The organism is Micromonospora sp. CA-249363 (assembly GCF_050950185.1).
In the GTDB taxonomy this organism is placed as follows: domain Bacteria; phylum Actinomycetota; class Actinomycetes; order Mycobacteriales; family Micromonosporaceae; genus Micromonospora.
The window spans coordinates 5,868,708-5,925,285 of the sequence record NZ_CP192020.1 but is presented as its reverse complement, the minus strand read 5'-3'; the positions used below and the strand labels follow the sequence as shown (position 1 = coordinate 5,925,285).

50 protein-coding genes and 1 tRNA gene (2 of these 51 only partly in view) are annotated in these 56,578 nt (G+C 72.5%); 30 read left to right on the top strand and 21 right to left on the bottom strand.

Annotation, left to right across the window (positions count from 1 at the left end; genetic code table 11):
* The 8 genes from ACQPZK_RS26370 to ACQPZK_RS26335 form a co-directional block, all read left to right on the top strand.
* On the top strand, positions 1–168 hold the 3' end of the coding sequence (locus ACQPZK_RS26370; RefSeq protein ID WP_433535518.1) for a lysophospholipid acyltransferase family protein. It extends 765 nt beyond the left edge of the window; only the last 168 of its 933 coding nucleotides appear in the window; the start codon falls outside the window, past its left edge; the stop codon is at positions 166–168.
* Positions 169–483: 315 nt separating this feature from the next.
* Entirely contained in the window at positions 484–1,308 is an 825-nt protein-coding gene (locus ACQPZK_RS26365) for a DUF4097 family beta strand repeat-containing protein (RefSeq protein WP_433535517.1), read from the top strand.
* Positions 1,305–1,916 (top strand): PadR family transcriptional regulator, encoded by a 612-nt coding sequence (locus ACQPZK_RS26360; RefSeq protein WP_433535516.1) that lies wholly within the window; start codon positions 1,305–1,307, stop codon positions 1,914–1,916. Before ACQPZK_RS26365 ends, ACQPZK_RS26360 begins: the two co-directional genes overlap by 4 nt.
* 74 nt (positions 1,917–1,990) lie before the next feature.
* Positions 1,991–2,692, top strand: coding sequence for a response regulator transcription factor (locus ACQPZK_RS26355; protein WP_433535515.1), 702 nt, complete (start codon positions 1,991–1,993; stop codon positions 2,690–2,692).
* Positions 2,689–4,245: an ATP-binding protein gene (locus ACQPZK_RS26350; RefSeq protein ID WP_433535514.1), complete on the top strand. Its 1,557-nt coding sequence runs from the start codon at positions 2,689–2,691 to the stop codon at positions 4,243–4,245. The genes ACQPZK_RS26355 and ACQPZK_RS26350 overlap by 4 nt, the downstream gene beginning before the upstream one ends.
* Positions 4,246–4,307: 62 nt before the next feature.
* Positions 4,308–5,915, top strand: a complete 1,608-nt coding sequence (locus tag ACQPZK_RS26345) for a trypsin-like peptidase domain-containing protein (protein WP_433535513.1) — start codon at positions 4,308–4,310, stop codon at positions 5,913–5,915.
* A 168-nt stretch (positions 5,916–6,083) separates the two neighbouring features.
* The gene (locus tag ACQPZK_RS26340; RefSeq protein WP_433535512.1) at positions 6,084–6,743 is read left to right on the top strand and encodes a BON domain-containing protein; all 660 of its coding nucleotides are present in this window, start codon (positions 6,084–6,086) and stop codon (positions 6,741–6,743) included.
* Between the two features lie 142 nt (positions 6,744–6,885).
* Positions 6,886–7,941: a glycosyltransferase family 4 protein gene (locus ACQPZK_RS26335; RefSeq protein WP_433539326.1), complete on the top strand. Its 1,056-nt coding sequence runs from the start codon at positions 6,886–6,888 to the stop codon at positions 7,939–7,941.
* A gap of 15 nt (positions 7,942–7,956) precedes the next feature.
* On the opposite strand, the gene ACQPZK_RS26330 is transcribed toward ACQPZK_RS26335, so the two are convergent.
* Positions 7,957–9,450, bottom strand: a complete 1,494-nt coding sequence (locus tag ACQPZK_RS26330) for a serine/threonine-protein kinase (RefSeq protein ID WP_433535511.1) — start codon at positions 9,448–9,450, stop codon at positions 7,957–7,959.
* Between the two features lie 166 nt (positions 9,451–9,616).
* Here ACQPZK_RS26330 and ACQPZK_RS26325 point away from each other — a divergent pair, with 166 nt between their 5' ends.
* The 6 genes from ACQPZK_RS26325 (at position 9,617) to ACQPZK_RS26300 (ending at position 17,791) form a co-directional block, all read left to right on the top strand.
* Positions 9,617–10,450 carry a patatin-like phospholipase family protein gene (locus ACQPZK_RS26325; protein ID WP_425890925.1) on the top strand — a complete coding sequence of 278 codons (834 nt, stop codon included), beginning with the start codon at positions 9,617–9,619 and terminating at the stop codon, positions 10,448–10,450.
* Complete coding sequence (locus tag ACQPZK_RS26320; protein ID WP_433535510.1) at positions 10,450–11,466, top strand: 1-acyl-sn-glycerol-3-phosphate acyltransferase; 1,017 nt, start codon at positions 10,450–10,452, stop codon at positions 11,464–11,466. The genes ACQPZK_RS26325 and ACQPZK_RS26320 overlap by 1 nt, the downstream gene beginning before the upstream one ends.
* Before the next feature lie 9 nt (positions 11,467–11,475).
* Positions 11,476–11,796: a divalent-cation tolerance protein CutA gene (gene cutA / locus ACQPZK_RS26315; RefSeq protein WP_433535509.1), complete on the top strand. Its 321-nt coding sequence runs from the start codon at positions 11,476–11,478 to the stop codon at positions 11,794–11,796.
* Positions 11,797–11,844: 48 nt separating this feature from the next.
* Complete coding sequence (locus ACQPZK_RS26310) at positions 11,845–15,294, top strand: SCO7613 C-terminal domain-containing membrane protein (protein WP_433535508.1); 3,450 nt, start codon at positions 11,845–11,847, stop codon at positions 15,292–15,294.
* Positions 15,295–15,428: 134 nt separating this feature from the next.
* Complete coding sequence (locus tag ACQPZK_RS26305; protein ID WP_433535507.1) at positions 15,429–16,481, top strand: fatty acid desaturase family protein; 1,053 nt, start codon at positions 15,429–15,431, stop codon at positions 16,479–16,481.
* 155 nt (positions 16,482–16,636) lie between these two features.
* Entirely contained in the window at positions 16,637–17,791 is a 1,155-nt protein-coding gene (locus tag ACQPZK_RS26300) for an FHA domain-containing protein (RefSeq protein ID WP_433535506.1), read from the top strand.
* 108 nt (positions 17,792–17,899) lie between these two features.
* Here the strand turns inward: ACQPZK_RS26300 and rocD are convergent, their stop codons facing one another.
* From rocD to ACQPZK_RS26280, 4 genes are all read right to left on the bottom strand, one after another.
* The gene (rocD, locus tag ACQPZK_RS26295; protein ID WP_433539325.1) at positions 17,900–19,117 is read right to left on the bottom strand and encodes an ornithine--oxo-acid transaminase; all 1,218 of its coding nucleotides are present in this window, start codon (positions 19,115–19,117) and stop codon (positions 17,900–17,902) included.
* On the bottom strand, positions 19,117–19,932 hold the full coding sequence (gene ddaH / locus ACQPZK_RS26290; RefSeq protein ID WP_433539324.1) for a dimethylargininase: 816 nt from the start codon (positions 19,930–19,932) through the stop codon (positions 19,117–19,119). The genes rocD and ddaH overlap by 1 nt, the downstream gene beginning before the upstream one ends.
* Before the next feature lie 497 nt (positions 19,933–20,429).
* Positions 20,430–21,308 carry a thrombospondin gene (locus ACQPZK_RS26285; RefSeq protein WP_433535505.1) on the bottom strand — a complete coding sequence of 293 codons (879 nt, stop codon included), beginning with the start codon at positions 21,306–21,308 and terminating at the stop codon, positions 20,430–20,432.
* Positions 21,309–21,460: 152 nt separating this feature from the next.
* Positions 21,461–23,386 (bottom strand): ricin-type beta-trefoil lectin domain protein, encoded by a 1,926-nt coding sequence (locus ACQPZK_RS26280; protein ID WP_433535504.1) that lies wholly within the window; start codon positions 23,384–23,386, stop codon positions 21,461–21,463.
* Positions 23,387–23,547: 161 nt separating this feature from the next.
* Between ACQPZK_RS26280 and ACQPZK_RS26275 the strand changes: the two genes are divergently transcribed.
* Positions 23,548–24,357 carry an Fpg/Nei family DNA glycosylase gene (locus ACQPZK_RS26275; RefSeq protein WP_433535503.1) on the top strand — a complete coding sequence of 270 codons (810 nt, stop codon included), beginning with the start codon at positions 23,548–23,550 and terminating at the stop codon, positions 24,355–24,357.
* A gap of 9 nt (positions 24,358–24,366) precedes the next feature.
* Here the strand turns inward: ACQPZK_RS26275 and ACQPZK_RS26270 are convergent, their stop codons facing one another.
* Entirely contained in the window at positions 24,367–25,233 is an 867-nt protein-coding gene (locus ACQPZK_RS26270) for an aminoglycoside phosphotransferase family protein (protein WP_433535502.1), read from the bottom strand.
* Positions 25,234–25,301: 68 nt separating this feature from the next.
* Here ACQPZK_RS26270 and ACQPZK_RS26265 point away from each other — a divergent pair, with 68 nt between their 5' ends.
* The 3 genes from ACQPZK_RS26265 (at position 25,302) to ACQPZK_RS26255 (ending at position 29,065) form a co-directional block, all read left to right on the top strand.
* Positions 25,302–26,624, top strand: coding sequence for a fructosamine kinase family protein (locus tag ACQPZK_RS26265; RefSeq protein ID WP_433535501.1), 1,323 nt, complete (start codon positions 25,302–25,304; stop codon positions 26,622–26,624).
* 225 nt (positions 26,625–26,849) lie between these two features.
* Positions 26,850–28,115, top strand: a complete 1,266-nt coding sequence (locus tag ACQPZK_RS26260) for an AGE family epimerase/isomerase (protein ID WP_433535500.1) — start codon at positions 26,850–26,852, stop codon at positions 28,113–28,115.
* Positions 28,112–29,065: a carbohydrate kinase family protein gene (locus tag ACQPZK_RS26255; protein ID WP_433535499.1), complete on the top strand. Its 954-nt coding sequence runs from the start codon at positions 28,112–28,114 to the stop codon at positions 29,063–29,065. Before ACQPZK_RS26260 ends, ACQPZK_RS26255 begins: the two co-directional genes overlap by 4 nt.
* 375 nt (positions 29,066–29,440) lie before the next feature.
* On the opposite strand, the gene ACQPZK_RS26250 is transcribed toward ACQPZK_RS26255, so the two are convergent.
* The 3 genes from ACQPZK_RS26250 to ACQPZK_RS26240 all read right to left on the bottom strand — a co-directional run bounded on the left by ACQPZK_RS26250 (position 29,441) and on the right by ACQPZK_RS26240 (position 33,018).
* Positions 29,441–30,409, bottom strand: coding sequence for a LacI family DNA-binding transcriptional regulator (locus ACQPZK_RS26250; RefSeq protein ID WP_433539323.1), 969 nt, complete (start codon positions 30,407–30,409; stop codon positions 29,441–29,443).
* 72 nt (positions 30,410–30,481) lie between these two features.
* Positions 30,482–31,861, bottom strand: a complete 1,380-nt coding sequence (locus ACQPZK_RS26245; RefSeq protein ID WP_433535498.1) for an FAD-dependent oxidoreductase — start codon at positions 31,859–31,861, stop codon at positions 30,482–30,484.
* A 23-nt stretch (positions 31,862–31,884) separates the two neighbouring features.
* Positions 31,885–33,018, bottom strand: a complete 1,134-nt coding sequence (locus tag ACQPZK_RS26240) for a carboxylate-amine ligase (protein WP_433535497.1) — start codon at positions 33,016–33,018, stop codon at positions 31,885–31,887.
* 172 nt (positions 33,019–33,190) lie between these two features.
* Here ACQPZK_RS26240 and ACQPZK_RS26235 point away from each other — a divergent pair, with 172 nt between their 5' ends.
* Together ACQPZK_RS26235 and ACQPZK_RS26230 are read left to right on the top strand one after the other, a co-directional pair.
* Positions 33,191–33,484: a DUF6412 domain-containing protein gene (locus ACQPZK_RS26235; protein ID WP_433535496.1), complete on the top strand. Its 294-nt coding sequence runs from the start codon at positions 33,191–33,193 to the stop codon at positions 33,482–33,484.
* 96 nt (positions 33,485–33,580) lie between these two features.
* The gene (locus tag ACQPZK_RS26230; RefSeq protein WP_433535495.1) at positions 33,581–34,339 is read left to right on the top strand and encodes a YidC/Oxa1 family membrane protein insertase; all 759 of its coding nucleotides are present in this window, start codon (positions 33,581–33,583) and stop codon (positions 34,337–34,339) included.
* An 18-nt stretch (positions 34,340–34,357) separates the two neighbouring features.
* Here the strand turns inward: ACQPZK_RS26230 and ACQPZK_RS26225 are convergent, their stop codons facing one another.
* Together ACQPZK_RS26225 and ACQPZK_RS26220 are read right to left on the bottom strand one after the other, a co-directional pair.
* Complete coding sequence (locus ACQPZK_RS26225; protein WP_433535494.1) at positions 34,358–35,029, bottom strand: DedA family protein; 672 nt, start codon at positions 35,027–35,029, stop codon at positions 34,358–34,360.
* A 94-nt stretch (positions 35,030–35,123) separates the two neighbouring features.
* A complete protein-coding gene (locus ACQPZK_RS26220) occupies positions 35,124–35,738 on the bottom strand; it encodes a DUF1349 domain-containing protein (RefSeq protein ID WP_433535493.1) in 615 nt (204 codons plus the stop codon).
* 68 nt (positions 35,739–35,806) lie between these two features.
* On the opposite strand from ACQPZK_RS26220, the gene ACQPZK_RS26215 reads away from it, so the two are divergent.
* Together ACQPZK_RS26215 and fabG are read left to right on the top strand one after the other, a co-directional pair.
* Positions 35,807–37,459, top strand: a complete 1,653-nt coding sequence (locus ACQPZK_RS26215; protein ID WP_433535492.1) for an alpha-amylase family protein — start codon at positions 35,807–35,809, stop codon at positions 37,457–37,459.
* Positions 37,460–37,502: 43 nt separating this feature from the next.
* A complete protein-coding gene (gene fabG / locus ACQPZK_RS26210) occupies positions 37,503–38,261 on the top strand; it encodes a 3-oxoacyl-ACP reductase FabG (protein ID WP_433535491.1) in 759 nt (252 codons plus the stop codon).
* 31 nt (positions 38,262–38,292) lie between these two features.
* On the opposite strand, the gene ACQPZK_RS26205 is transcribed toward fabG, so the two are convergent.
* Together ACQPZK_RS26205 and ACQPZK_RS26200 are read right to left on the bottom strand one after the other, a co-directional pair.
* A complete protein-coding gene (locus ACQPZK_RS26205) occupies positions 38,293–38,709 on the bottom strand; it encodes a hypothetical protein (RefSeq protein ID WP_433535490.1) in 417 nt (138 codons plus the stop codon).
* Positions 38,702–39,094 carry a hypothetical protein gene (locus tag ACQPZK_RS26200; protein ID WP_433535489.1) on the bottom strand — a complete coding sequence of 131 codons (393 nt, stop codon included), beginning with the start codon at positions 39,092–39,094 and terminating at the stop codon, positions 38,702–38,704. Before ACQPZK_RS26200 ends, ACQPZK_RS26205 begins: the two co-directional genes overlap by 8 nt.
* Before the next feature lie 386 nt (positions 39,095–39,480).
* Between ACQPZK_RS26200 and ACQPZK_RS26195 the strand changes: the two genes are divergently transcribed.
* The gene (locus ACQPZK_RS26195) at positions 39,481–40,383 is read left to right on the top strand and encodes a Gfo/Idh/MocA family protein (protein ID WP_433535488.1); all 903 of its coding nucleotides are present in this window, start codon (positions 39,481–39,483) and stop codon (positions 40,381–40,383) included.
* Between the two features lie 123 nt (positions 40,384–40,506).
* Here the strand turns inward: ACQPZK_RS26195 and ACQPZK_RS26190 are convergent, their stop codons facing one another.
* The gene (locus ACQPZK_RS26190) at positions 40,507–40,698 is read right to left on the bottom strand and encodes a DUF2795 domain-containing protein (RefSeq protein WP_433535487.1); all 192 of its coding nucleotides are present in this window, start codon (positions 40,696–40,698) and stop codon (positions 40,507–40,509) included.
* A gap of 100 nt (positions 40,699–40,798) precedes the next feature.
* Here ACQPZK_RS26190 and ACQPZK_RS26185 point away from each other — a divergent pair, with 100 nt between their 5' ends.
* Complete coding sequence (locus tag ACQPZK_RS26185; protein ID WP_433535486.1) at positions 40,799–42,055, top strand: erythromycin esterase family protein; 1,257 nt, start codon at positions 40,799–40,801, stop codon at positions 42,053–42,055.
* A 63-nt stretch (positions 42,056–42,118) separates the two neighbouring features.
* Here the strand turns inward: ACQPZK_RS26185 and ACQPZK_RS26180 are convergent, their stop codons facing one another.
* The 3 genes from ACQPZK_RS26180 to ACQPZK_RS26170 form a co-directional block, all read right to left on the bottom strand.
* A complete protein-coding gene (locus ACQPZK_RS26180; RefSeq protein ID WP_433535485.1) occupies positions 42,119–44,329 on the bottom strand; it encodes an MMPL family transporter in 2,211 nt (736 codons plus the stop codon).
* Positions 44,329–44,916: a TetR/AcrR family transcriptional regulator gene (locus ACQPZK_RS26175; RefSeq protein ID WP_433535484.1), complete on the bottom strand. Its 588-nt coding sequence runs from the start codon at positions 44,914–44,916 to the stop codon at positions 44,329–44,331. The genes ACQPZK_RS26180 and ACQPZK_RS26175 overlap by 1 nt, the downstream gene beginning before the upstream one ends.
* A 101-nt stretch (positions 44,917–45,017) precedes the next feature.
* Complete coding sequence (locus ACQPZK_RS26170) at positions 45,018–45,404, bottom strand: winged helix-turn-helix transcriptional regulator (RefSeq protein ID WP_355052881.1); 387 nt, start codon at positions 45,402–45,404, stop codon at positions 45,018–45,020.
* A gap of 122 nt (positions 45,405–45,526) precedes the next feature.
* Between ACQPZK_RS26170 and ACQPZK_RS26165 the strand changes: the two genes are divergently transcribed.
* The 4 genes from ACQPZK_RS26165 (at position 45,527) to ACQPZK_RS26150 (ending at position 51,000) form a co-directional block, all read left to right on the top strand.
* A complete protein-coding gene (locus tag ACQPZK_RS26165) occupies positions 45,527–47,008 on the top strand; it encodes an MFS transporter (protein ID WP_433535483.1) in 1,482 nt (493 codons plus the stop codon).
* 63 nt (positions 47,009–47,071) lie between these two features.
* Positions 47,072–48,031 (top strand): DNA polymerase domain-containing protein, encoded by a 960-nt coding sequence (locus ACQPZK_RS26160; protein WP_433535482.1) that lies wholly within the window; start codon positions 47,072–47,074, stop codon positions 48,029–48,031.
* A gap of 103 nt (positions 48,032–48,134) precedes the next feature.
* On the top strand, positions 48,135–48,584 hold the full coding sequence (locus ACQPZK_RS26155) for a helix-turn-helix transcriptional regulator (RefSeq protein ID WP_433535481.1): 450 nt from the start codon (positions 48,135–48,137) through the stop codon (positions 48,582–48,584).
* A gap of 34 nt (positions 48,585–48,618) precedes the next feature.
* Entirely contained in the window at positions 48,619–51,000 is a 2,382-nt protein-coding gene (locus tag ACQPZK_RS26150) for an ATP-binding cassette domain-containing protein (RefSeq protein ID WP_433535480.1), read from the top strand.
* A gap of 454 nt (positions 51,001–51,454) precedes the next feature.
* Here the strand turns inward: ACQPZK_RS26150 and ACQPZK_RS26145 are convergent.
* The 4 genes from ACQPZK_RS26145 to ACQPZK_RS26130 all read right to left on the bottom strand — a co-directional run bounded on the left by ACQPZK_RS26145 (position 51,455) and on the right by ACQPZK_RS26130 (position 54,465).
* A tRNA-Arg gene (locus ACQPZK_RS26145) sits at positions 51,455–51,526 on the bottom strand.
* A gap of 92 nt (positions 51,527–51,618) precedes the next feature.
* Positions 51,619–52,311, bottom strand: a complete 693-nt coding sequence (locus ACQPZK_RS26140; RefSeq protein ID WP_433535479.1) for a winged helix-turn-helix domain-containing protein — start codon at positions 52,309–52,311, stop codon at positions 51,619–51,621.
* Between the two features lie 664 nt (positions 52,312–52,975).
* Positions 52,976–53,644: a DUF305 domain-containing protein gene (locus tag ACQPZK_RS26135; protein ID WP_433535478.1), complete on the bottom strand. Its 669-nt coding sequence runs from the start codon at positions 53,642–53,644 to the stop codon at positions 52,976–52,978.
* Positions 53,645–53,652: 8 nt separating this feature from the next.
* Positions 53,653–54,465 carry a DUF3105 domain-containing protein gene (locus tag ACQPZK_RS26130; protein ID WP_433535477.1) on the bottom strand — a complete coding sequence of 271 codons (813 nt, stop codon included), beginning with the start codon at positions 54,463–54,465 and terminating at the stop codon, positions 53,653–53,655.
* A gap of 98 nt (positions 54,466–54,563) precedes the next feature.
* On the opposite strand from ACQPZK_RS26130, the gene argS reads away from it, so the two are divergent.
* Both argS and lysA read left to right on the top strand, forming a co-directional pair.
* The gene (gene argS, locus ACQPZK_RS26125; protein WP_433535476.1) at positions 54,564–56,231 is read left to right on the top strand and encodes an arginine--tRNA ligase; all 1,668 of its coding nucleotides are present in this window, start codon (positions 54,564–54,566) and stop codon (positions 56,229–56,231) included.
* A gap of 1 nt (position 56,232) precedes the next feature.
* On the top strand, positions 56,233–56,578 hold the beginning of the coding sequence (gene lysA / locus ACQPZK_RS26120) for a diaminopimelate decarboxylase (protein ID WP_433535475.1). Its footprint extends 1,040 nt past the window's final position; 346 of the gene's 1,386 nt are visible here — the first part of the coding sequence; the start codon lies at positions 56,233–56,235; its stop codon lies off the right edge, out of view.

Below are 56,578 nucleotides of genomic sequence, written 5' to 3'. Positions count from 1 at the left end.
CCGGGGCAGGACGCCGACCGGCGGTTGCTGGCCCGCGCCGCCGAATCCGCCGTACACCTGGTGGCGGCCGTCCCGGCGCGGACCCGGCTGCGGCCGATCGCCACCCTGCCCCCGGCGGTCCCGGCGCCGACGCCGCACCCCGGTCAGGAGCTGGACCTGGCCGCCTGACCCGGCCCCGCCCCCTGTCCCGACCCCCGCCCGCTGTCCCGGCCCGCTGCGCGCCGTCCCGGCCCCCCGCCCGCTGTCCCGGCCCGCTGCGCGCTGTCCCGCGTGCGCTCGCGCGGGAACGCCTGTCAAGATCCGCGCAACAACAGGGTTGTTGCTGCTTCCCGCGCGCCGGAGGCAGCAACATCCGGGAAATTGCGCGGATCTTGGCGGGCGTCGCCGCACAGCGGCTCGCGACTGTCTTGTCGTATCGCGATGTATCGCGTTACTGTCTCCTCGGGAGGCGCGCTCCGGCGTGCCGTCGAGAGGAGCACACCCATGGCCGAGTGGACGGTCGAGACGCCGCAGCGGCTCACCCTGGACGGTCCGGTCACCCGGCTGGACGTCCGTCTCGTCAGCGGACGGCTCAACGTGGTCGCCACCGACGGCCCGGCCCGGATCGACGTCACCGAGGTGGGCCGCCGACCGGTCCTCATCGACCACTCCGACGGCCGTCTCACCATCCGCCAGGAGCGTGAGTGGGGCTGGCCGAGCTTCCTGCGCGGCCTCCGCGCGATCCACCGCTTCCCCCGGGTGGACGTCTCGGTGGCCGTGCCCGCCGACGTCCTCGCCGACCTGGGCCTGGGCGCGGGCTCGGTCGTCGTCTCCGGGCTGCGCCGGCAGACCACCGTCGACCTGGCCGCCGGCCAGATCACCCTCATGGGACTGCGCGGCACCACCTTCGCGAAGCTCACCTCGGGGCCGGTGGAGGCGCTCGGGGTGCGCGGCGACCTCACCCTGGAGACCGTCTCCGGAGAGGTGATCCTCGCCGACAGCGCCGCCGAGCGGGTGCGGGCGCAGACCGTCTCCGGCGCCATCACCTGCGACCTGGACAATCCCCGACGTAGCGACATCCGGCTCGCCACGATCTCCGGCAGCATCACCGTCCGGGTCCGCGAGGACAGCGACCTCTCCGTCCGGCTGAACACCGCCGCCGGCCGGATCACCAGCGGCTTCCCGCAGGTACGCGGCTCGACGTACCCGCTGCCGAGCAGCGAGGGGGTGCTCGGCAGCGGTGCCGGTAAGCTCTGGGCCTCCGCGACCTCGGGCAGCATCGCCCTGCTCGCCCGAGCGGTCGACGACGATTCCGAGGAGCTGCCGTGACCGCCGTGTTCAGCCACGGACGGCTCCGGCTCTACCTGCTGAAGCTCCTCGACGACGGTCCCAAGCACGGCTACGAGCTGATCCGCCTCCTGGAGGACCGGTTCCTCGGGCTCTACGCGCCCAGCGCCGGCACCATCTATCCCCGCCTGCAACGCCTGGAGGCCGAGGGGCTGGTCAGCCACACCGCCGCCGGGGGGCGCAAGACGTACGCCATCACCGACGCCGGCCTCGCCGAGCTGCGCCAGCGCGCCGGTGAGCTGGCCGCGTTGGAGGCGGACATCGCGGCCTCGGTGGCGGACCTCTCCACCCTGGCCGGCGAGATCCGCAGCGAGGTGCGCGGCTCGACGCGTGACCTCAAGCGGGAGCTGAGCGAGGCCGCCCGGCAGACCCGACGTGCGCGGTGGGCGCCGCCGCCGTCGCCGCACCGGCCTCCGCCGGCCGACGCGCCACGGGCGGCCCTGCTCGACGAGTTCGACGAGCGGCTCGCCTCGTTCACCGCCGAGGTGAGCCGTCTGGCGCGCGGCCGGCAGTTCAGCGACACTCAACTACGCACGGCGATCCGGCTGCTCGACGGTGCCCTGGACGGGCTGCGCCGACTGTTGCGCTGACCGTTCGGCGACTCACAGGATTTTTCCAGGAAGCGTCCAGCGCCGACGCAGTGAGTTCACCGATGATTGGGCCCATGCCCGCTACCCAGACCGAGGCGCGACTTCTCGTCGTCGAGGACGACCCCAACATCCTCGAACTGCTCTCCGCGAGCCTGCGCTTCGCGGGCTTCGACGTGGCGACCGCGACCAGCGGCAGCGCGGCCCTGAACGCCGCCAAGGACCACCGGCCCGATCTGGTCGTGCTCGACGTGATGCTGCCGGACCTGGACGGCTTCGAGGTCATCCGGATGCTGCGCGAGGGCGGTACGCGTACCCCGGTGGTCTTCCTGACCGCCCGGGACGCCACCGACGACAAGATCCGCGGGCTCACCCTGGGCGGCGACGACTACGTCACCAAGCCGTTCAGCCTGGAGGAGTTGACCGCCCGGATCCGCGCCGTGCTGCGTCGCACCACCACCGGCGAGCAGACCCCGTCCCGGCTCACCTTCGCCGACCTGGAGCTGGACGAGGAGACCCACGAGGTGCACCGCGCGGGCCAGCGGGTGCAGCTCTCCCCGACCGAGTTCAAGCTGTTGCGCTACCTGATGCTCAACGCCAACCGGGTGTTGTCCAAGGCGCAGATCCTCGATCACGTCTGGAACTACGACTTCCGGGGCGACGACAACATCGTCGAGTCCTACATCTCCTACCTGCGCCGCAAGGTCGACACTGGTCAGCCCCGGCTGATCCACACCCTCCGTGGCGTGGGGTACGTGCTGCGCAAGCCGGCGGCGTGAACCCGGTCCAGCAGGCGAAGGTGCGGGTCCGCAGCGTCCCGCTGCGGCTGAAACTGGTCACCTCGGTGCTCACGCTGGTCGCCGTCGCACTGCTGGTGATCAGTTCGCTGACCGCCTACTTCCTGCGTAACTACCTCCAGGGTCAGGTCGACGGCCAGATCCGGTCGACCGCACAGGGCCTCGGTCAACTGCTCCCGAAGCTGCGTACCGGGCAGGTCAACGCGATGCTGCCGAGCGACTATGTCGTGTCGCTGGCCGACGAGCAGCGGGTCTACGCGGCGATCTACGACGACATCAGTCTCGACCCCGAGCAACTGCCCACCTTTCCCAGCACCCGCAACGGCTTCGAGGAGTTGGAGGGGGAGCCGCGGACCGTGGCGTCGCATGACGGCCTCACCCGGTGGCGGGTCTACTACGCGGCTCAGCCGGACGGATCCGTGCTGGCCGTGGGACAGCCGCTGACCCAGGTGGACCGGGCGGTCAAGCAGCTCGTCTGGATCGACCTGCTGGTCGGCGGCGCGGTGTTGATCATGCTGGCCTCGGTCGGCGCGGCGATCGTCCGGACCAGCCTCAAGCCGCTCGTCGAGATCGAACAGACCGCCGCCGCCATCGCCGGTGGCGATCTGACCCGCCGGGTGCCCGACCCCGAGCCGGGCCAGGAGCATCCCACCTCCGAGCTGGGGCGGCTGTCCCGTGCTTTGAACGCGATGCTCACCCAGATCGAGGCGGCGTTCACCGCCCGGGCTGCGTCCGAGACGGCCGCCCGTTCGGCGGAGAGCAGCGCCCGGGACGCGGCCGCCGCCGCCCAGGCGTCCGAGGCGCGGGCCCGGCGCTCCGAGGAGCGGATGCGACAGTTCGTCGCGGACGCCTCGCACGAGCTGCGGACCCCGCTGACCACCATCCGTGGCTTCGCCGAGCTGTACCGGCAGGGCGCGGCCCGTGCGCCGGAGCAGACCGCCGGCCTGCTGCGCCGCATCGAGGACGAGGCGGCCCGGATGGGGCTGCTGGTGGAGGACCTGCTGCTGCTGGCGCGGCTGGACCGGGAACGGCCGCTCTCGCTGGCCCCGGTGGAGCTGCCGGTGCTCGCCTCCGACGCGGTGCAGGCGGCCCGCGCGATGGCCCCGGACCGGCGGATCGACCTGGACATCGAACCCGGATCGGGACCGCTCGTCGTCTACGCCGACGACGCGCGTCTGCGCCAGGTCATCGGCAACCTCGTCACCAACGCTCTCACCCACACCCCGCCGGAGGCCGAGGTCCGTCTGCGACTGCGCGCCGAGACGGGCAACCTCGCGGTGATCGAGGTCGCGGACACCGGCCCGGGGCTCTCCCCGGAGCAGGCGGAGCGGGTGTTCGAGCGGTTCTACCGGGCCGACGCGGCGCGGACCCGACGCGCCGACGGCAACACCGGCACCGGCCTCGGCCTGGCCATCGTGGCCGCTCTGGTGACCGCCCACCACGGTTCGGTCGAGGTGGTCGAGACGCCCGGTGGCGGGGCCACCTTCCGGGTCCGGCTGCCGCTGCTGTCGGAGGCCGAGGAGAGCGGCGAGTGACTTTCAGCCAACTTCCAGGACGGTTCCAGCTTGATCGCAGTGCCGGGGGAGAAGGTAGGGACATGACCGAGTTCGAGTCCGACCCGCAGCGCCGGCCGGCCCCCACCGACGCCGAGCCGTCGCACCCCACCGCCGAGCTGCCGCGCGACGAGCGCGCGCAGTCCGACTCTCCGACCACCCCCGTTCCGGCCGACCGGGACGCGACGCCGACCGCCGCCATCCCGGCCGCCGACGACGCGCCGACCGCGCCGGTCGCGCACGTCGGCCAGCCCACCGGGTACGAGCCGCCGACCGCTGCGCAGCCCACCGGGTACGAGCCGCCGACCGCCGGGTACCAGCCGGCCGCCGGCCAGCCCACCGGGTACGAGCCCTCGGCTGCCGGTGCGTCCGCGCCGCCGTACCCGGTCTCCGGCCACCCGACGCCCGGCCAGCACGGCTACCCGCAGCCGACCGACGGTCGCTACCCGGGTGCCCCCTGGTACGCGGGCCAGCAGTCCGGCTGGGCCGGCGGGGGCCAGCCGGGCGGGGCCTACCCGCAGCAGCACCCGCAGCACCCGGGACAGCCCGTGCCGCCCTGGGGCCCGCAGGCCACGCCGCCCGGCTCCGGCCCGCGCCCGGGTCGGATCGCCAAGTTCGCCGGCGCCGGCGTCGCGGTGTTCGCCCTGATGCTCGGCTCCGGCGTGGCCGGCGGGGCGCTCGCGCTCGCCCTCGACGGCGACCGTGGTGGCGTCACCCGCACCTACACGGCCGCCCCGGTGCTGAACAGCGCGGACCTGCCGAAGATCGCCGCCGCCGTGCAGGACAGCGTCGTCTCGATCGCCACCGACAGCGGTGAGGGGTCCGGCGTCGTGCTCACCGCCGACGGCTACGTGCTCACCAACAACCACGTGGTCGCCTCCGCGAGCGGGGACACCGTGCAGGTCGTCTTCGCCGACGGCAGGAACGTCCAGGCGAAGATCGTCGGCACCGACCCGAAGACCGACCTGGCCGTGGTCAAGGCCAACGGGGTGAGCGACCTCAAGCCGGCCAAGTTCGGCGACAGCGACGCCATGCAGGTCGGCGACCAGGTCCTCGCCCTGGGTAGCCCGCTCGGCCTCCAGGGGTCGGTGACCGCCGGCATCCTCAGCGCCCGGGACCGCACCATCCGAGCCGGGGAGGGCCAGCAGCAGGACCCGCGCCAGCAGGGCCAGACCGTCAGCTCGATCTCCGGGCTGCTCCAGACCGACGCGCCGATCAACCCGGGCAACTCCGGTGGCGCGCTGGTCAACACCCGCGGTGAGGTGATCGGCGTCAACACCGCCATCGCCACCTCCGGGCAGAGCACCGGCAACATCGGCGTCGGCTTCGCCATCCCCAGCAACAAGGCCAAGGACGTCGCGGGCAAGCTCCAGCGCGGCGAGAAGGTCAGCCACCCGTCGCTCGGGGTCGGCGTCAACCAGGCCGAGGGCGGCGGCGCGCTGGTCGCCTCGGTCACGCCGGGCAGCCCCGCCGAGAAGGCCGGCCTCCAGCAGGGCGACGTGGTCACCCGCTTCGGCGACAAGCCGATCAACGACTCCGACGACCTGGTCGGCGCGGTGCAGGCCGGCAAGGTCGGCGACCGGGTCGAGGTGCACTTCAAGCGCAACGGGGCCGAGAAGACCGTGACGGTGACGCTCACCGAGACGTCCTGACCGACACCAGAACCTGCCTCCCTCCGGCGGCGGGTGGCGGAGCCAAGGGGGTTGGCTCCGTCACCCGCCGCTTTTTCCACGGCGGATCACCCGAAGAGGGTGAACCGCCGTCACCCGGGTGCCCGGCACGCTCGGCGGGCGAGCTGGCGAGCGTACGGGGGTGGGCCGATGAGCACGGTGGATGACGAGCGGATCCAGCGGGACGTCCTGGCCGAGCTGGCCTGGGATCCGCAGGTGCTGCCGAACGAGATCGGGGTGACCGTCGACCAGGGGGTGGTCACCCTCAACGGGTACGTCGACGGCGCTGCCCGTGGCTGGGCGGCCACCCGGTGCGCCCAGCGGGTCCGGGGCGTACGCGCGGTGGCCGACGAGATCGAGGTGCGGCTGCCCGGGACGCCGGGGCGTACCGACGGCGACATCGCCCTCGCGGCGTCCCGCGCCCTCGAATGGGACAGTTTCGTGCCCGCCGAGCGGCTGGACGTCAGCGTGGCCAACGGCTGGTTGATGCTGCGCGGCGAGGTCGAGTTCGGGTGGCAGCGCCGCGCCGCCGAGGGGGAGTTGCGCCGTCTCGACGGCGTACGGGGGATCACGAACCTCGTCGAGGTGCGACCGTCGACGCCACCGCCGGACGAGCGGGCGCGGCAGGACGTCCAGCGCGCGCTGGCGCGGACGCTCGGCGGCGAACGGGTGACGGTGGAGGTGGACGGCGACACGCTGGTCCTCGCCGGGGTGGTCCGGTCGTGGTGGGAACGGGACCAGGTGGAGCGGGTGGCGTGGTCGGCGCCGGGGGTGCGGGTCGTGCACGACCAACTTCTGGTCGGCGGATGAGCGTCCGTCTTGTCCGGTTTATCCAGGGCTGCGGGGGGAACCCGCCGCGAACCATGCCGACCGGGGGACCCAACGGGGAGGACTCGTGGCCGTGAACCACCCGCCCGCCGACCGCCCGCCGGGCCGGTCGACGCGCATCGCGATGGTGGTCCCGCCCTGGCTGTCCGTGCCGCCACCCGGCTACGGCGGCCTGGAACAGGTGGTGGCCGGTCTGGTGGACGCGTTGACCGCGCACGGGCACGCGGTGACGCTGTTCGGCGCGGGTGAGGAGCACGGCACCGCCGCCGGCGGCTTCGTCTCCACCGTGCCGGAGGTGCAGTACGAACGACTCGGCGAGTCACTGCCGGAGCTGGCGCACCTGGCCCGGGTGAACCGCCTGATCACACCGGCTGACTTCGACGTGATCCACGACCACAGCACGATCGGCCCGCTGGTGGCCGGTCGCCGGTCGGTGCCGACGGTGGCGACCGTGCACGGCAACCCGGTGGGGGAGTACGGCGACGTGCTCGGCGACGCCGACGAGAACGTCGCCCTGGTGGCCATCTCGCACGCCCAGCGTCGACTCAACACGGGTCTGCCCTGGGCCGGCACCGTGCACAACGCGCTGGATCCGCGGGGCTTTCCGCGCAAGACCGAGCCGGGCCCCGGGCCGGTGCTGTGGCTGGCCCGGTTCAGCCCCGACAAGGGCCCGGACGTCGCCATCCGCGCCTGCCGGGAGGCCGGCCTTCCGCTGCTGCTGGCCGGCAAGTGCAACGAGCCGGCCGAGCGCCGCTACTACGAACAGGTCGTCGCGCCGCTCGTCGACGAGGACGTGACGGTCGTCTTCAACGCCGACCGTGCGGAGACCCTGCGGATGCTCGTCGACGCCCGCTGCCTCATCATGCCGATCCAGTGGGACGAGCCGTTCGGCATGGTGATGCTGGAGGCGATGGCGACCGGCACGCCCGTGGTCGCCCTGGACCGGGGCGCGGTGCCGGAACTGGTGCGACCGGGACGCACCGGGCTGATCTGCGGGGGCCCCGAGGAATTGCCGGCCGCGCTGCTGGCCGCCCGGGAACTGGACCCGCGCGACTGCGTGGAGCACGTCGCCGAGAACTTCTCGGTGGAGCGGATGGCGTACGGCTACGAGGAGGTCTACCAGCGCTTCGCCGTCGGCCGGGCCGACGTGCGGCGCACGGCCACCGTCGCGGTGCGCTGACCGCCTCCCTGCGGATCAGACACGTGCCGCGCCCAGTTCCGCGATCGCGGCGTCGAGCCGCTGCGCGTACGCCGCGCTGATGCCCCCCTCGCCGAGCCGGACGGCGATCTTCGCACGCAGCCGCGCCACCGCCGGCGCCAGCTCGTCCCGGCCGGAGCTGACGGCGGCAAGCATGTTGCCGAGCGACTGACGCAGGTCGAGGCCGACGTCGCTGCGGATCTCCCCGTCGCGCACCCCGGCGTCGACAAGCCCGTTGACGCGGATGCCGGCTTCGGCGAGGGTGCCCGGCGCGGCTGTCGACGCGACGGTGGGCGGCGCCGACGAGGGTGCCGGTTGGCGCGGCGCGGTGGTCGGCGGATCGGTCGGCGGAGCACTGGGTGGGGGCGTCGTCGGGCCGGCCGTGGGCCCGGCCCGACGAACCGGCTGGTCATCGGGGAGCAGGGACGCGCCGACGAGCGCCACGGCGACGGCGAGGACCACCGGGATCAGGAGCAGCGCCGGACGTCGGAGCGATCGGCCGGGGCGGTCCGCGGGCGGCGTCAGCGGTCGGGGCACGTCGTCGGCGCGTACCGCCGTCACGACGCCGACGGGTGCCGTCGGAGCGGCGCCGGCCGGTGGCGACTGCGCCGGCGGGGGTGGGGCCGGCACCGCGATCGTGGCGGTCGGCGGGTCGGGCATCAGCAGGTGGCCACGCAGCACGGTGGCGACCTGCCGGGCCGTCGGCCGGTCGGCCGGGTCGCGGGCGAGGCTGCGCAGGCAGATCCGGGCCACCTCGGGGGGCAGGTCCGGCACGCCGGCCAGCGTCGGGGCGGGACCGCCGGCGAGCGCGGCGCTGAGCTGCTCCCAGGTGTCCGCCGGGTACGGCACCCGCCCGGTCAACGCCTCGTGCAGCAGGACGCCGAGTGAGTAGACGTCGGTGGCCGGCTGGGCGGGCGCGCCGTCGAGGCGTTCCGGGGCGACGTACGCCGGGGTGCCGAACGTGCCGCCGTCCTCGTCCTCGTCGGGTGCGCCGATCCGGGTGGCGATGCCGAAGTCCAGGACCTTCACCCCCATCGCCGTCATCATGACGTTGGCCGGGGTGATGTCCCGGTGCACGATGCCCAGCCGGTGCGCGGCGGCCAGCGCGTCGGCGACCTGGGCGCCCACCTCGACGGCCTCGGGCCACGGCAGCGGCCCCTCGGTGAGCCGCAGCTCCAACTCCTCGCCGCTGAGCAGCTCCATCACGACGAACGAGGTGATGGAGCCGTCCGGGTCGACCGTCTCGCCGTAGTCGTGCACCGACGTCACGTGCGGGTGCACCAACTGGGCGGCGGCGCGCGCCTCCTCCCGCACCATGTCGCGGAACCGCGCGTCGGCGGCCAGCGAGGCGGCGAGCACCTTGAGTGCCACGAAGCGGTCGAGCACCTCGTCCCGCGCGCGCCAGATGACCGACATGCCGCCGGCGCCGATCTGGTCGATGAGTCGGTACCTGCGGGCCAGCAAGCGGCCCGGATGCAGTGCTGCCTTCACGGGATCGCACCTGCCCTCGGGGTGGGAGCCGTATCAGGTTGCGCGAATGTGTCCACCCTGTCAACGCCGACGGCACGGATCGTCGGCGGGCGGTGGCTGGGGTGCGCCGACCGACCGGTGGCGGCGGCCCGTGAGGCGGGCGGCGGGCCCGTGCCAGGATGAGGACATGGCTCCGGGACCGGTGGCGTTCGTACTCGGGGGCGGCGGAGTGCTCGGCGCCGTCGAGGTGGGCATGCTGCGCGCCCTGTTCCGCGCCGGCATCCAGCCCGACATGGTGCTCGGCACGTCGATCGGCGCGGTCAACGGCGCGCTGGTCGCCGCCGACCCGTCCGAGGCGGTGACCGACCGGCTGGTCCGGCTCTGGGCGTCGCCCGAGGCCAGCGAGGTGTACGGCGACTCGGTCGCCCGACAACTGCGCCGCTTCGCCGCCCGTACCCACCTGCACTCGCCTCGACCGCTACGTCGGCTGCTGGAATCCGAGCTGGGCGTGGACACCACCTTCGCCGATCTGCGGGTGCCGTTCCGCTGCTGCGCCGCCCACATCGAGCGGGCCGCCGAGCATTGGTTCACCAGCGGCCCGGTCGTACCGGCGGTACTGGCGTCGGCGTCGGTGCCGGGCCTGCTCCCGCCCACGGAGATCGACGGCGCGCACTACATCGACGGTGGCATCGTCAACTCCATCCCGATCGGCGAGGCGGTGGCGGCGGGCGCCGGCCAGGTCTTCGTACTCCAGGTGGGCCGGATCGAACGGGAGCTGACGCCGCCCCGGCGGCCGTGGGAGATCGCGCAGGTCGCGTTCGAGATCTCCCGCCGGCACCGCTTCTTCCGGGAGATGGCCGCGCTGCCCGAGGGGGTGGAGGTGCACGTCCTGCCGACCGGAGGGTTGAACCCGCGCGACGACACGCCGTGGGCGTACCGGGACATGGCGGCCGTGGGTCGCCGGATCAGCCGGGCGTACACCGCATCCCGCCGCTACCTCGCCACCCACGTGGAACGCTGATGCCGCTGCCTCCCAGGTGGTTACGGCGGTTGCTGATCGCTCCCGGCGTGGTGCTGCTGGCGATCGTCGTGGTGACCACGCTGCCGGTGTGGGCGTTGCTGGCCGCGGCTGCCTCACCGCTGGTCCCGGGCCGGCTGCGTCCGCTGCGGCTGCTCTGGATCGGCTGCGTCTACCTGGTCTGGGACGCCGCCGCGCTGCTCGCGCTGTTCGTCCTCTGGCTGGCCTCCGGCTTCGGCTGGCGCAGCCGGTCGCCGGGCTTTCAGCGCGCGCACTACGTGCTGGCCGGCTGGTTCCTGCGGGTGCTGTTCTGGCAGGCCCGCTGGTCGCTGCGGCTGAGCATCGACGTGGTCGGCACCGACCCGGACACCGCGCTGCCCGGCCGGCCCGAGCTGGTGCTGTGCCGGCACGCCGGGCCGGGCGACTCGTTCATCCTGATCCACGGGCTGGTCAACTGGTTCAAGCGGGAGCCGCGGATCGTCCTGAAGGACAGCCTCCAGTGGGACCCCGCGATCGACGTGCTGCTCAACAGGTTGCCCAACCGGTTCATCGCGCCCACCGCGGATCGCGGCGAGGAGACCGTACGGCAGGTCGGGCACCTGGCCACCGGCCTGGACGACAACGACGCCTTCGTCATCTTCCCGGAGGGCGGCAACTTCACCCCGAAGCGGCGACTGCGGGCCATCGCCCGGCTGCGCTCGCTGGGCCTCGAACGGATGGCGAGGCGGGCCGAACGGATGCGCCACGTGCTCGCCCCGCAGCCCGGCGGGGTGCTCGCCGCGTTGGACGCCGCACCGGACGCCGGGGTCATCTTCGTCGCCCACACCGGTCTGGACCGGATGCTCACCGTCGGCGACGTGTGGCGGGAACTGCCCATGGACAAGCGGATCGTGATGCGGTTCTGGTCGGTGCCGCCCGAGGAGGTGCCGACCGAACGGCAGCAGCGCATCGACTGGCTCTTCGACTGGTGGGCGCAGATCGACACGTGGATCGCGGCCAATCGGGACGTCGCCGCGTAGGGTGCGCTCGTGGACCAGATCTGCGTGGTGACGACGGTGGTGGATGCGCGTTCGGTCGCGGACGTGCTGGCGGCCGCGGCCGTCGCCGGGCGGCTCGCCGCCTGTGCCCAGGTCGGCGGTCAGGTGGACAGCACCTACTGGTGGCGTTCCGGGGTGGAGACCAGTACCGAATGGTCCGTGCAGTTCAAGACCGCGCCGGACCGGTTGGCCGCGCTGGTGGACCAGATCCGGGCCAGCCACCCGTACGAGGTTCCGGAGATTCTGGTGTCCAGGGTGGAGAGCGGTGACCCCGGGTACGCCGCCTGGGTGCACGACCACACCCGACCCTAGGTACGCCTACTCTGGGCCGTACCCCACCGGCCTGTCGATGATGACCGGGTGGACGACACCCGCTATCCCTGCCCCGCCTGTGGCGGCCCGGCCGATCTGAGCGCCGGTTGCGCCGGTTGCCACCGCCCACCAGACCCGACGGCGGCCGAGGTGGTACGACTCGGCCGGGAGGTGGCTCGGCTCGAACCGGAGGTCGAGCGGGCCCGCCGGACGTACACCGAGTTGGCGGGCCTGCTGGCGACTACCTCGCAACGGCGCGCCGAGTTGGCCGCCGTCGTGCGGGCACAGCGGTCGGCGGGGACTCCGGTCGTGCCGGCGACGCCGCTTGCCGCGGTCGTGCCGGCCGCGCCGCTCGCCGCGTCGACGCCGGCGGTGGGGACGCCGCCGCCCGGCGTGGCGGAGACCTCGACCCGGACCGTCCAGGGGTTGCTGTTCGTCCTGGGTGGACTCCTGCTCGGTACGGCGGCGGTGGTCTTCACGGCGGTGGCCTGGGCGGCCGTGGGGGTTGGTGGCCGGGCGTTGATCCTGGCGGCGGTCACGGCACTGGTTCTGGTCGTCCCGCTGCTGGTGGTTCGGCGGGGTCTACGGGGGACGGCGGAGACGTTCGCCGCGGTGGGCCTGTTGCTGGTGCTGCTCGACGGGTACGCCGCCTGGTCGGTGAACCTGGGCGGGGTGGCCGGTTGGCCGGGCACCCGCTACGCCGCGCTGGTCGGGGGGACCAGCGCGGCGGTCGCCGTCGCGTACGGGCGGCTCAGCGGGTTGGTCGGGCCCTGGTTCACCGCGCTGGTGGCGGCCCAGCCGGTGCTGCCGCTGCTCGCGGTGGAGGCCGAGGTCGGCGCGTCCGGCTGGGCGCTGGTGCTGCTCGGGGTGGCCCTGCTCGACCTGGTGGTGCTGGTCGCGTTGCGCGACGGGGTGGCGGGCACCCGGCTCGCCGGTCGGGTGCTCGCCGGAGTGGGTCACGTCGGCGCGCTGGTCGCCGCCGCCGCGTGTGCGCTGGTGCCGTTGCTGCTGGGGCGGGCGGCGGGTACCCCGTTGCTGGCCGGCGCGCCGTTGCTGCTGGTCGCGGTGACGGGGGTCGGCGCGGCGTGGCTGGTCGGTGGCGCGGCGCTGCGGGCGGTGGCCGCCGGGCTGCTGGTTCCGGTGCTCGCCGCCGCACTGCTGCGCCCGGTGGGCGAGCTGCGGCCGTCGCTGCTGCTGCTCGCGGCGTCGACGGTGGCGCTCGCCCTGGCCGGGGCGGTGCGGTTGCTGCCCACCGGTTGGCGTGCCGGGCCGCGAGCCGGCGCGTTGCTGGTGGCGGCCGGTACGGCGCAGATCGCCGCGTTGATCACCGGTGTGCTGGCGGTGGCGGCCGCTGCCCGGTCGCTGCCGCCGTGGCACGGGGCCGGTCGGGGGCCGGACCTGAGTTGGGGCTGGCAGGTGGCGCCCGCCGTGGCGCTGGCGCTGGCCGCGACCGTGTCACTGCTGCCTCGACGCCTGTGGGCGACGCTCGCCTCGGCCGGCGCGGTGGTCGTACTGCTCGCCGTACCGGCCGGGTGGACGGCGTCCTGGGCGACGGTGGTGACGGTGGACCTGGTGGGTGGGTCCGTGCTCCTGCTCGCCGTACTGGCCCGTCCGGCGACCCGGCCGGCGATCCTGCTCGGCTGGGCGTCCGGCGGCGCGGTCCTGCTCGGGCACGCGCTGCTGGTGGCGCTCGCCGATCCGGTCGGCGTGGCGGTGGCGTTGGGCACCGCCGGGGCGCTCGGGGTGGCGCTCGCGGCACGGCGGGGGGTCGGGGCGTACCGCCGGGTGGCGGGTGTGGGTGTGCTGGTCGCACAGCTCACGCTGCCCGGCGTCGCCGCGGCGGCGGTGTTCGCGGCCGGCGCGCCGCCGTGGTGGCAGGCCCGGGCGGCCCTGGCCGCCGCCGGGCTCTCGCTGGTCGCGGCCCTCGCGGTGCGTCGCCACCGGACCGACCTCATCGGGTACGCGGTGACGGGCTCGGTGGTCGCCGCGCTGGCGACCGGGGTCGCGCCGCTGCTGGCGGCGGGGGACGAGCCGGTGACGGTGTACGCCGCGCTGGCGGCGCTCGGTGTCGCGCTCGTCGCCCGCTGGGGCGACCTGTCGACCACCGGTGACGAGCCGGGCGGGCGACCGGCGGTCACCGGGTCGCCGGTGGTCGGCGCGCCGGGTGTGCTGGCGGCGGCGGGGATCGTACTGGCGGGGATCGCGGTACTGGCGGCCCTGCCGGCGGTGTGGGGGGCGTTGTTCGCCCCGTACGGCAACCAGGGACCGGTCTGGTCCGGCGCGCCGACCGTCGTCGCCGACCGAGGGCTGTTCCCGGCCGGGCTGGCGTTCGTCACGCTGGCGGTGGCCGCGGTGCTGGCCGGTTGGCGGGTACGCCCACCGCTGCTGGCCGCTGTGCCGTTCGCCGGTGCCGCGCTTGCGGTGCTGCTCGTCGCGGTGGGTGCGCCCTGGCCGGTGCTGCCGGCCGTCACCCTGCTCGCCGGGGCGTCCGCCCTGCTGTTCGCCGCTCTGGTGACGCCTCGGCGGGCGCTCGTGTCGCTCGTCGTACCGACGGGAGCGGTGCTCGTCGTGGCCGGGGTGACCGGCTTCCTGGCCACCCGGCCCGGCACGCTCGTCGCCGAGGGCGCGCTCCTGGTGGCGGCCGTGGTCGTCGCCGTCGGGGCGCGGGTCGGCGAGGTACGGGTCGCCGGCACCGTCGCGGCGGTGGGGGCCGCGTGCGCGTTGGCGGTGACGGCGCCGCTCGCCGCCGGGCAGCCGGTGCGGTCGGCGGCGTACCCGCTGCTGGGGGTGGCCGTGCTCGCCCTCGCCGCAGCCGCCGCGAGCGGCCTTCGCGTGCTCGTGGGGCGGGTGTTGGATGCCGCCGCGCAGGCGGTGGCGCTGGTGGCGGCGCTGCTCGCCGTCGAGTCGGCCCGGCATCTCGCGACGGTCTGCGTGCTGTGGGGGGTGGCCGTGGCGCTGCGGCTGCTGCGGCGGGGGGAGCCGGCCGGTCGACGGTGGCGGTTCGCGGCCGTCGCCGCGGTCAGTGAGCTGCTCGGGGCGTGGGTGCTGCTCGCGGCGGGCGGGGTGACGGTGCTGGAGGCGTACACCCTGCCGGCGGCGGCGCTCGCCGTCGGGGCGGGGCTGCTGGCGTTGCGGACCCGGCCGGGGCTGACCAGTTGGCCGGCGCTCGGTCCGGGGCTCGTCGCGGCGCTGGTGCCGAGCCTGGTGTCGGTGCTGGCCGGGTCGGACCCGCAGCCGTGGCGGCGGTTGCTGCTCGGGGCGGCGGCGTTGGGCATCGTGCTGGCCGGGGCCCACCGTCGCTGGCAGGCGCCGGTGCTGGTCGGGGGTGCGGTGTTGGCGGCCCTGGCGTTGCACGAGCTGGCCCGGGGCTGGGACCTGCTGCCCCGGTGGATCTACCTGGGCGTCGGGGGGTTGGCGCTGATCGGGTTGGCCGCGAGCTACGAGCGGCGGCGGCGTGACCTGGCCCGACTGCGCGCCGTGGTGGCCCGGCTGGGCTGAGTCGAGGTCGGGGGGTAGGGCTCGCCCTACCCCCCGTACGGGGGTTCCCAGGGTTACTCAGCGCAACTTTCTTGGGCAGGGTTGACGGTAAGCCCGGACCGCCCGGTCCGATCCACATGAAGCGGGGAGCAGCGATGGCGCTCGGAGCGGTGGCGGAACGGCCCGCACGACGGCGGGGTAGTGATTACGCACAGTTGTCCCGACGAATCGGCCAGGCCGGCCTGCTGGAGCGGCGGCCCGCCTCGTACGTGGCCCGGATCGTGCTCACCCTGGGCGCGTTCGTGGCCGGCTGGGTCGCCGTGGTCCTCGTCGGCGACTCCTGGTGGCAGGTGGCGCTCGCCGTCGTGCTGGCGGTCGCCACCACCCAGGTCGCGTTCCTGGGCCACGACGCGGGGCACCGCCAGATGTTCCGTCGTCGCCTCCCCAGCGAGCTGGTCGGGCTGGTCGCCGGCAACGCCGCGGTGGGGCTCAGCTACGGCTGGTGGGTCGACAAGCACAACCGGCACCACGCCAACCCGAACCACGAGGACGAGGACCCGGACGTCGGCGCTGGCGCCCTGGTGTGGACGTACGAGCAGGCACTGGGCACGCGGGGATTCGGTCGGTGGCTGGCGCGGCGGCAGGCGTACCTGTTCTTTCCGATGCTGCTGCTGGAGGGTCTGAACCTGCACGTGGCGAGCATCCGGGCGATCGTCGCTCGGGGGCCGGACGGCCGGTGGTCCACCCCGATGCGGCACCGCGCGGTCGAGGCGGCGCTGCTCGTGGCGCACACCCTCGGCTACCTGGCGTTGCTGCTGGCGGTCATGTCGCCGGGCAAGGCGCTGCTGTTCGCCGCCGTGCACCAGGGGCTGTGGGGCCTCTACATGGGCTGCGCGTTCGCGCCGAACCACAAGGGCATGCCGATGCCGACCGCCCAGGACGAGTTGGACTTCCTGCGTAAGCAGGTGCTGACCTCGCGCAACGTGCGGGGCAGCCGGCTGGTCGACACCGCGTTGGGTGGGCTCAACTACCAGATCGAGCACCACCTGTTCCCGAACATGCCCCGGGCCAACCTGCGTCGTGCGCAGCCGATCGTCCGCGCCTACTGCGCCGAGCAGGGCATCTCGTACACGGAGACGGGCCTGGTCGAGTCGTACCGGCAGGCGCTCGCTCACCTGCACGAGGTGGGTCGGCCGCTGCGGGGCTGACGAGGCCGTCGGCCGCTGCGCGGCTGCGAGCCGCGGCACCGGTAGGGTCGGCGCATGGCAGACCTGCTCACCGTGGAGACGGTGCGAGACGAGCTGGGTTGGCGGACGGGTTGGTCCCTCGGCCACCGGATCGGCACGATCATTCGGAGCGCCGCATGAGGTTCGAGATCAGCAAGGTGCTCGACGCCATCGAGGGGCGGGTCTGCACCGACCCGTCGCTGGCCCGGGCGGTGCTCGACCTGGCCGAGGTCATCCGTTACCAGGACATCGACGGCGGTCGGCCGGCGAGCCTGCTGCGCCTCGGGATGGTCATCGACGCGCTCTCCCGCGAGCTGGAGGAGGACAGCGTCCAGGTGTACGCGGTGGTGCACCGCGCGCTGCTCTCCGACGCCGACCTGACCTCCAACGAGCGGATGGTGGTGCGCCGCTGGGCGGACGACGGGCTGGTCGAGGTGCTCGACAACCCCGGCGACCGGATGCTGGAGGTGGCCGACCTGCTGGGCGTGCCGGTGCTCACCCGGGTCCGTTTCGACGGACTGCGCGGGCGGTTCCCGTGGCTGGTCGAGCAGCCCGGTCGGGTGGTCGCCCCGGTGCCGGGCGCGGGTGGCCCGGCGTTCATCGCGCACGTCGGCGGCGGGCACGTTCCGGTCGCCGGCAAGCGCTCGCCCACCGGGGCGAAGCTGCTGGCCCGCGAGTGGCGGTGCCCGGAGTCGGGTTGTGCGCTCTTCGGCAGCGGCGGTGGGGGCGGAGCGTTCGCCGACCTCGCCGGCGGCGCGGACCGCAGCCCGGCCGCGCAGGCGCCGCCCTCGCTGCGCAACGGCGTACCGACCTGCCCCCGGCACGGCGCGCGGCTCGGTGACGTGGGCCCGCGTCCGCGTACGGAGGTGCTCGCGGTACGCGTCGGCGGCCTGGTCCGGCGGCGGTTCGTGCTCAGCGAGGAGCAGCCGGTGGTGGCCGGCCGGGCGCCCGAGCAGGAGGGCGGGATCATGCTCGGGCAGTGGCTCAACGACGAGGCCCGGCGGTGGATCAGCCGTGGTCACGTCCACTTCGAGCTGCGGGTCGGTGAGGTCATCGTGACCGACATCAGCACCAACGGCTCGGGCATCCGACCGGCCGGGTCGATGGCCGAGTCGGACCGGATTCCGCTCGCGCCGCAGCAGTCCCGGGTGCTGGGCGAGAACGACATGATCGAGCTGTACCCCGGGGTGCAGATCGGCCGCGCCGAGGAACTGCCCACGGGCGCCCCGTTCACCCCCACCTCGGTGATGGCCGAGGCCCCCACGATGGCAATGCGCCTACCCCGCCCCTAGGCCCGCGCGCCCACCGGGCACCCCTGCGCGCGGTGATCATGAAGTTGTCGCCACGACACGCCGAGGCGACGGGCAACAACTCCATGATCACCGCGCGGGGAGCGGGGGTTACGCGGCCGCCAGCACCTCGGCCAGCGCCGTCAGCGCCTGGTCGATCTCCTCTTCGGTGATCACCAGCGGCGGGGCCAGTCGGATGGTGGAGCCGTGAGTGTCCTTGGCGAGGATGCCGCGCTCCATCAGCCGCTCGCACGCCTCCCGTCCGCTCATCAGCGCCGGGTCGATGTCCAGACCGGCCCAGAGGCCCCGGACGCGTACGCCGACGAGGCCCCTGCCGACCAGCCCTTCCAGGCCGACCCGCAGCCGCTCGCCCAGCTCGGCCGAGCGGCGCTGGAACTCGCCCGTCGCCAGCAGCCGTACGACCTCGGTGGCCACCGCGCAGGCCAGGGGGTTGCCGCCGAAGGTGGAGCCGTGCTGGCCGGGCTTGAGCACACCCAGCACGTCGGTGTTCGCGGCCACCGCGGAGACCGGCACGATGCCGCCGCCGAGTGCCTTGCCCAGCAGGTACATGTCCGGCACGACGCCCTCGTGGTCACAGGCGAAGGTCCGGCCGGTACGCCCCAGACCCGACTGGATCTCGTCGGCGATGAACAGCACGTTCCGCTCGGTGCAGACCTGGCGTACGCCGGGCAGGTAGCCCTCCGGCGGCACCACCACACCCTGCTCGCCCTGGATCGGCTCCAGCAGCACGGCCACGGTGTTGTCGTCGATCGCGGCGGCGAGGGCGTCCAGGTCGCCGTACGGCACGACCGTGAACCCCGGGGTGTACGGCCCGAAGTCGGCGCGGGCGTCCTCGTCGGTGGAGAAGCTGACGATGGTGGTCGTCCGCCCGTGGAAGTTGCCGTCGGCCACGATGATGTTCGCCTGACCGGCCGGCACGCCCTTGACCTGGTAGCCCCACTTGCGGGCCACCTTGATCCCGGTCTCCACGGCCTCGGCGCCGGTGTTCATCGGCAGCACGAGGTCCTTGCCGCACAGCTCGGCCAGCTCCCGGCAGAAGTCGGCGAACTGGTCGTGGATGAACGCGCGACTGGTCAGCGTCAGCCGGTCGAGCTGGGCGTGCGCGGCGGCGATGAGCTGCGGGTGCCGGTGCCCGAAGTTGAGCGCGGAGTAGCCGGCGAGGCAGTCCAGGTAGCGCTTGCCGTCCACGTCGGTGAGCCAGGCGCCCTCGGCCGACGAGATCACCACCGGCAGCGGGTGGTAGTTGTGCGCCGTCCAGCGCTCGGCGTCCCGGACCGCTCCCGGCGTACGCAGCTTGTCGTCCACGATCACTTGCTTGCCTTTCCCTGACGGAGTCGCAGCGTGCAGCACTTCGGTCCGCCGCCGGCCTTACGCAGCTCGGACAGGTCGACACCGATGGTCTCGTAACCCCGGTCGCGCAACTTGGCGGCCAGGTCGGTGGCCTGCGCGGGCAGCACGACGTGCCGTCCGTCGCTGACCGCGTTCAGGCCCAGCACCTCGGCGTCGGCCATGGTGGCGTGCACCGCCTCGGGGAAGAGCCGGCGCAGCACGGCCTGGCTGCCGGAGGAGAAGGCCTCCGGCAGGTACGCCACGGTCCGCTCGTCGAGGACGGTCAGCGCGGTGTCCAGGTGGTAGAAGCGCGGGTCGACGAGCTGCATGATGATCACCGGGTAGCCGAAGACCTCCTGCAACTGGGCGTGCGCGGCGTGGGCGGTCCGGAAACCGGTGCCGGCCAGCAGGACGTCGCCGGCCAGCAGGACGTCGCCCTCACCCTCGTTGACGTGCTTCGGGTCGTACATCTCGAAGCCGGCGGCCTCGAACCAGGCCCGGTAGGCCGGCGCCTCGTCGGCGCGCTGCGGGTCGCGGAACTGCACGGCCATCGCCTTGCCGTCGATCACGGTGCCACCGTTGGCGGCGAAGACCATGTCGGGCAGACCGGGCACCGGAGTGATCTCCTCGACGGTGTGGCCCAGGTCAAGGTACGTCTGGCGAAGCTGCTCCCACTGCCGGACGGCCAGCGCGGCGTCGACCGGCGCGTTCGGGTCCATCCAGGGGTTGATGGCGTAGTCGACGGCGAAGTACGTCGGCCGGCACATCAGGAGGCGCTGGCTGGTGGCGTCCATCGTCATTGTCCTGCTCCCAGGGGTCGGGCGCGCCCGGCCACCGTGGCCCACGGGCTGGCGCCGTTGCTCAACGTTATGCGGCGTCAGCGGCAGGATCCACCACCAAGAGTTGCGCAGACCGTAGATCCGTTGCGTGTGGTGGGTAGCCGGCCGCGATTCGTTGCGTGGATAGGTCGGCGAGGGCTGGTTGGCGTTGCGTCCAGGGGGCCGGGTGGTGGGTGCGGTCCCTTTGCTCTGCTTCAACGGGGGCAACACCTGGTGTCCGGTAATCGGACACGCGGTGTTGCCTGGGGTGAAGCAGAGCAAAGGGACCGAAGAAGGGAAGGGTGTGCCTGCGGCTCTTTTGGAGACGACCGTGCGCGAACGGACCCCGGACGCACTTCAGGGGCGGCGAATCGCCGCCCCTGAAAGGGTGTTGCCCTGCTGGTGAACCACCGTCGGGCTGCCGGCGAACCGCCGGCCTGCCGGTGCATCACCGGCGAGCGGAACAGTGCCCGCTAGAAGCGGTCCACAAACTGTGAGTCGAGCCACTCGCGGAGGCGCTGCACCCAGTCGCCGTCCGTGGTCGGCCAGACGAACTGACCGGTCATCGCCAGCACGCCTACCACCACGGCCGCCAGGCCGATGAGGATGCCGAACAGCGCGTCGGTCTTGCCGGCGACGTGCCGGCGGCGGGTCGCCATCAGGCCGAGCACCGAGAGCACCGCGCCGAACGCGCCGAGCCCGATGCCGTACCCGGCCAGGGTGCCGCTCAGCACGAACATCGCGCCCACGACGGAGACGATCAGGCCGAGGGTGGCGAGCAGGCTGGCCCGCGGCTTCGGGCCGCGCGTCACGGGCTCCGGCTCGGTGTCGCGAGCGGGGGTCGTGTCGACCGGACGGTCGGTCACGTCGGGCCGCCCGGTCGTGGTCCGGTCGAGGTCCGTGTCGCGCTCCGGCCGTCGGGTCGTACCGTCGAGGTCCTTGTCGCGCTCGATGGTCGGGACGGCGGCGGCGCCCGTCTTGGCGGCGAGCGGCCGGGCCTCGCCCTCCGTCGTGCGAGCGGTGTCGGCGCCGGTTTTCGTCGTGCGGCTGGCGTCGGACCGGGTCTCGGCCTCCGCCGGCCGGGCGGTGGCGGCGCGGGCCACGGCCGCGCGCTCCGCGGCCCGCCGCTCGGCCTCGCCGGTGCGTTCGGTCCGTCCGTCGGTCACCGTGGCGTCGCCGGTCGCCGTGGTGCTGCGGTACGTCGTCTGGTCGGCGTCCCGGTCAGTGACGACCGGTTGGCCGTCGTCGCCGGTCCGGCCCGTCTCGGTGACCGGGGTTTCGCGGCTGTCAATGTTTTCGTCCCGCGTCGGCGTCTGCTCGGACCGCCGGGACAGTGAAGGAATCCTGACCACTACACACCTCCTGATGAATGCGTGGTGGCCGAGGTTTCGGATGGCACCCACGCGGTACATCACGGGAGATACCCAGATGCTCGATGTCCGACACTCACCCCAACAGGCGCCAGGTCGCCGCTCCGACGACCCGGCGCCCGTGGTGCGTCCGGTCAGGCGGGCACCGTCCATTTCTGGTTGGCGCCGCCGGTGCAGGTCCAGATCTGGGTGGGGGTGGCGTTCGCCGAGGTGTTGTTCAGTACGTCCAGACACTTGTTCGCGCTGGCGCTCACCAGGTCACGGGCGGCCGTCGCGGTCCAGCGCTGGTTGAGGCTCCCCGTGCAGGACCAGATCTGCACCCGGGTGCCGTCGGCCGTGGTGTTGTCCCGGACGTCCAGGCATTTGCCCAGTGCCCGTACCGTGCTGTCGCTGCCGATCGTCCACTGCTGCGCGGCGCTGCCGTTGCAGTCGTACAACTGGACGGCCGTGCCGTCGGCGCTGTTGGCCGCCGCCACGTCGAGGCACTTGCCCCCGAGGCCGACGATCGCGCCGGTCCGTCCACCGCCTCCGCCGCCGGACTGGGTGCCCGACCAGGTGAAGGTCGCCGTGGTCCGAGCCGGCAGCGAGTACGTGAACGACTGCCCGCCCCAGGCCACCTTGATCGATTGAGCGCTGGTGCCGCCGTTGTGGGCGATCAGCGCCTTGGAGCCGTTCGGGTTGACGTACGCCACGTTCTGCACCGTGCCGTTGGCGGTCGAGTCGATCCGGTACGCCCCGGGCTGGACGAACTTCGTCAGGTGCCCGGTCGTGTAGTACTCGATCGTGTAGTCGACCTGGCCGGCTCGGGAGCCGCCCTCCTGCACGGTGACCAGGCCGGTGCAGGTGGCGCAGCCGCCGTTGTGCGGGCCCATCGACTGGTTGAGGGCGAGACCCCACTTGACCAGGCTGCCGCTCCAGTTCCGGGCGTAGTTCACGATGTCGCTCAGGTCCTCGTTGTGCTGGTTGCCGATCCAGGTGCCGCCGGAGTGCTCGGTGCTGAACTGGCGCACCGCCGGGTACTGGTTGTGCACCTGGGTGCCGACCGCCGGGTCACCGAAGTAGCCGTGCCAGGCGATGCCACCGAAGAGCGGGTCGTTGCGGACGCCGGCGTCGGCCAGCAGCACCGCGCCGAAGTTCGGGTTGTCGCCGTAGTTCCAGTCGTGCACCAGCACCTTCGTGGTGAGACCGGCGGCGCGCAGCGCGGGGTAGAGGTGGTTCTTGGTGAGTTCGACCAGCCCGGAACCGTTCCAGCTCATGCCCGGGTACGTCATCGCCGTCGGGTTGCCCGCCTGGCAGCAGTTCGGCTCGTTCTGCACCGACAGGTAGTTCACCGGGATGCCCGCGGCCTGGTACGCCTGCACGTACTTGACCAGGTACTGGGCGTACATCGGGTAGTACTCGGCCTTGAGCCAACCCATCTGGTCCATTCGGCCGTTGTCCTTCATCCAGCCCGGCGCGCTCCACGGCACGCCCATCACCCGCAGCGCCGGGTTGAGTGACCGGGCCTGCGCGGTCAGCAGCCGGACGTTCGTGTCGTAGCCGTTGGTGTTGAAGTCGTTGAGGTCGCAGCAGGTGTCGTCGAGAGAGACGTTGCCGGGTCGGGAGAGGTCCGAGGCGCCGATGGGATTGCGGACGAAGGAGAGCCCGATGCCGTCGGTCGGGGAGAAGAGTTTGCTCATCACGGTGTCGCGGGTGGTGGCGCTGATGGCACCGCCCCGGAAGAGGTACGCCGTGCTGTCGGTGATCGACGCGCCCCCGCCCTCGAACTGCTGGTAGCGGGTGTTCTCGTTGACCGTGATCGTGTGTGTCGCACCGCCGCTGCTCGCGGCGAAGGCGATCGGGGTCTGCTGCGCGAGGCCCCTGCTGACCTGGCGGCCACCCGAGTCCGAGGTGGTGGTCAGCCAGATGTTGACCTGTTCACCGGCGGCTGAGGCGGGAGCCGGCAGCCCGATCGCGGCGGCGGCCGTCGCGGTGCAGATCGCGAGTAGGGCCGCCGGGACGGCTCGGCGTCGGGGCCGCTGACGGTCAGCCGAAGGCGGGGGTACGGGGGCGACGGGCATTGGTCTTCCTCTCGCGCGGCGGTGTTGTCGGTGCCGGCCGGCGTGCTTAACAGTTAATATTCCTTAGTAATAGAAGTCAATAGATACCTCTGGACCGCTCACCGTCGCTTCGGCACCTGGCCCGCTCGGTGTGCCGGCGCGGCTGGCTATCCTTGGCACCCGTGCCAGAGGGACACACGATCCACCGCCTGGCGGCCCGGCACGCCGAGCTGTTCGCCGGTGACAAGCTGCACGCCGCCAGCCCGCAGGGCCGCTTCGCCGAGGGCGCCGCGCGGCTGTCCGGCACCGTCCTGGACGGCACCGAGGCGTACGGCAAGCACCTGCTGCACCACTTCGCCGACGAGCTGACCCTGCACGTGCACCTCGGGCTGTACGGCAAGTTCACCGACGGCTCCGGTACGCCCCCTGAGCCCGTCGGTCAGGTGCGGCTTCGGCTGGCCAGTGACCGGCACTGGCTCGACCTTCGTGGTCCGACCGCCTGTGAACTGCTCACCCCGCCCGAGGTCGACGCCCTGCGGGCCCGCCTCGGCCCGGACCCGCTGCGTGCCGACGCCGACCCCGAGCGGGCGTACGCCCGGATCTCCCGCAGCCCCACGCCCCTCGCGGCGCTGCTGCTGGACCAGTCGGTGGTGGCCGGCACCGGCCTGATCTTCGTGACCGAGGCGCTGTTCCGGGCCGGGCTGCCGCCGACGCTGCCCGGTCGGGCGCTGACCCGGGCCGGCTGGGACGCCCTCTGGGTCGACCTGGTCGCGTTGATGCGGCTCGCCCTGGAACACGGTCGGATCGACACCGTCCGCGACGCCCACCTGCCCGAGGCCATGGGTCGGCCGGCGCGCGTCGACCGCCACGGCGGCGAGGTGTACGTCTACCGCCGCGCCGGCGCTCCCTGCCACATCTGCGGCACCGAGGTCAGTCGTGGCGAGCTGGTCGGCCGCAACCTCTACTGGTGCCGTACCTGCCAGGCCGGCTGACCTTCGCCGTCAATCCCTGCCGAGCAGCCAGCGGACCACCTCGACCTGGTGCGTGAAGACGACCTGGTCGGCGATGCTCCAGGCCAGGCAGTGGCCGATCGTCCAGCCCCGGACCCGCTCGACGTCCAGACCGAGGTCGGCGCTGAGTCGGTCGAGCCGGTGCTCAACGGCGGCCGGCGAGTGACCCAGCTCCGGCCCGCGTACGAGTGGCACCACCGAGAACTCCCGTTCGCCGACCAGCGGCTTGGGGTCGATCGCCAGCCAGGGGGCACGCTCGGCGGCGAGTACGTTGCCGGCGTGCAGGTCCTGGTTGACGAGCACCTGCTCGCCCTGGCTCGCCGACAGGTCGGCCAGCAGGGCGCGCGCCGCATCGAGAAGCCGCCGCTCGTACGGCCGGCCGGCCCGTTCCCACCTGCGGGGCATCCGGTCGAGCCAGCCGGCGGCCTCCTCGGCGAGCGGGGTGAACGGCGCTCCGGCCGGACGCCAGAGTCGGGGGAGCAGGTCGACCGCCGCGTCCAGTGCCCGGTCCAGCGGCAGCTCGTGCAGGGGCGTACCGGGACGGCAGCGCTCCACCAGCAGCGCGCGCCGCTCGACGTCGTGAGCGGGCAGCCGGATCGCGCCGTCGCCGGCCCAGTGGGCGAGCGCGTCGGCCTCGTACCGACTGTCCTCGTCCGGGAACTGGACCTTGAGCACCGCCGCCGTACCGTCGGGCAGGTCGGCGGGGAGCGCCAGCGAGGCGTACGCGTACCGGAACGGCGGACCGAGCCGCAGCGACCACCGCTCGGCGCACTCGGCCACCAGCGTCGGCAGGTCGGTCAGCCAGGCCCGGCCCACCGCTGACGCTCGTACCCAACCAAGCCCCTCGGGCAGTTCCATCCCGTCATCCTGCCCCGAGCGCGACAGACGGGGTGGACACCGGATCGGGCATCCAGGAGCCTGTCCTGATGCGACCGGGGCCGTTCTTGCGGGAAAGCCTGCTGCGCGCCGGGATGCGCGACGTCGTCGCGGTCGAGCCGGCGGCTGGCGGGCTCGCGGCGCTCGCGGGTATCGCCACCCGCCGGGACGCGCCGTCGGTGTTCGTCAAGGCGTTCGCCGAGACGCCGGCCGACGACGTCTTCCTTGCGGAGGCCGACGGGTTGGCCGCGCTGCGCGACCTGGGCGGCGTGGCGACGCCCGAGGTGATCCTCGCGGACCGGGACGTACTGGTGCTGTCGCTGCTGCGACCGAGGCCGAGCGGCGCGGAGTTCTGGGAGCGGTTCGCGCACCTGTTGGCCCACCTGCACGTCAGTACGACCCATCCGCGCTTCGGTTGGCACCGGGACAACTGGCTGGGGCGTCGCCGACAGGTCAACACCTGGAACGACGACGGATTCGCGTTCTTCGCGCAGCATCGGCTGCTCCGCTGGCTCGGCGAGCCCCGGGTCGACGCCGCGCTCGACCCACAGGACCGGGCGGCGTTGGAACGGCTCTGTTCGCGGCTGCCCGAGCTGCTGCCGGCCCGGCCCGCGTGCCTCACGCACGGAGACCTGTGGGCGCAGAACATCCTGGCCACGCCGGACGGGGAGCCGGCCCTGATCGACCCGGCGGTGTCCTACCTGTGGGCCGAGGTCGACCTCGCCCACGTCTGGACGACGGCGCCCCCGCCCGAGGCGCGGCGCTTCTTCGACGTCTACGCCGAGCTGACCTCGCTCGACGACGGTTGGCAGGCCCGGATGCCGATCGTCCAATTGCGACAGCACCTCGCGGTGCTGGCCCAGTTCGACGACGATTGGGGCGCTGCCGACCAGATTCGTGCCACGCTCGCACCGTTCCGCGTATCCCCACCGACCAGGAGGTCCCCTGTGACACCCGATGACGAGAAGTTCCTCCGCCGCGCCGTGGAGATCGCCAGCCAGGCCGGCGCGTCCGGCGAACGGCCGTTCGGCTCGTTGCTGGTCGACGCGGACGGTGTCGTCCTCATCGAGGATCACAACACCGTGGTCTCGGACTCGGACATCACCGCCCACCCGGAGCTGAAGTTGGCCCGCTGGGCCGCCCGGGAACTGTCCGCCGAGGTGGCGGCCGGCACCACCATGTTCACCAGCTGCCAGCCCTGCCCCATGTGCGCGACCGCGATCGACCGCTCCGGCCTCGGCCGGGTGGTGTACGCGCTCTCCAGCGAGCAGTTCGAGGAGGTCAAGCCGGCCACCCCGCCGCTGCCTCCGGTGCGCTACGAGGGGCCGGCGCTGTTCGAGGAGGCTCGCCGGCCGATCGACGACCACTACTAGGGTCCGGGCGCGAATTGACAGTGAGCCGGCTGCCGGAGCAGGGTCTAGGGGTGACAACGATGTCAACGGGCAAACGGGATGATGTTCTTCATGATCCTTGTCGCGCCGTACCCACATCGGTTGGCCGGTTCCGGGCGTACCGTTAGCGGGTTTGCCGGCGCGGACCCGGTTCGTCCGCCGATCCTTGCCGTATGCCCCTTCGCTCCTCGACGGTGACCAGCTGAGATGACCCACGCGCCCCGCTTCGACGCCGAACCGACCCCTGCCCCGGCAGGGACGGCCGACCTGCCCGACCTGGACGGGTTCCTCGCCGACCAGACCCGCACGCTGCTCGACACGGCCCGCCGCTCGGTCCGGCCCGAGGGTGGCTTCTGGTGGCTGACCGACGACCGCACCCCGGACCGGGGCGAAGCCGTCTACACCTGGATCACCTGCCGGATGACCCACGTGGCCGCGCTCGCCCACCGCAACGGCGACCCGGATGCCGCCGCCATCGTCGACCACGGCGTCGCCGCCCTCGACACGCTCCTGCGCGACGACCGGTACGGCGGCTGGTTCAAGGCGGTGGACCAGCAGGGCACGCCGACCGACGAGCGCAAGGCCGGGTACGACCACGCCTTCGTGCTGCTCGCCGCGTCCAGCGCCGCCCGCGCCGGGCGACCCGGCGCCGACCGGCTGCTCGCCGACGCGCTCAGCGTGGTCCTGGACCGGTTCTGGGACGACGAGGCGGGCGCGGTCCGCGAGTCGTGGAACCGCGACTGGACGGTCACCGAGGACTACCGGGGCGCGAACAGCAGCATGCACATGGTCGAGGCGTTCCTCGCCGCTGCCGCCGCCACCGGCGACACGAGCTGGACCGACCGGGCGCTGCGGATCGCCACCCACCTGGTGCACACCGAGGCCGCCCGGCACGACTGGCGGCTGCCCGAGCACTTCACGGCCGACTGGACGCCGCTGCTCGACTACAACCGGGACCAGCCCGCCGACCCGTTCCGGCCGTACGGCTCGACGATGGGCCACTGGCTGGAATGGGCGCGGCTGCTCCTCGAACTGGAAGCCGTCCTGCCGCAGCCGCCGGGCTGGCTGCTCGCCGACGCCCGTACCCTCTTCGCCGCCGCCCTGCGACGTGGCTGGGCGGTCGACGGCGCGGAGGGCTTCGTCTACACGATCGACTGGGACGACCGGCCCGTGGTCCGCTCCCGGATGCACTGGGTGCTGGCCGAGGCCATCGGCGCGGCGGTCACCCTGTACCGCCGCACCGGGGACACCGTCTACGCCGACTGGTACCGGGTCTTCTGGGCGTACGCGCGCCGCTACCTGATCGACGGCACCGGCTGGCGGCACGAGCTGGACGAGCGGAACCTGCCCGCCGACACGGTCTGGCACGGTCGACCGGACGTCTACCACGCGTACCAGGCGGTGCTGCTGTCCCGCTCGGCCGACGGTCTCGGTGGCCCCGGCCCGCTCGCCCCGGGCGCGGTGACCGCATGATCGTCGTCGCGGGAGAAGCCCTCATCGACCTGGTGGTCACCCCGGACGGGCAGCGGGCGGTACCGGGCGGCTCGCCGGCCAACGTGGCGGTCACCCTGGCCCGGCTCGACCAGCCGGTACGGCTGCTGGCCCGGCTCGGCCCCGACGAGTACGGCCAGCAGATCGCCGAGCACCTGGCGGCCAACCGGGTGGACCTCCAGTGGGCCGTCCGTGCGCCCGAACCCAGCTCGGTGGCGGTCGCCACGCTGGACGTGACCGGCCAGGCCAGCTACGAGTTCCGGCTGGAAGGCGCGGCGGACTGGCAGTGGACACCGCAGGAGCTGCCCGATCTGGCCGGCTCGTCGGCGATCGCCTTCCACACCGGGTCACTCGCCCTGGCGCTCGCCCCCGGCGCGCAGGCGTTGGAGGGACTGCTCGCCCACGAACGCGAACGCGACGCGGTCACCCTCTCGATCGACCTCAACCTGCGGCCGAGCATCGTCACGGACCGGGCCGCCGAGCAGCGGCGGGTACGCCGACAGGTACCCCTCGCGCACCTGGTCAAGGCCAGCGACGAGGACCTGGCCTGGCTCTACCCGGACCGCTCGATCGCCGACGTCATGGCCGAGTGGCGCGAGGCCGGGGTGTCCTGTGCGGTGGTGACCCGCGGCGGTGAGGGCGCGTGGCTGCTCGCTCCGAACGGGGCGCTGCACGAGCAACCCGCCGTACCCACCACGGTGGTGGACACCGTCGGCGCGGGCGACTCGTTCACCGGTGGCCTGTTGGCCGCACTGGCCGACATCGACGCGCTCGGCGACCGGCCGACCGACCGGCTCGCCGCCGTGACCGAGCAGCAGTGGACGGCGGTGCTGCGCCGGGCGGCGACGGTGGCCGCCCTGACCTGCGCCCGCCGAGGCGCCAACCCCCCAACTCAAGCCGAGGTAAAAGCCCTCCTGGAATCCCCACGCTGACCCCGCCCGCCGCCCTGCCCCGGGGCGATCACGGACTTGTGGTCGCCGCTTGATGGTGCTTTACGGCACACGTGAGGCACCACAAGTCCATGATCGACCGCGGCGATGTCGGCGTCGCTCCGAGGCCTCCGCGATCTTGCACTTTCTGTGGCGACAGAGCGGGTGAAACTCCGCGAATCAACAACAGAAAGTGCAAGATCGCGAGGGTTTGGGTGGGTGTGGGCTCGTGCTCGTCGCCCACCTCGGCGATCTTGCACTTTCTGTTGCGACAAAGGGTGCGTTTCTGGGCAGAGCGACAGCAGAAAGTGCAAGATCGGCGCGGGGGTGGGGGTGGGGGTGGGGGTGGGGGTGGGGGTGCGGGGTGGGGGTGCGGGGTTAGGGGAGGCCTCGGGGTAGGAGGCGGGTGGGGAGGACTGTTGTCGACGGGGGGCTGTCGTCGCCGGCGATCCGCTCGAAGAGGCGCTCGGTGGCCACCCGGGCCAGCTCACGCGTGTCGTACGCGACGACGGTCAGCGGCCGGGGCATCAGGTGGGCCAGTTCGAAGTCGTCGAAGCCGACAAGCGCCGCGTCGCTGCCCCGGCGGTGCAACTCCTGCAGGGCCCCGACGGTCAGCCGGTTGTTGCCGCAGAAGAAGGCGGTGGGAGGGTTCGGGGAGTCGAGCAGCGCGCCGACCGCCCGCCCGGCGTCCTCGGGAGCGATCAGGCGGTCACGTACCAGTGACTCCTCCGGCTCGATCCCGGCGGCCGCCAGAGCCGTTCGCGCGCCGACCAGTCGCTCGCGCATGGTGGGCACGCTCGGCGCGCCGAGCAGGAGAGCCACCCTCCGGTGCCCCTCGCCGAGCAGGGCCTCGACCCCGGCTCGGCCACCGCCGGAGTTGTCCAGCAGCACCGTGTCGGCGAGCAGCCCCTGCGGCGGCCGGTCGAGGAAGACCACCGGCATGCCCAGCTCCACCTCGCGGCGCAGGAACGAGTGGTCCGGGCCGGCCGGCACGACCAGCAGCCCGTCGACGCGGCGCTGGGTGAAGTCCTGCAGGACGGCGCGCTCGCGCTCCGGGTCCTCCTCGGAGGAGGCGGTGATCAGCATCGTGCCGTGCGCGGCGGCGATCTCGGCGGCCACGCTCGCGATCGTGGCGTAGAACGGGTTGGCGATCTCCTCGATCAACAGCCCGACGGTGGCGTTGAGCTGCCGCGAGCGCAGGTTGCGGGCGATGTCGTTGCGCCGGAAGCCCAACTCGGTGATGGCGGCGAGCACCCGGCCGAGCAGCTCCTGACCCACCGGCTCGTCGTTGACCACGCGGGAGACCGTCTTCAGGCTTACTCCGGCGTGCCGGGCGACATCGACCATGGTCGGACGTCGGCGCGCGGCGGACCTGGTCGGAGTCTGCGTCACGGGGTGGACCTCCACGGCGGGCGCGGGTCAGCGATCGAGAGCGGCGAGCGCGTCGACCGCCTTTCGGGCGGCGATCAGCACCGGATCCCAGACCGGCGCGTACGGCGGAGCGTAGCCCAGGTCCAGTGCGGTCATGTCGTCCACCGTCATGCCGTTCCACAACGCGACGGCGAGGGTGTCGATCCGCTTGGCCGCCTCGGACCAGCCGACGATCTGCGCGCCCAGCAGACGGCCGCTGGGTCGTTCGGCGATCAGCTTGACGGTCATCGGCCGGGCGCCGGGGTAGTAGCCGGCCCGGTTGGTCGATTCGGCGATCACCGAGACGAAGTCGAAGCCGGCCGCCGAGGCGTCCCGCTCCCGCAGGCCCGTCCGACCGACCTCCAGTTCGCAGACCTTGGTCACGGCCGTGCCGATCACGCCGGTGAACGTGGCGTACCCGCCGCCGATGTTGACGCCGGCCACCCGGCCCTGCTTGTTGGCGTGGGTGCCCAGCGGGACGTACACCGGCATCCCGCTGACCCGGTGCAGAGTCTCCACGCAGTCACCGGCCGCCCAGACCCCCGGAAAGCCGGGGACCCGCATCCGCCGGTCCACCCGGATCGCGCCGGTCGGCCCGAGCGGCAGCCCGGCCGCCTCGGCGAGCCCGACGTTGGGGCGTACGCCAAGACCCAGGACCACGACGTCGGTCGGGATCGGCCCCTCGGCGGTGACCACGGCGGACACCCGGCCGTCCCGCTGGTCGAGGCCGGTCACCGCCAGGCCGGTGCGGATGGTGATGCCGAGGCCGCGCATGGCGTCGGCGACGAGTTCGGCCATGTCCTCGTCCACCGTCGACATGGGTTGCGCGGCCTGCTCGACGAGCGTGACCGACAGGCCCCGCTGGATCATCGCCTCGGCCATCTCCACGCCGATGTAGCCGCCGCCCACGACCACCGCCCGACGCGGCTGCGGCTCGGCGTCGAGCCAGTCGCGCAGCGCCGCGCCGTCGTCGAGGGTCTGCATGCCGAACACGCCGGCCACGTCCACCTGCGCCCACGAGGGCTTGGTCGGTGTCGCGCCGGTCGCGTACATCAGCTCGTCGAAGCGTTCGGAGACCTCGCCGCCGTTGTCCAGGTCCCGGGCGACCACCTCGCGCCGTTCGAGGTCGATGGCTGTCACCTCGTGGCGCATCCGCACGTCGATGTCGAACTTCGTGCGGAACGTCTCCGGCGCGCGGGCGATCAGGTGCTCCGGGCCGGGCACGAGCCCCGAGATCCAGTACGGAATGCCGCAGGCCGAGTAGGAGGTGAAGTGACCCCGTTCGAAGACCACGATCTCCAGGTCGTCCCGGTTGCGACGGCGGCGTGCCTGGGACGCCGCCGACATGCCGGCGGCGTCCCCGCCGATGACGATCAGTCGTTGCGCCACAGGATCATCCTGTCACGCGGCACTCAGCCGCGGGTCTGTCGCGCCACGTCCTGCACGACGTCGACGAGCCGTCCGGTACGGGCGTACACGGCGCGCTGCCGGGCCGCGCCGGTGCCGTGCCGGCGCAGTCCGCCCAGCAGGTCGGACACCTCGGCCCAGTCGCCGTGCCGCTCCAGCGCCGGCCGCAGCCGTTCCACGAAACGGTCCAGCAGCTCCCAGGCGGGACGCAGCTCGCCCGTCGTGACGTCGACCCCGTCGCCCTCCAGGCCGTCGTGCGCGGCCCGCCAGTGCGCGCCGACCAGCAGATGGTGGTCGGTCCGCAGCGCGGGGCGGCCGGCCTCGACGTCGTCCATGGCGGTGGCCACCAGCGCCCGGACCAGCGCGGCGACCAGCACCGCGTCGTCGACCGTCGGGCAGACGTCGCCGATGCGCAGCTCGACCGTCGGGTACTTCGCCGACAGCCGCGCGTACCAGTAGAGCATCCCCTCGTCGAGCATCACCCCGCTGGAGATCAACTGACGGATCAGCCGCTGGTAGTGCTCGTGCGACTCCAGGAAGGGCGTGGGCGCGACCGACGGCCACCGCTCCCACTCCACCGAGCGCCAGCTCGCGTAGCCGGTGTCCTCGCCACGGGAGAACGGCGAGTTGGTGGTGACGGCGTGCAGCGTCGGCAGCCACGGCCGGACGTGGTTGAGCACCTGCACCCCGGTCTCCGGATCGGGGACGCCCACGTGCACGTGCATGCCGTTGTTGCCGGGGCCGGGCACGAGCAGCCGGAACCGTTCGATCATCCGGTCGAAGCGGGGCTTGTCCACGACGGGCGGCACCGGGCCGTCCACCGGGCCGGTGCCGATGGCCAGCAGCCGTACGCCGGCCCGCTCGGCCGCGTCGGCGAGCGCCTTACGGAGTACGCCGAGGGAGTGCCGGATCGACGACAGCTCCAGCCCCGGCGGCGAGCCGATCTCGATCTGGCTGGTCTGGAACTCGCGCTCCACCTGACCGCGCAGCTCGGCCGGTACCTGCTCGAGCACGAGGTCGACGGCGGGCACCGCGGCGCCGGTGTGCGGGTCGACGAGCAGGAACTCCTCCTCGACACCAACGGTGAGCACATCGGTCCCCGTGGTCCCGCCGGGCGCCTCCGCCACCTGCCCCGTCATCGCGCACCACCGTCCGTTTCTGCCGCTCGCGGTCCGTCCGCGTCGGTCGGACGTGTGGTTACCCACGGTGGTAACGCTCGGAAACGTGGTGACGGCACGGCGTCTCCGGCGTGTCGGCCGGACGGCCGGCGATCCGGCCGGAGGGCGTGACACCGGGTCCTATGCTGAGCCCGTGCCGGTGCTGCTGGGATTCCTCTGGGCCACGTGGATGTCCGCGTTCGCCCAGCTCGGCATACTCGCCGACCGTCCGGCCGACCTGCTGGCCGGGGCCGCGCTGACCGCGCTGGTCCTCGTCGTCGCGCTGCTCGCCGCGCACCCGCTCGGCCTGTCCCGCGCACCCGGTGTCGCGCACCGTTGGGCCGGGCTGCGCGCCCGGGCCCGGAGCCGCCGGACGCCCCGCCAGATCGATCCGGACGCCGCCGGCCGACCCCGCCCCCGCGCACCCGGACGCCCCCTCGCCGCGTAGCGACACGTCGCCGCGCGGCCGATCCCACCGTCATCGGTCCTGCGTGCCGTCCGCGACGGCCGAAGGACCCACCGGAATCGGACCGAGGGGTTTCCCATGCTCGCCTTCGCACCACTTTCCACCGTCGTCGGCGTCGCCGGCGGCGCGTTGTCCTGGCTCACCGATCTGCTCGAACCGCTGGCCGGCGGCGCGGCCACCGTCGCCGCCATCGTGCTGCTCACCGTCGCCGTCCGGCTGCTGATCACACCGTTGACCGTCGCGCAGGTCCGCGGGGAGCGACGCCGCGCGGCGCTCGCCCCGCAGGTCCGCGAGCTACAGCAGCGGTACGCCGACGACCCGGCGACCCTCCAGCGCGAGGTGTTCGCGCTGTACCGCTCGGCCGGCGCGAATCCGGTCGCCGGCTGCCTGCCGCTGCTGATCCAGGCGCCGTTCCTGCTGGTCCTGTACCGACTGTTCGCCACCGACGAGGGCGGTACGGGACTGCTCGACGAGCGGTTGGCCGGCGTACCGCTGGGTCACCACCTCGGCGACGGGTTGGCCGGCGCGGCCGGACCGCTCTTCGCCGGTCTGCTGGTCCTGCTGCTGGCACTGGCCTGGTGGTCGTCGCGGAGGGCGCGACGGGCCTCGGCGGCGGTCGGAACGGTGGCCGGTACGCCCACCGAGGGGCCGGGCGCGGCTACGCTCGGTCGGCTGCTGCCCCTGCTGCCGTTCACGACCGTGCTGGTGGCGCTGGTGCTGCCGCTCGCCGCCGTGATCTACCTGGTGACGACGACGGCGTGGTCGGCGCTGGAACAGCTGGTGCTGCGCCGGCCGCAGGCGGCGCCGACACCCGCCGCAGGGCAACAGGTGCCCTGATCGCGGGGAGAACGCGGATCAGCGACCGGCGGTCACCGACCGCCGGTCGTCGCGTTGCCGACGACGGCGGATCTTGCGGACCACCCAGCTGACCACCATGACGACGAAGACCGCGCCGATGGCGTAGTTGAACCAGTCGCTGTACCGCTCGACGTTCTGCCACCGGCTGCCCAGCGCGTAACCGGACCCGACGATGAGGGCGTTCCACACGCCGCTGCCGATCGTGGTGAGCAGGACGAACTCGCCCAGCGGCATCCGGTTGGCCCCGGCCGGAACGGAGACCAGGCTCCGGACCACCGGCACCACCCGGCCGATCAGCACCGCCCAGCGGCCGTGTCGCTCGAACCAGCGGTCGGCCTTCTCCAGGTCGTCGCGGTCCACCAGTGGGATGCGGTCCAGCCAACGCTTGAGGCGTTCCTCGCCGAGTGCCGCGCCGAGCCAGTAGAGCACCAACGCCCCGACCAGCGAGCCGACCGTCGCGGCCACCACGACGAGGACGACGTTGAACTGACCCTCGTGGGCCAGGAAGCCCGCCATCGCGAGCACGATCTCGCTGGGGATCGGCGGGATGATGCTCTCCAACGCGACCAGCAGGGCCACGCCGACCGGACCCATCGCCTCGATGACGGACGCCACCCACCCGGTCAGGCCGGTGAACTCGGAGGGGTCACCAGTCTGGGCGTACGCCATTGGTCATCCTTCCGGAGCGGCCGACGAGGGGATCGGGTTGTCATACCCAATGATCGGGGCGGCACACCTGCGGGTGATCCGCGCCACGACGGGTTCAGCCCTCCGGGTGCAGCGCGGTGTCGGCCGGGCCCTGCCGCCAGCCGGTGAACCTCACCGTGAGGCCGCCACGCGTCGGCGCGCAGCAGAACGGGCCGGCCGTCGCCTCGGCCGCCGGGTCCAGCGGGGCGAGTCGGACCAGCCGCCACGGCGCGTCGGCGACCCGCGCCCGTACGGTCAGCGCGTCACCGGCCCGACTGACCCGTACGGTCACCTCCTGACCCGCCCACCCCGGTACCGGGGCCACCGACCAGTCGGAGAACTCCCGGGTCACCACCGCGCCGAGCTGCGACTCGCCGTCGCTCACCTCGACGCCCGCCTTGATCCACGTCCCCGCGTCCACCCGGACCATGGCGCCGGCCTGGTCGAACTGGGCGGAGAAGTCGAGCACGAAGCTCACCTCCATGGCCGCGCCGACGGGCAGGGGCGCGAGCAGCGCCGGCCCGTTGTCGTGGACGAAGCCGTAGCTGGTGCGCCGCCAGAAGTCGGTCTCCGCCCCGGCCTCGACGACCAGCTCACCGGCGGGGCCCTGCTCGGCGCGCACCGGCGGGTGCAACCACTCGCCCCGGGACCAGTCCAACTCGTCGCTCGGTGGTACGAGGTCGATGTCCATGCCCGGCAGGGTACCGATCGCCGCTCGTCAGGTTTGCCGTGGAGATCAACTGGAGAGTTTTTCGCGGCATGGGTGACCGTTGGTATTCCGAAGCCGTCGTCTACTGCCTCGACATCGACACGTACGCCGACTCCGACGGCGACGGCGTCGGTGACATCCGTGGCCTGATCGGCCGGCTGGACTACCTGGCCCGGCTGGGCGTGACCTGCCTGTGGCTGCACCCGATCCACCCGTCACCCAACCGCGACGACGGGTACGACGTCACCGACTTCTACAACGTGGACCCCCGCTTCGGCACCCTCGGTGACTTCGCCGAGCTGCTGCACCAGGCGCAGAACCGGGGCATCCGCGTGATCATCGACCTGGTGGTCAACCACACCTCCGACGAGCACCCCTGGTTCCAGTCCGCCCGTTCCTCGCCCGACTCGCCGTACCGGGACTGGTTCGTCTGGTCCGACACCGAGCCGGACGACCGCCACCAGGGCATGGTCTTCCCCGGGGAGCAGAAGGAGACGTGGAGCTACGACCGCACCGCGAAGGCGTGGTTCTACCACCGTTTCTACAAGTTCCAGCCGGACCTCAACTTCGCCAACCCGGAGGTCCGGGCCGAGGTCAAGAAGATCATGTCGTTCTGGCTCCAGCTCGGAGTCTCCGGCTTCCGGATGGACGCGGTGCCGTTCATCATCGAGCTGACCGAGCCGGGCAACCCGGACTCCCCGAAGGACTTCGAGTACCTCACCGAGATGCGCCAGCACGTGCAGTGGCGGCGCGGCGACGCCGTCCTGCTCGCCGAGGCGAACGTCGAACCGGACCAGCTCCCGACGTTCTTCGGCGACGCCAGCGGCTCCGGCAACCGCATCCACATGCTCTTCGACTTCATGCTCAACGGCCGGCTCATGCTCGCGCTCGCGCGGCAGGATCCGGAGTCGCTGATCGAGGCGTTGCGGGACACGCCGAAGCTCCCGGTCGGCGGGCAGTGGGCCACCTTCCTGCGCAACCACGACGAGATCGACCTGTCCCGGTTGACGACCGAACAGCGCAACCAGGTGTACGCCGAGTTCGGCCCGGACGAGAACATGCGGATCTACGACCGGGGCATCCGCCGCCGGCTCGCCCCGATGCTCGGCAACGACCGGCGGCGCATCGAGCTGGCGTACGCGTTGCAGTTCTCCCTGCGTGGCACTCCGGTGCTGCGCTACGGCGAGGAGATCGGGATGGGCGAGGACCTGTCGCTGCCCGGTCGGGAGGCGATCCGTACGCCGATGCAGTGGTCGTACAAGCCGAACGCCGGCTTCTCCACGGCGGATGCGGAGAAGCTGGTCCGACCGGTGATCGACAAGGGTGAGTTCGGCTACCAGAACGTCAACGTCACCGCCCAGCGTGGCGACCCGAAGTCGCTGCTCGCCTGGTTCGAGCGCATGATCCGTACCCTTCGGGAAGCCCCCGAGATCGGCTCTGGCTCCACCACCCACATCGACGTGGCGATGCCTCCCGGGGTTTTGGCGCACCGGGCGGACGGGCCGACCGGCACGATGGTCTTCGTGCACAACCTGGGCACCGACGACGTCGAGGTGGACCTGAGCAGCCTCGAACCGGAGGCCGACCTGCCGATCGACGTGCTCACCGACCGTGGCTACGGCGAGCTGGGCAAGCTCGGCGCGGTGAAGGTCTCCGGGTACGGATACCGGTGGATTCGCCTATGCCGGGGCCGGGGGTTCTGAGGCTAAGCTCCTCCGATCACCCCAAAGTTACTCGGAGGTAATCATGTCGGAGGAGCAGCGCGTCGCCATCGTCACCGGAGCCGCACGCGGTATCGGCGCCGCCACCGCCCGACGGCTGGCCGCTGACGGGATGGCCGTCGCCGTGGTCGACATCGACGAGGCCGCCACCAAGGAGACGGTGGACGCCATCGCGGGCGCGGGCGGTCGTGCCCTCGGCGTGGGTGCCGACGTGTCCGACCGCGACCAGGTCGAGGCCGCGGTCGAGCGGGTCGCCGCCGAACTGGGCGCGCCCACCGTGCTGGTCAACAACGCCGGCGTGCTCCGCGACAACCTGCTGTTCAAGATGACCAACGCCGACTGGGACACGGTCATGGGCGTACACCTGCGCGGGGCGTTCCTGTTCAGTCAAGCCGCCCAGAAGCACATGGTGGACCGCAAGTGGGGGCGGATCGTCAACCTGTCCAGCACCTCCGCCCTGGGCAACCGGGGGCAGGCGAACTACGCTGCCGCCAAGGCGGGCCTCCAGGGCTTCACCAAGACGCTCGCCATCGAGCTGGGGCCGTTCGGGGTGACCGTCAACGCCGTCGCGCCCGGCTTCATCGTCACCGACATGACGGCGGCCACCGCCGCCCGCATAAAGGTCGACTTCGAGGACCTCCAGAAGCACGCCGCCGCCGAGATTCCGGTACGCCGACCGGGACGCCCCGAGGACGTCGCCCACACCATCTCGTTCCTGACCAGCGAGGGCGCCGGCTTCGTCTCCGGTCAGGTCATCTACGTCGCCGGTGGCCCACGGGCCTGAGCGGTGTCGCCCCGTTCCGCGGCCCGGTCGGTCAGGCCGGGTCGCGGCGGGTGCGCCAGAGCCAGAACAGGCCCAGCACCGGCAGGACGAGCGGGATGTAGCCGTACCCGCTCCCGAACTGCGACCACACCGTCTCGTCGGGGAACAGCGCCTTGTCGACCAGGCTCAGGATGCCGACCACGACGACACCGACCAACTCCACCGAGCAGCACGCCAGCGCCACCTGCCGACCGGTGTGCCCGGCGCGGGCCAGACCCACCGCGGCCACGATGTAGATGAGCGCGGCCAGGGCGGAGAGCAGGTACGCCACCGGCGCCTCGTCGAACTTGGTGGCGATCTGTAGGCCCGCCCGACTCGTCGCCGCGATGGCGAAGAGCAGGTATACCGCGATCAACAGACGGCCGGGGCCGGAGTTCGTGCGTTGTCGGGCCGGTCGTGTCTCAACCACCGAGCACCTCCCAGGTCTGCTGCAACCGCACCACCACGACCGGCGTCACCAGACAGACCGCGCAGACGATCGCCGACCCCCACCGGGTCGGTTCCATCCGGGCCAGCACCCAGGCCAGCGGCGGCAGGCAGACCAGCGTGACCAGGTAGCCGAAGAACGCGCCGGGCTCGCCCGGCCGGTCGCCGCCGCCGACCGCCACCAGGGCCAGCACACCCAGAGCGAGCAACCCAAACTCGAGTACGGCCAGACCGGCGAACTGCACCCGGTCCGGCGGCCGGTGGCGTACCGCCGCGACCAGCGCCCACACGGCGACGAGCAGCGACAGCACGATCGACACCGTCGCGAGGAGCCCGTCCACCGGCGAGCCGGCCGCCGCGCTGGTCATCGGGCCCACCCGGTCGTCGCCTCGGTCACCAGCACAGCCTACTAACCGTCGTAGTAAGCAGCTCACGCTCCCCGCCCGCCACGCCCCCGGTGCCGCCGGCCGGCCGGGGCAGGTCCACCTCGCGTCCTTTGCTCTGCTTCAACGAAGGAGACAGTCGGTGTCCGATTATCGGACGTCCGGTGTTTCCTGGGTTGAAGCAGAGCAAAGGACGACGACACCCCTACCGTCGCCGCCCGGCCGACGAGACACCACGAGTGAGTCGGGCGTCGGCCGGCGAACCACCAGACCCTCTGGTTGGCGACCCGCCATCGGCGTGGCCAGTACGGCGACTAGCGTGGACTCGGTCCGTGGCGTCGCCACGGTGGGGGGAAACAGCGGAGGTACACGTGCTGCGGTTCGGCTTGTTCGGCACCGGTCACTGGGCGATCGAGACGCACGGGAAGGCGCTGCACGCACACCCGGACGCGGAACTCGTCGGCGTGTGGGGGCGTAACCCGGAGCGGGCTTCCGCGCTGGCCGAGCGGTACGGCGTGCCCGCGTACGCCGACGTCGACGCCCTCATCGAGCAGTGCGAGGCCGTCGCCGTCGCGCTGCCGCCGGACGTCCAGGCCGACATCGCGGTCCGCGCCGCCACCGCAGGCCGGCACCTGCTGCTGGACAAGCCGCTGGCGCTCAGCGTGGACGACGCCGACCGCGTGGTCGCCGCCGCCGAGGCGTCGGGAGTGGCCTCCGTGGTGTTCTTCACCCAGCGGTTCCAGCCGAACGTCACCGCGTTCCTCGCGTCGACCGCCGCCGCCGGTGGCTGGCAGCACGGCCGCACCACGGCCTTCGCGTCGATCTTCCAGGACGGCAGCCCGTACGGCGGCTCGCTGTGGCGCCGCGAGCACGGCGCGCTCTGGGACATCGCCCCGCACGCGCTCTCGATCCTCCTGCCCGTGCTGGGGAAGGTGACCCAGGTGGCCGCGATGGACGGACCGAGCGGGATGGTGCACCTGCTGCTCACCCACGAGGGCGGTGCGACCAGCAGCGCCTCGCTCTCCCTCGACTCGCCGACCGAGGCGATGACCCGGGAGTTCGTGTTCTACGGCGAGAACGGCATCGAGACTGTGCCGCACGGCGAGAACGACGCCGCGACGGCGTTCGGTGTGGCGATCGACCAGCTGGTCGAGCAGGTCCGGACCGGCGCCCGCGACCACCGCTGCGACGTCCGCTTCGGCCGTGAGGTGGTCACGATCATCGCCGCCGCCGAGTCGGCCCGCCAACAGTCCCGCACGATCCCCCTCCCGTAACCCACCCTTTCCCCGCTGGCCCGCCCCTGCCCCCGCTTCACCTCGTTGATCATGAAGTTATTGCTGCGACACGCCGGCCCGAGTGGCAATAACTTCATGATCAACGGGACCTGGGTGGGGGGGTTAGGTGGGGGTTGTCAGGGCCTCGGTCAGTTCTTCGGGGGTGTCGAACTGTTCGGGTTGTAGTGCCTGGAGCAGGTGCAACATTGCTGTGCTGGCGCCGTTCTCCTGGGCCCAGCGGACGAGGTCCTCGCGGGAGACCGGGTAGTCGAGCCCGGCCAGGTACTCCTGCAACTGCACGCCTGACACGGTCATGTCGGTTGGCTACCCGGTCGTCTCAGGCGTACACGCTAGCGGCGTGTCGGCTCGCGACGCGCCGACGGTTTGTCGGCGCGACCGCCGGGTAGCCGCTGCCATGCTGGTTCAGCGGCTCGGCGCGCCGAGCGACTTCGACCCGTTGCTGGAGCGCGTCCGGGACGCCCGGGTGGTGATGATCGGCGAGTCCACGCACGGCAGTTACGACTACTACCGGCTACGTGAGCAGTTGACCCGTCGGCTGATCGCGGAGTGCGGCTTCTCGTTCGTGGCCGTGGAGGGCGACTGGCCGGACTGCGACCGGGTGCACCGCTCGGTCACCGCCGCGCCCGATGGCGCCCACGATCCGCAGAGCGCGCTGGAACGCTTCGAGCGGTGGCCGACCTGGATGTGGGCCAACGCCGAGGTGGCGCGCTTCTGCCGGTGGCTGCGGGCGTGGAACCTGGAACGGCCGGAGGGTGAGCGGACCGGGTTCCACGGGCTCGACGTCTACAGCCTCTGGGAGTCGATGCAGGCGATCTTCGACTACCTGGGCGAGGAGGATCCGACCTCGCTGGAGGCGGCGCAGGACGCGTACCGGTGCTTCGAGCCGTACGGCAAGCGGGTCGAGGAGTACGGCGCGGCCAGCCGGTTCGTCTCCGCCCGGTGCGAGGAGGAGGTGGTCCGGCTGTTGGCGCGTACCCGGGAACAGGCCATGTCGGACGGCCCGGACCGCTTCTCGGCCTGGCAGAACGCGGAGGTGGTGGCCGGCGCGGAGCGCTACTACCGGGCCATGGTGGCCGGCGGCCCGGACTCGTGGAACATCCGCGACACCCACATGCAGGACACTCTGGATCGGCTGCTGCACCGCTACGGCCCGGACGCCCGAGGGATCGTCTGGGCGCACAACACGCATGTGGGGGACGCGCGGGCCACCGACATGGCCGCGGACGGAATGGTCAACATTGGTCAGTTGGCCCGCGAGCGGCACGGCGACGACGCGGTGGCGCTGATCGGGTTCGGCACCTACCGGGGCACGGTCATCGCGGCGCCCCGCTGGGGCTCGCCGTCGGAGGCGATGGTGGTGCCGCCGGCGCGGGAGGGCTCGGTGGAGCGGCGGTTGCACGAGCTGATGCCCGAGCGGGCGGTGCTCGTCTTCGGCGGCGACGATCAGCCGGGCTGGGTCACCGAGCAGGCGGACCACCGGGCGATCGGGGTGGTGTACGACCCGTCCTTCGAGTCCTGGGGCAACTACGTGCCGACGCGCCTGGGCGCGCGCTACGACGCGCTCATCTGGTGCGACGAGACGACAGCCCTGCACCCGCTGGCGGTCCCGGCCGTGCCGGGCGAGATGGAGACGTACCCGGCCGGGGTGTGACAGGTACCAAGAAAGGTGCGGTGCCCGGGTCGGGCACCGCACCTTCGTCGGTGGTCGGGACGGTCAGACGCGGGTCGGGGTCTGGGTCTGGGTCGTCAGGTGGTCGCGCAGGCCTTCGCCCTCGATGTCGACGTTCGGCAGGGCGCGGGACAGCCAGCGGGGCAGCCACCAGGCGCGGTCACCGAGCAGGGACATCACGGCCGGCACGATGGTCATGCGGACCACGAAGGCGTCGATCGCCACGCCGATGGCGAGCGCGAAGCCCATCGACTTGATCACCGGGTCGTCGAGGAAGACGAAGCCCCCGAACACCGACATCATGATCAGCGCGGCGGCGGTCACCACCCGGGCGCCGTGCCCCATGCCGCTGATCGTGGCCTCCCGGGCGCTCTCACCGTGCACGAAGTCTTCCCGCATCCGGGACACCAGGAACACCTCGTAGTCCATGGCGAGCCCGAACAGGATGCCGATGAGCAGGATCGGCAGGAAGCTGATCAGCGGGCCGGGCGTGTCCAGGCCGACCAGGTCGGCGAGGTGCCCCTGCTGGAACACCGCCACCGTGATGCCGAACGTGGCGGCGACGGTGAGCAGGAAGCCCAGCGCGGCCTTGATCGGCACCAGCAGGGAACGGAACACCAGCATCAGCAGCAGGACCGACAGCCCGACCACCAGCAGCAGGTAGACCGGCAGCGCGTCGGAGAGCTTCTCGGAGACGTCGATGCCGATCGCGGTGACGCCGGTGAGCAGCACGTCCGCGCCTTGGATGCCGCTCACCGAGTCGCGGATGTCGTGCACCAGCGTCTCGGTGGCCTCGTCGGTCGGGCCGGTCTTGGGTACCACACCCAGCAGCGCCGTCCGACCGTCGGGGCTGAGCTGCGGCGGCGCCACCGCGAGGACGTTCTCGGTGCGTTGCAGCAGCGCGGTGACCTGCGGCACGGCGGCCCCGGTCGCCTGGGCGTCGTCGCCGGCGACGACCACCGCGAGCCGGCCGGTGAAGCCCGGACCGAAGCCCTCGACGGTCAGGTCGTTCGCCACCCGGGCGGGAGAGCCGACGGCGGCCGTCGCCGCGCCCGGCAACGCCAGCCGCATGTCCGGCGTGGGCAGCGCGAGCAGCCCGAGGCCGAGCAGCCCGACCAGGATGACGGGTACGCGGAAACGGGTGATGAACCGGGCCCAGCGGAAGCCGAACGCGGACCGGTCCTCGGTCGGGGCAGGCCGGTCGACGTCTGCGTCGGCGTTCGGCGTGCCGTCGTTGGCGAGCGCCCGCAGCCGGCGGGGGAGCACCCGGCGACCGGCGAAGCCGAGCAGCGCCGGCTGGAGGGTGATGGCGACGAGGACGGCCACGGTGACGGTGCCGGCGGCGGCGAGACCCATCACGGTGAGGAACGGGATGTCCACCACGGCCAGCCCGGCGAGCGCGATGACGACGGTGGCGCCCGCGAAGACGACGGCGGAGCCGGCGGTGCCCACGGCCCGGCCGACCGCCTCGTCCGGCGGCAGGCCATCGAGCAGGTTCTGCCGGTGCCGGGAGGTGATGAACAGCGAGTAGTCGATGCCCACGGCGAGGCCGAGCATCAGCGCGAGGATCGGCGCCGTGCTGGTCAACTCGATGACGCCGCTCAGCGCGAACAGACCGGCCATGCCGACGCCCACGCCGATCAGCGCGTTGAGCATGGTCATTCCGGCGGCCACCAGCGAGCCGAACGTGATGATCAGAACGATCGCGGCGACCAGGACGCCGAGCGCCTCGGTAGAGCCGACCTCCGGCTCCCCGCCCAGCACCTCACCGCCCGGGGCGACCTGCCAGCCCTTCGCCTTGGCTGCCGCGCCGACCTCCTCGTACGCGGTCTTCTGCTCGTCGGTCACCTCGTCCGCCCCGGTGGCGAACTGGACCTGGACCAGCGCGTACCGCCCGTTGGGCGAGACGGCGCCGACCTGGAGCGGGTTGACCGCGCCGACGACGCCGGGCAGCGTCCCGGCCTGCTGGACCAGTTCCTGCACCACGGCCTGGCCCTCCGGGCTGGCCAGTTGGCCGTCCCCCGGCGCCTTGAGCGTGATCGTGCCCGTGGCGCCGCTGGCCGCGGGGAACTGCTCGGCGAGCAGGTCGAGCGCGCGCTGGCTCTCGGTTCCGGGCATGGTGAAGTTGCTCGCCGTCGGGCCGCGCAGGGTCGCCGCGGCCAGACCGGCGCCGACGAGTACGACGAGCCAGAGCGCGACGACGAGCCGTCGCCGGCGCAACGCGCCCCGGCCGAGCCGGTAGAGCAGGGTGGCCATCAGGAGTCCTTGTCCTCGGTCGTGGGTGGTTGGGGCAGGGGTGTCCCGACGGGTTCGACGGCCCGCCGGACGAGGGTGAGCAGGGCGGGACGCAGTTCGTCGTCGGGTACGTCGACGAACTCGGCGCAGGCCTCGGAGATGCCGGCCAGCAGCACCAGCGCGGCGATCCGGGCGCCCGGGCGGTCGGAGTGGCCGGCCAGCGCGTCGCGGAGCCGTTCGGAGATCTGCTGGATGTGGGCGAAGGCCGGCTGGCACAGCAGCTCCGGGAACTCGCCGCGCAGGACGGCGATCTCCCGCCGGAACCGGACCGCGAGGTCGACGAAGCCGACTGCGGCGACCTCCTGCGCGGCCGCGCCGGTCAACCCGCTGAGCTGGTCGTCGAGGTCGGTGAGCACCGTGATGGCCGGTGCCATCAGCTCGGCGAGCAACGCTTCCTTGTTGGCGAAGTGGTACAGCACGGTGGCCTTGGAGCAGCCGACCTCACGGGCGATGTCCTGCAACGAGGTGCCCCGGTAGCCGGTCACCGCGAACCGTCGCGCCGCCGCGGCGAGGATCTCGCCGTGCGTCTCGGACACCGCTCTGGCCATCACCGGTCCACCTCCGTGAACCAGCATGCCTGACCGATCGGTCAGACCCTGACCGATCGGTCAGACGAACCGGGTGGCGTTCCCCACACCCGTTTTCTGTTTCAGTCCGCGTGCTCCGCGTCGTACCTGGTACGCGCCTCGGCGATGGCCCGACGGTGGCGCTCGGCCCAGCTCGTGAGGGCCACCAGCGACTCGTACAGCTCCAGGGCCATCGGAGTGGCCACGTACTCGACCTTGGGTGGCACGGTCGGATAGACGGTGCGATGCAGCAGGCCGTCGCGTTCCAGGTTGCGCAGGGTCAGCGTGAGCATCCGGCGGCTGATGCCCTCGATGTGCCGCTCCAGCTCGGTGAAGCGCACCGGGCCGTGCGAGGCCGCCACCAGGATGCCGATGCTCCACTTGCCGCCGACCCGGTCGAGCACCTCGCGGACGGTGCACGCCCGGGCCTGTCCCGGAGTGAAGGGCACGTTCCCGGGCGAGCAGGTCAGCTCGGCCTCCACCAGGGCGGACACATCGCTGTTCCTCTGGGACACAACAGTGCCTCCTTCCGCTCCCGCCCATGGTCACAGACGATGGCGTCGGTAACAAACCGTGCACCAAGGAGGGTTCCGTGGACCGAGTCACCCCGTCCCGCTGGCCGGCGCTGCTGGTGCTCTGCGCCGGCAGCCTGATGATCATTCTGGATGGCAGTGTCGTGTCGGTGGCCCTACCCGCCGTGCAACGCGACCTGGGCTTCACGGCCGCCGGCCTGGCCTGGGTGGTCAACGCCTACCTGGTGGCGTTCGGCGGGCTGCTGCTGCTCGCCGGGCGTCTCGGCGACCTGCTCGGCCGACGCCGGGTCTTCCTGGCCGGCGTCGTGCTGTTCACCGTGGCCTCCGCGGCCTGCGCGACGGCCGGCGGGCCGGCCCTGCTCGTCGGCGCGCGGTTCGGCCAGGGCGTCGGCGGGGCGCTGGCCATGGCGGTCAGCCTCGGCATGATCGTCCGGCTCTACCCCGAGCCGGCCGAGCGGGCCCGCGCCATCGCCGTCTACAGCTTCACCGGAGCGGCCGGGGCGTCCGTCGGCACGGTGGCCGGGGGAGTGCTGACCGAGCTGGCCGGCTGGCGCTCGATCTTCCTGGTGAACCTCCCGATCGGGGCGGCGATCCTGCTCGCCGCCGTCCGCCGGCTCCCCGCCGAGCGGGGCATCGGTCTGCGGGCCGGCCTCGACGTGCCGGGCGCGCTGCTCGCCACCGCCGGCCTGATGGCGGCCGTGCTGGGCATCGTGGGTACGGGTGAGCACGGCTGGACCAGCCCGCGCACGCTCGGCGCGGTGGCGCTCGCCGTGCTGCTGCTCGGTGGCTTCGCGGTACGCCAGCGCGTGGCGTCCACCCCGCTGCTGCCGCCCCGGCTGTTGCGCGTACCCGGCCTGCTCGCGGCGAACGCCGTGCAGTTCCTCATGGTGGCCGCGTTCTTCGGCTTCCAGTTCCTGCTCGCCGTGGAGCTGCAACTGGTGCTCGGGCTGGACGCGGCGGCGACCGGCTGGGCGTTCCTGCCCACCCCGGTGGTGATCGCGGTGGTGTCGCTCGGCCTGGCGGGCCGGTTGATCGCCCGCTGGAGTGCCCGAACCGTGCTGGTGACCGGGCTCGCTCTGGCAGTCGTCGGCTTCCTGCTGCTCGCCCGGCTGTCCGCCGACGGTGGCTACGTCGCCGACGTACTCCCGGCGATGTTGATCTTTGGGGTGGCCGGCGGCCTGACCCTGCCGGCGGTCACCACGCTGGCGATGGCCGGCGCGACCGACGCCGACGCCGGGCTCGCCTCCGGTCTGGCCAACACGACGCAGCAGGTCGGGGGAGCGGTCGGCCTGGCGGCGCTGGCGACCCTGGCGGCGGCCCGCAGCGACGGCCTGCGTGCCGCCGGTCAGGCCGAGCCGGTCGCGCTGGCCGGCGGCTACCGGGTCGCGTTCGTCGTGGCCGCCGCCCTGGTGCTCGCCGCGCTGCTGGTGGCGCTCGGCACGCTGCCACGTCGGCCGGCCGGCGGGTCGGCGGCTGCCGGCGAACCGCTCGACGCCGGCGGGTCGCTCGACGGCGACGCACGGTCCGCGGCGCGGGGGTGATCGTTCGGGGTCGAACCGCCGCGTCCGGTTGACCGAGGACGCCGAGGCCGCGAGGGTGATCGGGTGAGTGAGGCTGACGAGACCCGCGACGGTGTGGCCCTGACCAACCTGGACCAGCCGCTGTCCGACCGTGACGACGCGACCAAGCGCGACCTCGTCGACTACCTCGACGCGGTCCGGGAGCCGATCCTCGGGGAGCTCCGCGACCGGCCGCTCTCGGTGATCCGGGTCCGCCCCGGCCAGCCGCCGTTCATGCAGAAGAACCTGCCCCGCTACACCCCGGACTGGGTACGCCGCACGCCGGTGTGGGCCGAGGCGTCGCACCGGGAGATCTCGTACGCCCTCTGCGACGACCGCCGCACCCTGCTCTGGTTCGCCAACCAGCGGGCGGTCGAGTACCACCCGACCCTGGCCACGGCCGCCGACCTGCACCGACCGACCCATCTGGTGCTCGATCTGGACCCGCCCGAGGGCGACAGGTTCCGCGCGGCGGTCGACGCGGCCCTGCTGGTCCGCCAGGCGCTCGCCGACGCCGGTCTGGTCGGAGCGGTCAAGACCAGCGGCGCCAAGGGCGTGCACGTCTTCGTCCCGGTCACTGGCGACGCCACCGCCGAGGAGCTGGCCGCCGCCACCAGGGCGCTCGCCGTCCGCGCCGAACGGCTCGACCCGGCGCTCGCCACCACGGCGTACATCCGCGAGGACCGGGGCGGGAAGGTCTTCGTCGACGCCACGCGCTCGGGCGGGGCGACGGTCGTGGCCGCGTACAGCCCGCGACTGCGGCCGGGGATGCCGGTGTCCTTCCCGGTCGACTGGGCCGACCTGACCGAGGTGCGCCCGGCGGACTTCACCATCCGTACGGTTCCGGCCCTGCTCGCCGGGACCGACCCGTGGGTCGCGCTGCTGCCGGAACCCCAGCAGATCCCCGCCGACCTGGTCACCGAGGGCCGCACCATCCCGGTCGCCCGCGTGCAGGCCATGCACGAGGGCAAGCGCCGGGCCCGCGCCCGCCGCGAAACCACCTGAGGTACGCCCCGACGACCGCCCCCACCAGCCGCCACGCGGCTCGGGTCCGGCTCGGCCGTCCGGCGGGCCTTTGTTGTCGGGGTTCTGTGGCACGATTTTCCGGGTGACCAGCCGATCCACGGAGAGCCAGCGCCTCAGCGACCTCGCGCGGCTGCGTCGCGTCCGCGACCGCATCGACCGGGAGTACGCGCAGCCGCTGGACGTCGAGGCGCTCGCCCGGGGCGTGCACATGTCGGCCGGGCGCCTGAGCCGGGAGTTCCGGCTCGCCTACGGCGAATCCCCGTACAGCTATCTCATGACCCGGCGCGTGGAGCGCGCCATGGCGCTGCTGCGTCGTGGCGACCTGAGCGTCACCGAGGTATGTTTCGCGGTCGGCTGCTCGTCGCTCGGCACCTTCAGCACCCGCTTCACCGAACTGGTCGGTATGCCGCCCAGCACCTACCGGCGGGAGGCGGCGCTGTCGACGGTCGGCCTGCCATCCTGTACGGCGAAGCAGGTCACCAGACCCATCAGGAATCGAGAAGCGCAGGTCACGCCGCCACCCGTAGCGTGACCGGGGCCCGCCCACCCGAGCAGATGGAGAGACGATGAGCAAGGCCACGGACTTGCCCGCGGCACACGTCGCCGACCGCCACGACCTGATCCGGGTGCAGGGCGCTCGCGTCAACAACCTCAAGGACGTCACGGTCGAGCTGCCGAAGCGTCGCCTCACGGTGTTCACCGGGGTCTCCGGTTCGGGCAAGAGCTCGCTGGTGCTCGGCACCATCGCCGCCGAGTCGCAGCGGATGATCAACGAGACCTACAGCGCCTTCCTCCAGGGCTTCATGCCGACGCTGACCCGGCCCGAGGTCGACGTGCTGGCCGGCCTGACCACCGCGATCATCGTCGACCAGGAGCGGATGGGCGCCAACGCCCGCTCCACCGTCGGCACCGCCACCGACGCCAACGCGATGCTGCGCATCCTGTTCAGCCGGCTCGGGCAGCCGCACATCGGCTCGCCGAACGCCTTCTCCTTCAACGTCCCGTCGGTCCGGGCGAGTGGCGCGATCACCGTGGAGCGCGGCGCGGGCAGGACGAAGACCGAGAAGGCGACCTTCAACCGCCTGGGCGGCATGTGCCCGCGCTGCGAGGGCATGGGCGCGGTCACCGACTTCGACCTGTCCGCGCTGTACGACGACAGCAAGTCGCTCAACGAGGGCGCGATCACCATCCCCGGTTACAGCATGGAGGGCTGGTACGGCCGGATCTTCCGGGGCTGCGGCTACTTCGACCCGGACAAGCCGATCAGCAAGTACACGAAGCGGGAGTTGCAGGACCTGCTCCACCGGGAACCGACCAAGATCAAGGTTGAGGGCATCAACCTGACGTACTCGGGCCTGATCCCGCAGATCCAGAAGTCGTTCCTCTCCAAGGACATCGACACGTTGCAGCCGCACATCCGTGCCTTCGTGGACCGGGCGGTCACGTTTACGACCTGCCCCGACTGCGACGGCACCCGGCTCAGCGCCGAGGCCCGGTCGTCGAAGATCGCCGGCAAGAACATCGCCGACGTCTGCGCCATGCAGATCAGCGACCTCGCGGCCTGGGTCCGGGGCATCGAGGAGCCGTCGGTCGCGCCGCTGCTCAGCGGGTTGCAACACCTCCTCGACTCCTTCGAGGAGATCGGGCTGGGCTACCTGTCGCTCGACCGGCCGTCGGGCACGCTCTCCGGCGGCGAGGCGCAGCGCACCAAGATGATCCGCCACCTCGGGTCGTCACTCACCGACGTCACGTACGTCTTCGACGAACCGACGATCGGGCTGCACCCGCACGACATCGCCCGCATGAACGGCCTGCTGCTGCGCCTGCGCGACAAGGGCAACACCGTCCTTGTCGTGGAGCACAAGCCGGAGGCCATCGCCATCGCCGACCACGTCGTCGACCTCGGTCCGGGCGCCGGCACCGCCGGTGGTGAGGTGGTGTTCGAGGGCACCGTCGACGGGCTGCGCGCCAGCGACACCCTGACCGGACGGCACCTCGACGACCGGGCCGCGCTGAAGTCGTCGGTGCGTACGCCGTCCGGCGCGCTCGCCGTGCGGGGCGCGAACACCCACAACCTGCGCGACGTCGACGTCGACATCCCGCTCGGCGTGCTCGTGGTGGTGACCGGCGTGGCCGGTTCGGGCAAGAGCTCGCTCATCCACGGCTCGGTGTCCAGCACCGACGGTGTGGTGTCGGTCGACCAGAGCGCCATCCGCGGCTCCCGACGGAGCAACCCCGCGACGTACACGGGTCTGCTGGAGCCGATCCGCAAGGCGTTCGCGAAGGCCAACGGTGTGAAGCCCGCGCTGTTCAGCGCCAACTCCGAGGGCGCCTGCCCCGGCTGCAACGGCGCCGGTGTCATCTACACCGACCTGGGGATGATGGCCGGCGTGGCCGCCACCTGCGAGGAGTGCGAGGGCCGGCGGTTCCAGGCGTCGGTACTGGAATACCGCTTCGGCGGCCGGGACATCAGCGAGGTGCTCGCCATGTCGGTGACCGAGGCGGAGGCGTTCTTCGGCACGGGCGAGGCGCGTACGCCGGCCGCGCACGCCATCCTCGACCGGCTCGTCGACGTCGGGCTCGGCTATCTCAGCCTCGGCCAGCCGCTGACCACCCTGTCCGGCGGCGAGCGGCAGCGGCTGAAGCTGGCCACCCGCATGGCCGAGAAGGGTGGCATCTACGTCCTCGACGAGCCGACCACCGGCCTGCACCTCGCCGACGTCGAGCAACTGCTCGGCCTGCTGGACCGACTCGTCGACTCCGGCACGTCGGTCATCGTCGTCGAGCACCACCAGGCGGTCATGGCGCACGCCGACTGGATCATCGACCTCGGCCCCGGCGCCGGCCACGACGGCGGCCAGATCGTCTTCGAAGGCACCCCGGCCGACCTGGTAGCCGCCCGCAACACCCTCACCGGCGAACACCTGGCGGAGTACGTCAAAGCCTGAGCCCTCCCGAGCCCTCGGGCCCCCGGACCCTCGGGCCCTCGGGCCCCCGGGCCCCCCCCCGGGCCCCCCCGGGCCCTCGGGCCCTCGGGCTCCGGGCTCCGGGCTCCGCGATCTTGCACTTTCTGTCGCGACATAAGGGCGCATCCCGCCCACAACGACAACCGAAACTGCAAGATCGCGGAGCAAAGGGCCTCGACGCGAGGCGCGTGGGCGCGTGGGGTTCGGGGTGGTGCGGCCCGGCACGGTTCGACGCGAGCCGCGTGGGCGCGTGGGGTGCGTCCCGGCACGGTTCGACGCGAGCGGCGTGGGTGCGTGGGGGTTCCGGGTGGTACGGCCCGGCACGGTTCGACGCGAGCCGGCGGCAAGGGGCGTGGGGTCCGGGGCTCGGCCCCGGGGCAAAATGACAAGCGCCCCAGGTCCGCGCTTCTCAGCGGACATGGAGCGCGAAAGCTTGTGCCCCCGGCAGGATTCGAACCTGCGCCCCCGCCTCCGGAGGGCGGTGCTCTATCCCCTGAGCTACGGGGGCTCAGCGACTGGAGAAGACTAGCAAACCTCCCGCGCGTACGCCGAATCGGTATCGGGTGGGCCGATCGTGTCGGCGACCGGCCCACCCGACACTCAGGCCGCGGCCGCCCGCCCGCAACTGGGCAGCGGGTGCAGGACGATCCGCCGGGGCAGGCGGCGCGGCCACTCGTTGCGGGGCCAGGACCCGTCCACGATCAGGTGCACGGTGCGCTGTTCCTCGCCGCTGAGTCGCAGTACGAAGTCGCGGGGGAGCGGCGGGTCGACGGTCGGCGTCGTGATCATGAAGCGCACCCGGCCCCGGGACGACACGGCGGAGATCACGTCGGCGGCCGGCATCGTGCCACGCAGTCGTACCCGCCCGATCCAGTAGACCTCGGCCAGGTGCTCCTGGGCCGTCCGGGTGATCGCCGGGTACTCGCTGCGTACCCACCGTTCGACCGCGCTGACGCAGAGCCCGCAGGCCCGCTCGCGCGGCTCGCGCGGACCCAACCCCCAGGCCCGGAGGTACGCCCCGACGGCGCCCACGTCCAGCGGAAGGTCGAACCGGCGCTGGATGAGCGCGGTGAGGCTCTGCCGCGTCCACAGCTCCTCGTCCAGGCCGAACTCGTCGGGGTGGACGCCCCGGAGTGTGTCGATCAGTTCGAGTTCCTGCTCGCGGCTGAGCAATCCCGGCTCGCCCTGCCGCTGTCCGCGACGGACGGCTGCCACCGCCCCGTCACCGCCGATGGTGTGGCGTCGGCACCAACTGGTGACCGAGCGCCGTGCGTCTCTGAGTGCAACCCCCACGTCTTGGGCAACGAGCCCGAATCACAACTGGTCACGATATGTGTGGAGAAAACTCTCTAAGCGATGTAATCGCCTGTCCAACGCAAAACGCCCATAAGTGAACGAGTTGGCATCTATAGGGCGCACTGGCCCTCGGGCTGTCCCACAGACCCGTCGGGAAGCGCAGATCGGTGTCGATCTGATCTGGTCCGTCGCCAGGTCGCCGATGTGGCGGCATCCGCACGCCTGGACACCGCCACATCGCCGATCTCGTGTCGATCACGGGCATCCAGGCGGTGTGGGGTGCCTTGATCGACTCGGATTCTTGCAGGCCGGGGTGTCCCGGCCACGCGGACGGCCCGCCTTGCATGAACCCGAGTCGATCATCGAGACCGCGCCGCGCCTGCGCCCCGCCCCGCCCGCGCAAGCGCCCCGCCCGCGCCCCGCCCCGCCCTGCCGTGCAGCGCCCCGCCCCGCCCTGCCGTGCAGCGCCTCGCCCGCCCTGCCGTGCAGCGCCCCGCCCCGCCCCGCCCGCGCCCCGCGCCCTGCCCGCGCTGCGGGCCCGCCGGGTCTCGCAAGGCCTCAGCGCAGACTGGCGTGCCTGAGGCGGCGGCCGGAGATGGGTCGGGCCCGCGTCCCGCCTGCGTGCTGCGGTGACGCGGGCCCGGTGTGCCCGTGGAGTGGATCAGCCCTTGGCCTGCGCCTGGAGCTGCCGGAGGTTGTTCAGCTCGGACTGCTGGGTGGCCTTCATGGTCTCGGCCACGCGTACCACCTCGGCGTTGTGGGTCTCGGCGAGCGCCGTGTCGATCATGTGGATCCCGCCCAGGTGGTGGTTGTACATGAGGGTCAGGAACTGCCGGTCGACCTCGATGCCCTTGGCGTCGCGCAGGGCGGCCATCTGCTGCGGTGTGGCCATGCCCGGCATCAGTCCGTCCTTGACGGTGGCGCCGTCGGACATCCACGACATCGGCGGCTGCGAGCCGGTCGGGCTCAACCCCCACTCGCGCAGCCAGGTCTGCATGGCGCCGATCTCGCCCTGCTGGCCGGTGGCGATGTCGACGGCGATCTGCCGGACCTCGGGCAGCGTCGCCGACCGGTACGCGATCAGGCTCATCTCCACGGCCTGGGTGTGGTGGGTCGTCATGTCCCGGGCGAAGCCCGCCTCGACCGAGGCGTCACCGGGACGGGTGAGCCGGGGGGTGAGCAGACCGCCGGCGTACCCGAGCAACAGCCCCACCACCAGCAGGGCGGTCAACGCGAGCAGCCCGTAGCGCCGTGCCGGCGCCCGGCCGTCCTCTTCCGGGACGACCTCGGCCTCGTCGTACTCGCTGTCGGTGGTGGTGGGGGCTGTCATCGACGTCCTTACTGGGTGGGCGGCTGCTGCTGGAGCTCACGCGGCGTGGTGCCGGTGGCGGTGACGCCCTGGTTGCACAGCGCCGTGGGGCCCTCGACCGAGGCGTTCACCCGCAGGTCCTTGATGAAGTCGTCGATCCGCTTGTCGTCGGCGTTGTCGACCTTGAGCTGGTAGCCCCACGCCTGGAGCGAGATGGGCTTGTCCAGGCCCTCGTACGGGCTCATCAGCATCTTCTCGACGCCACGCACCTTGCCGGCGAGCTTCTCGACCTGGTCCTTGGGCAGGTCGGGGCGGTACGTGATCCACACCGCGCCGTGCTCGAGGCTGTGCACCGCGTGCTCGCTGGCGATCGGGGCGTCGTACACGTCGCCCATGCAGTTCTGCCAGGCGGCGTTGTGCACGCCACCAACGGGCGGCGAGTACTTGTAGGTCAGCGGGCCGGCCTTGTGCGCCTCGTACTTGAGGCTGTCCGGGTCGGACTTGCGGATGTTGGTGATGCCGTCGATGGCGTTGGCCCGCTTGTCCCACGGCTTGGAGCCCTGGAACGCCGCCCAGGCGCCGTAGCCGATGATGCCGGCCGCGAGCACGCCCACGGCGACGAAGAGCGCGATCGGACCCCAGGCGCGGCCCTGGCTCACCTTGACCGGTGCGACCGGCTTGCGGGGGCCCTTGCCACCTGCCCGCGGGGTGCCTCCCGGCTTGCCCGCCGGTTTGCCGGTACCGGCCTTGGCGCCAGACGCCGGCCGGCCTGCGGCCGGCTTCTTGCCGGTGCTGACCACGGTCGGGCGGCGCTCTGGGCCACCCGGGGTGCTGATGCTCATCGTGCCTCGTCAAGTCGGTCGGTCAGGGGAGATGGCGGGCCGGTTGACGCGCAGGGTAGCCGCCGAGTGCCCGAGTCTACCCCCGATAACATGGTTGGGTGACTCCTGCAGAACTAGCCTCGGTCGTCCTCACCGCCGCCCACGCCGTCTTCACCGACCGTGGCCTGGATCACGCCGCGCTGCCGGAGCGCACGGTGGTGGAGCGACCGCGCAACCCCGAGCACGGCGACTACGCCTCCACGCTCGCTCTGCAGTTGAGCAAGAAGGTGGGCGTACCGCCGCGGGAGCTGGCCAGCGCCCTGGCCGACGAGCTCGGTCGGGCGCCCGGGATCAAGTCGGTGGAGATCGCCGGGCCGGGCTTTCTCAACATCCGGCTGGACGCCGCCGCCGCCGGCCAGCTCGCCCGGGTGATCGTCGAGGCCGGCGGGGAGTACGGCCGCAGCGACCGGCTCACGGGCGAGAAGATCAATCTGGAGTTCGTGTCGGCCAACCCCACCGGCCCCGTGCACATCGGCGGGGTCCGCTGGGCGGCCGTCGGCGACGCGCTGAGCCGGCTGCTGCGGGCCACCGGCGCGGACGTCGGCACGGAGTACTACTTCAACGACGCCGGCTCGCAGATCGACCGGTTCGCCCGGTCGCTGCTGGCCGCCGCGAAGGGCGAGGCCGTGCCGGAGGACGGCTACGGCGGCGCGTACATCGCCGAGATCGCCACCGAGGTGCAGGCCCGCCGGCCCGACGTGCTCGGCCTGGACGACGCCGCCGCCCAGGAGGTGTTCCGCGTCGAGGGCGTCGCCCTGATGTTCGACGAGATCCGTTCGTCGCTGCGGGACTTCGGCGTGGAGTTCGACACCTACTTCAACGAGAAGGACCTGCACGACCGGGGCGAGCTGGACCTAGCGCTGGCGCGCCTGCGCGAGCAGGGCCACCTGTACGAGTCCGAGGGCGCCACCTGGCTGCGGACCACCGACTTCGGTGACGACAAGGACCGGGTGCTGCGCAAGTCCAACGGCGAGTGGACGTATTTCGCCGCGGACTGCGCCTACTACCTGGACAAGCGCGAGCGCGGCTTCGAGCGGGTCGTGATCATGCTGGGCGCCGACCACCACGGCTACATCGGCCGGATGAAGGCGATGGCGGCCTGCTTCGGCGACGACCCGGAGCGCAATCTGGAGATCCTCATCGGGCAGCTGGTCAACCTGCTGCGGGACGGCGCTCCGATGCGGATGAGCAAGCGGGCCGGCACCGTGATCACCCTGGAGGACCTGGTCGAGGCGATCGGCGTGGACGCCTCCCGGTACGCGCTGGCCCGCTACTCCAGCGACTCGCCGATCGACATCGACATCGAGCTGTGGACGCGGGCGACCCGCGACAACCCGGTCTACTACGTGCAGTACGTGGCCGCCCGGACGGCCGGCGTGGCCCGCAACGCCGCCGAGGTGGGCCTGGTCCCGGGCGACGCCGACGCGTTCCGCCCCGAGCTGCTCGACCACGAGAAGGAGAACGAGCTGCTCAAGGCGCTCGCCGAGTTCCCGGCGGTGGTGGCCACGGCCGCGGAGCTGCGCGAGCCGCACCGGGTGGCCCGCTACCTGGAGGAGAGCGTCGCCGCCTCCTACCACCGGTTCTACGACAACTGCCGGGTGCTGCCGTTGGGCGACGAGGAGGTCACCGACCTGCACCGCGCCCGGCTCTGGCTCAACAACGCCACCCGCACGGTGATCGCCAACGGTCTGCACCTGCTCGGCGTCTCCGCTCCCGAGAGGATGTGACATGCGGGCTCACGAGGCTGGCGCGCTGCACGCGGACATCAGCGCCCGGGGTCCAGCCTGGCTGCGTACCCCCGAGGACGTCAACGCCCTGCTGCCGACGCTGTGGCCGCGCAGCGTGGCGCGCGGCGAGGACGGCGCGGTCACCGTCGCGGGCCTGAGCGTCCGCGACATCGCGGCCGAGTTCGGCACCCCGGTGTACGTCCTCGACGAGGCCGACCTGCGCTCGCGCTGCCGCGACTTCCGGGCGGCCTTCCCGACCGAGGACGTCTACTACGCGGGCAAGGCGTTCCTCTGCCGGGCGGTGGTCCGGATGATCGCCGAGGAGGGCCTGCACCTGGACGTCTGCA

Coding starts and splice junctions, on each gene's coding strand:
- ddaH (WP_433539324.1), bottom strand. CDS start 19,932: ATGGACGCCACCAGCCAGCGCCTCCTGATGTGCCGGCCGACGTACTTC.
- ACQPZK_RS26300 (WP_433535506.1), top strand. CDS start 16,637: ATGAGGTTCGAGATCAGCAAGGTGCTCGACGCCATCGAGGGGCGGGTC.
- ACQPZK_RS26240 (WP_433535497.1), bottom strand. CDS start 33,018: ATGACGGGGCAGGTGGCGGAGGCGCCCGGCGGGACCACGGGGACCGAT.
- ACQPZK_RS26135 (WP_433535478.1), bottom strand. CDS start 53,644: ATGACAGCCCCCACCACCACCGACAGCGAGTACGACGAGGCCGAGGTC.
- ACQPZK_RS26200 (WP_433535489.1), bottom strand. CDS start 39,094: ATGACCAGCGCGGCGGCCGGCTCGCCGGTGGACGGGCTCCTCGCGACG.
- ACQPZK_RS26150 (WP_433535480.1), top strand. CDS start 48,619: ATGAGCAAGGCCACGGACTTGCCCGCGGCACACGTCGCCGACCGCCAC.
- ACQPZK_RS26280 (WP_433535504.1), bottom strand. CDS start 23,386: ATGCCCGTCGCCCCCGTACCCCCGCCTTCGGCTGACCGTCAGCGGCCC.
- ACQPZK_RS26230 (WP_433535495.1), top strand. CDS start 33,581: ATGCTCGCCTTCGCACCACTTTCCACCGTCGTCGGCGTCGCCGGCGGC.
- ACQPZK_RS26255 (WP_433535499.1), top strand. CDS start 28,112: ATGATCGTCGTCGCGGGAGAAGCCCTCATCGACCTGGTGGTCACCCCG.
- ACQPZK_RS26225 (WP_433535494.1), bottom strand. CDS start 35,029: ATGGCGTACGCCCAGACTGGTGACCCCTCCGAGTTCACCGGCCTGACC.
- ACQPZK_RS26325 (WP_425890925.1), top strand. CDS start 9,617: ATGGCTCCGGGACCGGTGGCGTTCGTACTCGGGGGCGGCGGAGTGCTC.
- ACQPZK_RS26175 (WP_433535484.1), bottom strand. CDS start 44,916: ATGGCCAGAGCGGTGTCCGAGACGCACGGCGAGATCCTCGCCGCGGCG.
- ACQPZK_RS26130 (WP_433535477.1), bottom strand. CDS start 54,465: ATGAGCATCAGCACCCCGGGTGGCCCAGAGCGCCGCCCGACCGTGGTC.
- ACQPZK_RS26270 (WP_433535502.1), bottom strand. CDS start 25,233: ATGGAACTGCCCGAGGGGCTTGGTTGGGTACGAGCGTCAGCGGTGGGC.
- ACQPZK_RS26320 (WP_433535510.1), top strand. CDS start 10,450: ATGCCGCTGCCTCCCAGGTGGTTACGGCGGTTGCTGATCGCTCCCGGC.
- ACQPZK_RS26185 (WP_433535486.1), top strand. CDS start 40,799: ATGCTGGTTCAGCGGCTCGGCGCGCCGAGCGACTTCGACCCGTTGCTG.
- ACQPZK_RS26355 (WP_433535515.1), top strand. CDS start 1,991: ATGCCCGCTACCCAGACCGAGGCGCGACTTCTCGTCGTCGAGGACGAC.
- ACQPZK_RS26180 (WP_433535485.1), bottom strand. CDS start 44,329: ATGGCCACCCTGCTCTACCGGCTCGGCCGGGGCGCGTTGCGCCGGCGA.
- ACQPZK_RS26215 (WP_433535492.1), top strand. CDS start 35,807: ATGGGTGACCGTTGGTATTCCGAAGCCGTCGTCTACTGCCTCGACATC.
- ACQPZK_RS26335 (WP_433539326.1), top strand. CDS start 6,886: ATGGTGGTCCCGCCCTGGCTGTCCGTGCCGCCACCCGGCTACGGCGGC.
- ACQPZK_RS26260 (WP_433535500.1), top strand. CDS start 26,850: ATGACCCACGCGCCCCGCTTCGACGCCGAACCGACCCCTGCCCCGGCA.
- ACQPZK_RS26265 (WP_433535501.1), top strand. CDS start 25,302: ATGCGACCGGGGCCGTTCTTGCGGGAAAGCCTGCTGCGCGCCGGGATG.
- ACQPZK_RS26365 (WP_433535517.1), top strand. CDS start 484: ATGGCCGAGTGGACGGTCGAGACGCCGCAGCGGCTCACCCTGGACGGT.
- ACQPZK_RS26190 (WP_433535487.1), bottom strand. CDS start 40,698: ATGACCGTGTCAGGCGTGCAGTTGCAGGAGTACCTGGCCGGGCTCGAC.
- ACQPZK_RS26220 (WP_433535493.1), bottom strand. CDS start 35,738: ATGGACATCGACCTCGTACCACCGAGCGACGAGTTGGACTGGTCCCGG.
- fabG (WP_433535491.1), top strand. CDS start 37,503: ATGTCGGAGGAGCAGCGCGTCGCCATCGTCACCGGAGCCGCACGCGGT.
- ACQPZK_RS26345 (WP_433535513.1), top strand. CDS start 4,308: ATGACCGAGTTCGAGTCCGACCCGCAGCGCCGGCCGGCCCCCACCGAC.
- ACQPZK_RS26305 (WP_433535507.1), top strand. CDS start 15,429: ATGGCGCTCGGAGCGGTGGCGGAACGGCCCGCACGACGGCGGGGTAGT.
- ACQPZK_RS26250 (WP_433539323.1), bottom strand. CDS start 30,409: ATGGTCGATGTCGCCCGGCACGCCGGAGTAAGCCTGAAGACGGTCTCC.
- ACQPZK_RS26340 (WP_433535512.1), top strand. CDS start 6,084: ATGAGCACGGTGGATGACGAGCGGATCCAGCGGGACGTCCTGGCCGAG.